We start from the raw sequence: 54,739 nt of genomic DNA, 5'->3' as shown, positions 1-54,739 counted from the left end.
TGAGGGAAACGCCCGGTCACATTCCGAACCCGGAAGCTAAGCCTCACAGCGCCGATGGTACTGCAGGGGGGACCCTGTGGGAGAGTAGGACACCGCCGGACTCCTTTTCACGGAAAGGCCACCCCACACAGGGGTGGCCTTTCCGCGTTTCTGGACTCTTCAGCAGCGATCGTCGGGCCGCGATGTGGGCCCTGATCACGTCGTGATGATCTCCACGATCGCGTCGCGGCCCGCGGGAGCGACGACGCGCGACACGCAGCAGCACATCTTCTCGTGCGCATTGCGCTGGCGCTCGCTGTAGAACACATCCCTGTGGTCGATCTCGCCGTCGAGCCCGGCGATGCGCACCTCGCACAGCCCGCACTCGCCTTTGCGGCAGTCCGAGAGCATGTCGGCGCCGGCGCTCTCCAGCGCTTCGAGCATCGTCTGGTTCGGCTTGACGCGGGCCTCCAGCCCGGTGGCGGGGATACGGACGATGAACTCCTGGGCATCGAACCACCCGCTGTTGCCGAACGTCTCCATGCGCAGGTCGGCGATCGGCAGTCCGCGCTCCTGCCACGCGCGACGCACCGCGTCCATCAACCGGATCGGTCCGCACACGTAGACCTCGGTGCCCGGAGCGATCCCGGACACGATACCGGCGACATCCATCGTCGTGCCCTCGTCGCGCACGTGCACGCTGAGGCGTTCCCCGTGCCGCTCGGTCATGTCGTCGAGGTAGGCCATCAGGGGGCGGCTGCGCCCCGCGTACCGCAGCCGGTAGTCGGCTCCGCGGCGACGCAGGCTCTCGGCCATGCCGAGCATCGCCGTGATGCCGACCCCGCCGGCGATGAGCTCGTACCGCGGTGCGCCGGGGCGCAGGGGGAAGTCGTTGAGCGGCTGGGTGATCTCGATGGCATCCCCCGGGCGCAGCGCGTTCATGACGTGCGCGCCGCCGCGACTGACCGGCGAGGTGTAGATGCTCAGCGCGATCCGGGCGCCGTCGGGTGTGGCATCCACGATGGAGTACGACCGCCGCTCGGGCTCGCCCCCGATGGACAGACGCACGTCGACGTGGGCGCCGGGTTCGACCCGGGCGGGCTGCTCGACCTCGATCTCGATGCGTCGGATCTCGGGCGTGAGCGGACGGTTCGTGGCGATGGTGCCGCGCTGCCAGACCTCCGTGTGTGCGACGGCCACGATCAGCCCGCGAGGGGGGTGAGAGGCGCGAGCGGCGCGGGGCCCGTGGAGCGAACCGGGCCGAGGGTGCTGCGCTCGCGTCCTTCACTCTCGAGCATGCGCTCGAGGAGCTTTCGCACCCACATGCCGCCGGTGTCGATGTTCAGGCTGTAGAACTCGTAGTCCGGGTTCGCGTCGATCGCCTGCTGCTGCGCCGTGAGCATCGCCTCATCCTCCCCGAAGACGCCGTGGACGCCGTCGCGCAGCTGAGTGGTGATGAGCTGGCTCTCCAGGCGGTAGTTGCGCTGGAACGACCAGAAGTAGTGGCTCGTGCGGTCCGTCTCGGGGCTGATGGTGTTCATGACGTAGCCGTTCACGCCCTGCGAGCGGTCGCCTTCCGGGGCCCCCGTGCCCGCCTTCGCCACCCCGACGTCGATGCAGATCGTCGACGGCGCCTCGTAGTGGATGATCTGCCACCGGTCGACGCGGCCCTCGAAGTCGGGGAACTTGTCGCGCATGTTCTTGCGCCAGAACGGCGGCGCCTCGATGTCGAGCATCCACCGCTCGACCGTGACGGTCGTGTCGGTGTGGCTCGTGATGAAGTCGGACTCGCTGAGTTCCTTCTGCCCGATGCTGGAGGAGTGCACGAACTCCTCGTGCGTGAGGTCCATCAGGTTGTCGAGGATCAGCTGGTAGTTGCACGGCGCCTCGATCGTGAGGCCGTCGCCCGTCCACGCGGGGTCGGTCATCTGGTGCATGTCGGGGATCAGGTCGGGGTCGGCGAGCGCCGCGTCGCCCACCCACACCCAGAGGTACCGGTAGCGGTCGACGACGGGGAACGACGGCACCAGCGCGCTCGGGTTGATCGTCTCCTGCGCGGGCATCGAGGTGCAGCGGCCACGGGAGTCGTAGGTGATGCCGTGGTAGGGGCAGCGGATGCCGTCGGCGCCCACGAGGACGCCCTGGGAGAGCGGAGCGAGACGATGCCAGCACGCGTCGGCCAACGCCACGGGCCGCCCGTCCTCCGTTCGATACAGCGCGAGGGGGCGCCCCGCGACGGTGCGCGAGAGGATCTGCTTGCGGCCGACCTCGTGATCCCACGCCGCCACGTACCAGGCATTGCGCGGGTAGTCGAGCAACTTCGCGGTGACTGTCTCCGCCATCGGGACCTCCTCGTCCGAATAACTATCAAGATAGATATATGCAGGAAGATAACGTAGGACTCGGCGATGCGCAATCGCCGAGGAAGGCGGGTCCATGACTCTTCGCTATGCGCTGCTCGCGCTTCTCACGGCTCAGCCGATGACGGGATACGACCTGGCCAAGTCCTTCCATGTCTCCGTCGGGCACGTGTGGCATGCGCCGGACTCCCAGATCTACCCCGAGTTGAAGCGCATGCTCGCGGACGGGTTCATCGAGGGGGAGTCCGTGCCGTGGGGCGCAGCCTCGACGAAAACGCGGTACTCGATCACGGATGCCGGGGTGGACGCCTTCGCGCGGTGGATGGACGAGAAGGTCGAGTACGTGCACGAGCGCGATCCCATGCGGCTGCGCGCCGCGTATTTCGAGTGGTCCGACCCGGCGGCGGCGCGGGCGCGTCTGCGCGAGCACATCGCGCACTACGAGCTGCTCCGCGCGCAGTGGCAGGCGCAGCTCGACGCGATCCGCGACCACAGCCATCCGATCATCGCTCGGCGCCTCGCATCCGACACGCGGCACGAGCCCGAGGCGATCGTCGCCTTCAAGGTCTTCACGTACGAAGGCTTCGTCGATCGGGCCGACGGCGAGATCGCGTGGGCGCGCCGCGGGCTCGCGCTCCTCGACGATCTCGACGACATTTCGACGAAATCATGACGAGCGTCAGAAATGTGTTGACAGTTCTGATTCCATGCCGGAGCATGTGAGCATCGGCACATCGACGTGACGCGGGCGGAGACGCCCAGGACACCCGGGGCCGACCTGCACCTGACCACCACGTGAAAGAGGCCCTCAATGAAGAAGTTCCTCGCCGTCGGAGCGCTTGCTGCCGCGGCCATCCTTGCGCTCAGCGGCTGCACCGACTCCGCCGCTCCCAGCGGCTCCGCCTCACCCTCGGGGAGCGGTGACGCTGGCGGAGAGATCCGCGACATCCGCGTCGCCGCGCTTCCCATCGCCGAGACCGGTGCCCTGTGGGCCGCCATCGACGAGGGCATCTTCGAGAAGCACGGACTCAACGTCGAAGTCGTGCCTGCTCAGGGTGGCGCCAACGCCATCCCGGCCCTTCTCAGCGGCGACATCCAGTTCGCCATCGGGCAGCCGTTCGGACCGATCCGCGCCGATCTGCAGGATCTCGGCGTCGCGATCATCGGCAACTACGCCAACAGCCTGGCCGAGGGCACGGACGTCAACGCCGTCGTCGTTCCGGCAGGGTCGGCGATCACGCGGCCGGCGGACCTCTCCGGCAAGACGGTCTCGGTCAACACCATCGGCGCCGCCGGCGATCTGACGATCCGCAAGGCCGTCGACGACGACGGCGGCGACTCCTCGACGATCAAGTTCGTCGAGGTCGCCTTCCCCGACGTCCCCGCGCAGCTGGATGCCGGAACGATGGATGCCGCGTGGGCGCCGGACCCGTTCCGCGGGATCGTCGTGGGCAAGGGTGGCACCTCGATCGTCGCGCCGTACCAGGCGACCATCCCCGGGCTGACGGTCCTCACCAGCATCACGACGCAGGATCTCATCGACAACGACGCCGATCTCGTCGCGGACTATGCGGCCGCGATGGAAGAAGCGCTCACCTTCGCGTCGTCGAACGAGGACGCGGTGCGCGCGGCGATCGCGACCAACCTCAAGATCCCGGCCGAGGCGGCAGCGGGCATCACCCTTCCGACGTTCACCTGGGATCTCTCGGATGCGGGTATCGAGAAGCTGGGTGCGCTGGCGGTCAGCTACAAGTACATCGATGCGGAGCCCGACTACTCGCGGCTCATCCAGCAGAAGTGACGTCGACGCGATGACGACCACGTCCGCCAGGCTCGAGACACCTGTTCGGAACTCCGCGCGCGACCTGACCGGGAGCCTCCGGGCCCTCCGCAAGGTCGGGCTCGGCGTCGCCGGGATCGTCGGGTTCCTGCTCACCTGGCAGCTGCTGCCGGGCACGGGACTCGTGAATCCGGAGTACTTCCCGACAGCCACCCAGACGCTCACTGCTTTGGGCGCTCAGGTCGGTGATCTCGAGTTCTGGCGGAACGTGGGTCGCACGATGACCGCATGGGCCATCGGCCTCGCCCTCGCCGCCATCCTCGCGGCGGTGCTCGGAACGGTCATCGGACTCGTTCCCTTCCTGCGCAGGGCCACGCATACCGTCGTCGAGTTCCTGCGGCCGATTCCCTCGGTCGCCCTCATCCCGCTCGCCGTGCTGCTGTACGGCTACCAACTGCAGGCCGCGCTGATCATCATCGTGTTCGCGTCCTTCTGGCAGGTGTTCATCCAGGTCCTCTACGGCGTCGCCGACGTCGATGCCGTCGCACGCGACACGGCCAAGAGCTACGGCCTGTCGAACCGGTCGCAGATCGTCAATCTGGTGTTCCCCACGGCGCTGCCCTACCTGATGACGGGCCTGCGACTGGCGGCCGCCGTCGCGTTGATCCTCGCCATCACGGCGGAGATGTTCATCGGCAATCCCGGCATCGGGCGCGCGATCGTCTTCGCCCAATCCGCGGGTGACTGGCCGCTCGTCTATGCGCTCGTGGTCGTCACGGGCGTCCTCGGTCTCATCATCAATCTCGTCTTCCGGGTGATCGAACGCCGATCACTGTCGTGGCACCAGTCGGTGCGAGGGGAGGAGGTCCTGTGACGCTCTACACGAGCACGGTCGTCGTGCCGCGCCGCCCGTCCCGCGTGTGGGCCAAGATCGGCGAGAACACCGCCTACGCGCTCGGACTTCCGGTCGTGCTGATCGTGATCTGGGGGATCTGGGCGACGATCTCACCCGCGAAGTTCTTCCCCTCGCCCAGCAAGCTGGCGCAGGCCTTTGTCGAGACCTGGATCGGCCCGGCGTTCGTCACGGACGTGCTGCCGAGCCTCGGTCGCCTGGCCGCCGGCATCCTGATCGCGATCCTCGTCGGCATCGTCGCCGGCGCCGTGATCGGACTCACGCGCTGGCTGCGCGAGCTCCTCGAACCGACCCTGGAGTTCTTCCGCGCGGTGCCGCCGCCCGTCCTGCTGCCGATCGTGGTCGTGCTGATGGGGCCGACCGACGTCATGAAGATCACGATGATCGTCGTGGGTTCGGTGTGGCCCGTCCTCCTCAACACGATCGAGGGTGTGCGGGCGACCGATCAGATCATGAAGGAGACGGCGCGCTCCTTCGCCCTGACCACTCCCGAGCGGCTGCGCTTCCTCGTGCTGCCGGCGGCCTCGCCGCGCATCATGGCGGGGGTGCGGCAGTCCCTGTCGATCGCCCTGATCCTCATGGTGATCTCGGAGCTCGGCTACTCGTCATCCGGTCTGGGCTTCCAGATCGTCTACTTCCAGCGCAACTACCTCATCGCCGAGATGTGGAGCGGGATCCTGCTGCTGGGTCTGATCGGGGTGCTGCTCGCAGCGATCTTCTCGGTCGTCGAGCGGCGCGTCCTGCGCTGGTACCACGGAATCAAGGAGGTGGAGCGTGTCTGACGCGCTTCTGGAGGTCGAGCACCTCCGCAAGGTCTACGAATCTTCGACGGGGAGCGTCGAGGCGATCGGCGACATCAGCTTCACGATGCGTTCGGGTGAGCTCGTCTGCATCGTCGGGCCCTCGGGCTGCGGCAAGACGACCCTGCTCAAATGCATCGCGGGGCTCCTCAAGCCCACGTCCGGCAGCGTCGCGCTCGACGGCAAGAAGGTGCAGGGGCCGCCGCCGAACATGGCGCTCGTGTTCCAGGAGTACGGTCGCAGCCTGTATCCGTGGCTCACGGTCCGCGGGAACGTCGAGCTCCCGCTCAAGCACAAGAAGCTGACGAAGGTCGAGCGGGAGCGCCTCGTCTCCGACGCCCTGCTCGCGGTCGGTCTCGACCACGCTGCGAGCAGCTACCCCTGGCAGCTGTCGGGAGGCATGCAGCAGCGCGTCGCCATCGCCCGCGCCGTCGCGTACCAGCCGGAGGTCCTCATCATGGATGAGCCCTTCGCCGCCGTCGACGCGCAGACTCGGGCCGACCTGGAGGATCTCGTCCGCACGCTCCATCGCGAACGCGGCATGTCGATCCTCTTCGTGACCCACGACATCGACGAGTCCGTGTATCTCGGCGAACGCGTCGTCGTCCTCTCGAAGTCGCCCACCTGGGTGCAGGAGGATCTGGCGATCGATCTGGATGCCGAGCGCGATCAGATCACGACGCGGGCGCTCCCTCGATTCACCGAGCTGCGCACGCACGTATACGAGCAGATCCAGCGCGCCAAACGCGGCGAGGCCGTGCGTCCGGCAAGCTGAATGCCGTGCGAAATCGCAAACCGGTCCAGCTCCTGCTCGCCTTCTTCGGCGAGATGGTCGTCGGGCGCACCGACGATCCGGTGCCCGCGTCCGTCCTGATCGACGTGCTGGACGGCGCGGGCATCGCGGGGCCGACCACCCGTGCATCACTCGACCGCATGCGCGAACGCGGACTGCTGGGCCGGGTCCGTCGCGGACGCGAGATCGGGTTCCACCTGACCGATCGCGCCAAGGACGTGCTCAACGAGGCCGCGGAGCGTGTCGAGCGCACCGATCCGTTCGCGCCGCGAGGCGCGGGGTGGACCCTCGTCACGTTCAGCGTCGCCGAGCGGCACCGCAGCCTGCGGCATCAGCTGCGCGCGAGCCTGACCTGGGCGGGATTCGCTCCGCTGCGAGACGGTCTCTGGGTGGCGCCCGGTGCCATCGACCTGGCATCCGCTCTCGGCCCGCTTCAGGACGACCTGCCGCCCGGGACGGTCCAGGCGTTCCGGGCCTCCGAGATCGAGGGATACGAGATGGGCGACGCGGTCGCCTCGGCGTGGCAGATCGATGAGATCCGGGCCGAGCACGAGTTGTTTCTTCGGGAATGGGAGGGCGCGGCAGACTACGGCGGACGCATGCCGGCGCTGACGGCGCGTACCGCGCTGGTCGCCGACTGGCTCGCGCTCCTCCGCGCCGATCCGGGGCTGCCCGCCGGTCACCTCGGCCCGCACTGGCCGGCGGACAGGTCCACGCGCGTGTTCCGCGAGCGCCATGCGGCTCTACACGCCGCCTCCGACGCCGAGTTCCTCGCACGCATGGGCGCCATACCCGCCTGAGACGTCGGCGCGTCCGCGGGGCGCCGGACGAGCTCGTGCGTCAGTCGAGCGGCCACCCCGTGTAGGCCTCGGCGAGGTAGGTGCTGCCGGCTTCGGACTCGACGACGCTGCGCAGCTCCCCGAGCTGGCGCTTGCGGTCGAAGTCGGAGGCATCCGGCGCGACGTGCAGCATCGAGGTCATCCACCAGGAGAAGTGCTGCGCCTTCCAGATGCGGCGGAGGGCCGTCTCGGCGAAGGCATCCAGCGGGCGCTCATCGTTCTCGAGCAGCAGAGCACGGAGGGCCCGCTCGAGCACGAGCACGTCGGCCGCCGCGAGGTTCATGCCCTTCGCGCCGGTCGGCGGCACCGTGTGCGCGGCATCGCCGATGATCGCGACGCGCCCCTTGCGCAGCTCGTACGCGACGAAGCTCCGGAACCGCAGGACGTCGCGCTGGAAGATCGGGCCCTCGTTCAGGGTCGTCCCCGGGACGCGTTTCTGCAGCTCATCCCACAGCTGCGCCTCGCTGAACGCCTGCGGATCGGCATCCGGGTCGCACTGGAAGTACATGCGCTGCACCTCGGGGCTGCGCTGGCTGATGAGCGCGAACCCGTCGGGTGAGTTCGAGTAGATCAGCTCGGGTGCGCTCGGCGGCGCCTCGGTGAGGATGCCGAACCAGGCGAACGGGTACTCGCGGAAGTAGCCGCCGTGCGAGCCGGTCACGACCGGGCGTGCCACCGAACGCGACCCGTCCGCGCCCACGACGAACTCGGCGCGGATGACGACCTCGTCGCCCGCCGCGGTGCGCGCGACGACGGCGGGGCGATCGGATGCCTCGTCGACGACGGCCTCCGCGGTGACCTCGAAGCGCAGATCCTGCCCGGCATCCAGCGCTTCGGCGACGAGGTCGCGCAGCACCTCGTGCTGCGGATAGAGCCAGACGGCGCGGCCGACGAGAGCGTCGAAGTCGATGCGGTGCCCCTCGCCCGCGAAGCGCAGCTCGATGCCCTCGTGGCGGCTGCCCACCGTGCGGGCGCGGGAGCCCGCGATCTCGTCGAGGAGCTCGACGGTGCCCTGTTCGAGGATGCCTGCGCGGATCGTGTGCTCGATCTGCTCGCGCGTGCGGCTGTCGATGACGATCGAGTCGATGCCGGCGATGCGGAGGCGGTTCGCGAGGAGGAGGCCGGCGGGGCCCGCTCCGATGATCGCGACGCGCGTGGTCAGCGTGGTGGTCATGGTCGTCTCCTTCGACGAGAGGCATGGGTGCAGCGGGGTGGCTTCGACCATGATGGATGCCGCACCGCGGCATGCCGGTAATGTTCCCATTGAATGAGAATTCAATTCAGGCGCGAGTGAGCGCGTGCTCGATCTCGCGCGCCGCGCGGTGCAATTCCTCGAGGACCGGCGTCGTGGGCGCGTCGCGAGGAAGGATCGCGGAGAGCGCCGCGACGACCCGACCCGCATCCGCGCGCACGGGCACGGCGACGCCCGTCGAGACGTCTTCGACGAAGCCGGGGGCGACGGCGTGCCCCAGCGTGCGGATCTCGTCGAGCTTGCGGCGGACCGCCTCGGGTGTCGTCGGCGTGGCCCCGGCGAGGCGGCGCAGCGGCTGGGCGAGCACGCGCTCGCGCACGTCGGCGTCGGCGTAGGCGAGGAGCACGAGGCCGGAGGACGAGGCGTGCAGGGGCAGGCGACCCGCGACGCGCGTGATGTTGGCGCCGGCATCCTGCCCGCTCAGCCGCTCCAGGAAGAGCGCCTCGTCCTGCTCGAGGATCGCGAGCTGCGTGTGCTCGCGGATGCGCGCCTGCGCACGCTCCATCGCGGGCAGTGCGGCCTGGCGGAGGCGCAGCGCGTGCGACGAGCGGGTCGCGAGCTCCCAGAGCCGCATGCCGACGCGCACGCGACCGTCGCCGTCGCGTTCGAGCAGGCCGGCGTCGACGAGTTCGCCGACGAAGCGGTGCGCCGTGGAGGGCGGCAGGCCGGCGCGGCGGCCGACCTCCGCGGCCGTCTGCGCCGTGCGGGTCGGTGTGAAGGTGTCGAGCACGCGCACGAGCCGGTCCGTCACCGAGTCGCCGCTGGGAGAGTTCGCCACGTGGGCAGGATGCCACACTCTGCGAGCGCATCCGCCGAAGCGGGCGCGGTACCCTCGACGCATGCCCGAGCCCGCCGCCGCCGACCCGTGGAGCGCCCTCACTCCGGAAGGGGTCGCCGCGGCACTGGGCGCTGCTGCACTGGGCGCTGCTGCACTGGGCGCTGCTGTGACCGACGGGGCCCCGCGCTGGTGGCTGTCCGGCGGCGCGGCGCTCGACCGGTTCGTCGGCGCCCCCATCCGCGACCGCGAGAACATCGACGTCTCGACGATCCCCGCGCATCTCGCGTCCGTGATCGCCGGGTTGCCTGCGGGCCTCAGCGCGTGGGTCGGGCAGGACGACGACGAGCCGCTCATCGCGTGGGCGGGGGCCGACCCGGCATCCGACATCCAGCGTGTGCTCGTCCGCGACGATGCGCGCGGCGTGTGGGTGCTGCGCATCAACGTCGAGGACGGTGCCGCGCGCGCCTGGATGTACCGCCGCGATCCGCGCCTGCAGGTGCCGTGGGATGCCGCGGTCATCGACCGTGACGGCATCCCCACGGGGGCGCCGGAGATCCAGCTCGTCTGGAAGGCCCTGCGCCCGCGCCCCGAAGACGACGTCGACAAGGATGCCGTGCTGCCGCGCCTCTCACCCGAGGCGGTCACGTTCTTCGAGACGGCGCTCCTGCGCATCCATCCGCACTCGACGTGGTCGATCCACGTGCGGAGCCCCGTGTTCCCCGCCCGGCCCAGCTGGAACCGCCGCCCGGGCGCGGGCGCGTAGCACCCCGCGTCACCCCGGCGGGACCTCCACGAGGTCGCCGGCCCCGGTGAACTCGCCCGATGACACGGCATCCAGCGTCAGCTGCCGGAACCAGCGCTGCGCGGTGCTGAGGCTCGCCTTGCGTCGCGTGTACAGCGCGACCGGTGAGCTCTGCGCGGGCCAGGGGAGTTCGGTGATCCGCAGCCGGGGGAACCAGCCGCAGAAGACCTCCGCGACGTGCCGAGGCAGGAGGGCCACGAGATCGGTCGCCGACAGCACCGCGGGCACGGTCGCGTACTCGACGACGTTGAGGGCCACCTGCGGCAAGAGTCCCTGCTCGTCGAGCACCTGAAGCGGGAAGACATGCCCGCCACGCGACGAGACCTGCACGAAGCGTCGACCCGCGAACATGTCGGGCGCGACCGCCGGCAGCGGAAAGGCGTCGGAAGTGAGGGCGACGTATTCCACGGTCCGCACTCGCGAGCGCCACAGCCGCGGCGAGATGAGGTGCGACACCGTGATCGCGACGTCGACGGTACCGCGGACGAGCTCCTCCTCGACCTGGTCGGCGTCGACCCGCTCGACCTGCAGCCGCGGCTGCGCGCCGGTGCGCGAGAGCGCCGCGAGGATCGGCGGCAGGAACGTCTGCTCGCCGATCGACGTGAGGCCGAGCCCCAGGTCGCCGGTGAAGGATGCCGGGGTGAAGTCGTCGTCGTCGCTCACGGCCGCGTCGATCTGCGCGAGTGCTTCATGCAGCGGCGCGAACAGCGCCGTCGCGCGCGGCGTCGGCACCATGACGTTGCCCTCGCGGCGGAACAGCACGTCGCCGAACCGTTCCCGCAGCCGCGCGAGGGTGTAGCTGACGGTCGGCTGCGTCACGTGCAGCGCCTGCGCGGTCGCGGTGAGGCTCCGCCGCTCGTACAGCACGGTGAAGGTCCGCAGCTGGTTCAGGTCGGGGAGAGGCATCCATCGATCCCATCTATTGGCAAACGCTCCAGAATCTATTGGACCACACTCGATCGGGCTCGTACCGTTGGTCTCACCGGAACCCCCACGACGAGGACCAGCGTTGATCATCGACATCCACGGTCACTACACGACCGCCCCCGCACAGCTCGGCGCCTGGCGCGACCTGCAGATCGCGTTCGCGAACGGCCAGGGCGAGGCGCCGGACCCCGCCGCACTGACGATCAGCGACGACGACATCCGCGAGACGATCGAGCAGAACCAGCTGCGCCTGATGGACGATCGCGGCAGCGACGTCACGGTCTTCAGCCCGCGCGCCTCGTTCATGGCGCACCACATCGGCGACCTCGCGGTCAGCGAGACCTGGGCGCGCATCTGCAACGACCTGTGCGCGCGGGTCGCCCAGCTCTTCCCGGACCGCTTCCTCCCGGGCGCGATGCTGCCTCAGTCGCCCGGTGCGCTGCCGGCGACTACGATCCCCGAGCTCACTCGCGCGGTCGAGGAGCTCGGCGTCGTCACCGTGAACCTCAACCCCGACCCCTCGGGCGGCCTCTGGACCGCGCCGCCGCTCACCGACCGCTCGTGGTACCCGGTCTACGAGAAGCTCGTCGAGTACGAGCTGCCCGCGATGATCCACGTGTCGACCTCGTGCAAGCCGCAGTTCCACACGACGGGCGATCACTACCTCGGCGCCGACACGACGGCGTTCATGCAGCTGCTCAAGGGCGATCTGTTCCGCGACTTCCCCGACCTGAAGGTCGTCATCCCGCACGGCGGCGGCGCGGTGCCCTATCACTGGGGGCGCTTCCGCGGGCTCGCGATGGCGCTCGGCAAGCCCGAGCTCGAAGAGCATCTGCTCGGCAACGTGTTCTTCGACACGTGCGTCTACCACCAGCCCGGTATCGATCTGCTGACCCAGGTGATCCCCACCGAGAACATCCTGTTCGCGAGCGAGATGATCGGCGCCGTCCGTGACATCGACCCGCGCACGGGCCACTACTTCGACGACACGAAGCGCTATGTGGATGCCACGGCGCACCTCGACGACGCCCAGCGCGCCCAGGTGTTCGAGGGCAACGCCCGCCGCGTCTACCCCCGACTCGACCGTGCGCTCGCCGCGCAGGGGCGCTGAGAACAGGACAGCTGGGAGGAACATCATGAAGCTCAACAACCTCGGTGAGGTCCACACGAACATCGCACGCCCGGACGCCGCCGACGTCGCGCGGCTGGCGCAGTTCGGCGTCGCCACGATCCACGAAGCGATGGGCCGTGTCGGCCTCCTCCGCCCCTACATCCGCCCCGCCTACACCGGCGCGAAGCTGTGCGGCCCCGCGGTGACCGTGCTGCTGCAGCCGGGCGACAACTGGATGTTCCACGTCGCCGCCGAGCAGGTGCAGCCCGGCGACGTGATCGTCGCGGGGTGCACGACCGAGAGCGAGGACGGCTTCTTCGGCGAGCTGCTCGCCACCTCGCTCACGGCGCGCGGCTGTCAGGGCCTCGTCATCGACGGCGGCGTCCGCGACGTCGCCGACCTCGAGAAGATGGACTTCCCCGTGTTCTCGCGGGCCATCAACTCCAAGGGCACCGTCAAGGCGACGCTCGGTTCGGTGAACATCCCCGTCGTCGTCGCGAACGCGCTCGTGAACCCGGGCGATGTCGTCGTCGCTGACGTCGACGGTGTCGTCGTCGTGCCCCGCGCGCTCGTCGGCGCCGTCGCCGACGCGAGCCAGGAGCGCGAAGACCGCGAAGAGGCCAAGCGCGCGCAGTTCCGTGCGGGTGTCCTGGGTCTCGACATCTACGGGATGCGTGAGCCCCTGGCATCCGCCGGCCTGGAATACGTGGAGGACTGACGGATGCCGGAGACCCAGACCGTGCACGGCGAGACGACCGGCCCGTTCGAGAAGACGCCCGGGTGGCTCGACTGGTACGACGGCCCCTCGACCCCGCGCTTCCGCCTGCCCGCGGGCGCCGTCGACGCGCACTGCCACGTCTTCGGGCCGGGCGCCGAGTTCCCCTACGCGCCACAGCGCAAGTACACGCCGTGCGATGCCTCCGCCGATCAGCTGTTCGCCCTCCGCGACCAGCTCGGGTTCGACGCGAACGTCATCGTGCAGGCCACCTGCCACGGTGCCGACAACCGTGCGCTCGTCGACGCGCTGCGCCGGAGCGACGGCCGCGCCCGCGGCGTCGCCACCGTTCGCCGCGACGTCACCGCGGACGAGCTCGCCGACCTGCACGAGGCGGGCGTCCGCGGCGTGCGCTTCAACTTCGTCAAGCGGCTCGTCGACCGTGTGCCGACGGACGCGCTCGACGAGATCGTCGCGAAGATCGCCCCGCTCGGCTGGCACGTCGTGATCTACTTCGAGGCCGAAGATCTGCCCGAGCTGTACGACTTCTTCAGCGGCATCCCCACCGATGTCGTCGTCGATCACATGGGTCGCCCCGACGTCACGAAGGACCCCGACGGCCCCGAGTTCGGACTGTTCCTGCGCTTCCTGCGCGAGAACCCGAACGTCTGGACCAAGGTGACCTGCCCCGAGCGGTTGAGCGTCACGGGGCCCAGAGCGCTTCCGGAAGAAACGCAGGACGGTGAGCAGCACACGTATACCGACGTCGTGCCGTTCGCCCGTCGCGTGGTCGAGGAGTTCCCCGACCGCGTGCTGTGGGGCACCGACTGGCCCCACCCCAACCTGAAGGACCACATGCCCGACGACGGGCTGCTGGTCGACTTCATCCCGCAGATCGCCGTGACCGAGGAGCTGCAGCGGCGCCTCCTCGTCGACAACCCGCGGCGCCTCTACTGGGCGGATGCCTCGCCCGACACTCGCGAAGGAGCATGACATGTCACTCGACAAGCCGTACAAGAAGGTCCCCGGTACGACGATCTTCGACGCCGATCAGGCGCGCAAGGGGTACCACCTCAACCAGTTCTCCATGTCGCTCATGAAGCCGGAGAACCGCGAGCGCTTCCTCGCGGATCAGGCCGCCTATCTCGACGAGTGGCCGCTGACCCCGCGGCAACGCCAGGCCGTCCTCGACATGGACCTCAACACGATGATCGCCGAGGGCGGCAACATCTACTTCCTCTCCAAGATCGGTGCGACGCACGGCCTCAGCTTCCAGCAGATGGCCGGCTCGATGACGGGGATGAGCGAGGCCGCGTACCGCGACATGATGATCGGCGGCGGGCGCCGGCCGGAGGGCAACCGCCTCAAGGACCTCGACGGCTGGACGCCTCCGTCGACCGAGAAGGCCGAGACGTACCGCGAGGATGCCCCGGCGCAGTTCACCTCGGCGCTGTTCACGTCGCACGTGCCTGCGATCGGCGCCGCGATGGATCTCGGCAAGACCGAGGAGCCGTACTGGAAGAAGGTCTTCGACGGCTACGAGTGGACGCGCGCGTGGGTGAAGGAGAACACGCCCGACGTCATCATCCTCGTGTACAACGACCACGCCACGGCGTTCGACTCCAACATCATCCCGACGTTCGTGCTCGGCACGGGAGCGCACTACCCGGTGGCCGACGAAGGCTACGGCCCGCGCCCGGTGCCCGACGTGAAGGGCTACCCCGAGCTCGCGGCGCACATCGCGCAGTCGGTCATCCAGGACGACTTCGACCTCACCCTGGTCAACGAGATGGTCGTCGATCACGGGCTGACGGTTCCGCTCTCGCTCGTGTTCGGCGACGTCGAGGAGTGGCCGTGCCGCGTCATCCCGCTGCCGGTCAACGTCGTGCAGTACCCCGTGCCGTCGGGGCGCCGCTGCTACGAGCTGGGCAAGGCGATCCGCCGCGCGCTCGACAAGTGGGAGGGCGAGCCGCTCAACGTGCAGATCTGGGGCACGGGTGGCATGAGCCACCAGCTGCAGGGTCCGCGCGCCGGGCTCATCAACGAGGAGTGGGACAACGCGTTCCTCGACCACCTCATCGCCGACCCGCTGGGCCTCACCGAGTGGTCGCACATGGAGTACGTCGATGAGGCAGGCTCCGAAGGCATCGAGCTCGTCGACTGGCTCATCGCCCGCGGCGCCATGGACGACCAGTTCCACGGCGGTGCGCCCGAGGTGAACCACCGGTTCTACCACGTGCCGGCATCCAACACCGCCGTCGGCCACCTCGTCATCTCCAACCCTGCCCGCGTCGGCTCCACCGCGGCCGCCGACGCCGTCGAGGAGGCCGTCGAGGAGGCGGACGACCACGCGCCGCTCACGGCCGAGGACGCGCTCCGGTCGGAGGTCCCCGCGTGAGCGGACCTGCGGGGAAGGTCCGCGTCGCCGTCGTCGGCGCCGCGGGTGCGTTCGGCATGAAGCACCTCGACGGCCTGGCGAACATCGAGGATGCCGAGGTCACGGTCGTCAGCGGCACGAAGCCCGAGGCGACGCAGGCCGTCGCCGAGCAGTACGGCGTGCCGCACGCCGTCGTGGGACTCGATGCCGTGCTCGAGCGCGACGACGTCGACGCCGTCATCCTCGCGACCCCGACGGGGCTGCACGCGTCGCAGACCCAGGCCGTCCTGGCCGCGGGCAAGCACGTGCAGGTGGAGATCCCGCTGGCCGATTCACTGGTGGATGCCGAGGCGACGCTCGCGGTGGCCGAGGCATCCGACCGCGTCGCGATGGTGGGGCACACGCGCCGGTTCAACCCGTCGCACCAGTACGTGCACAACCGCGTGCTCGCGGGTGAGTTCGCGGTGCAGCAGATGGACGTGCAGACGTACTTCTTCCGCCGCAGCAACACGAACGCCAAGGGCGAGGCGCGCTCCTGGACCGACCACCTGCTGTGGCATCACGCCGCCCACACGGTCGATCTGTTCGCGTACCAGACGGGGCGGATCGTGCAGGCGAACGCGATCCAGGGGCCGATCCACCCCGAGCTCGGCATCGCGATGGACATGTCGATCCAGCTGAAGGCCGAGACCGGCGCGATCTGCACGCTGTCGCTGTCGTTCAACAACGAGGGCCCGTTCGGCACGTTCTTCCGCTACATCGGCGACACCGCGACCTACATCGCGCGCTACGACGACCTCTACACGGGCGCCGACGAGCAGATCGACGTCTCGCGGGTCGCCGTGTCGATGAACGGCATCGAGCTGCAGGATCGTGAGTTCGTCTCGGCGATCCGGGAGGGGCGCGAGCCGAACTCGTCGCTGCGCCAGGTGATCGACTGCTACCGCGTTCTCGGCGCGTTGGAGGAACAGCTCGCGTGAGCCTGCCCCGGATGGGTCTCGGGTGCATGAACCTGAGCCACGCGTACGGCGTCGCCCCGTCGCCCGCGGAAGGGCTCGCGCTGCTGCGCGCGGCGCGAGACCTGGGTGTCGGCATGCTCGACACGGCGACGCTCTACGGCGGGGGCCGCAACGAGGAGCTCGTCGGGTCGGCTCTGCGCGCGATGCCGGGCTGGCGCGAGGAGATCGTCCTCGCGAGCAAAGGCGGCATGGCCCTCGAGAGTGGCGTGAAGGTGATCGACGGGCGCCCCGAGACGCTGCGCCGGCAGGTCGACGCGTCGCTGTCGCGCCTCGGCGTCGAGCACATCGACCTCTACTACCTGCACCGCTGGGACAAGCGTGTGCCCATCGCCGAGAGCGTGGGAGCCCTCGCCGACCTCGTCGCGGCCGGGAAGATCGGTGCGATCGGCCTGTCCGAGGTGTCCGTCGCGCGCCTGCGCGAAGCCCTCGAGGTCGCCCCCGTCGCCGCCCCCATTGTCGCGGTGCAGAACGAGTACTCGCTGTGGAGCCGCAACCCCGAGCTCGGCATGCTCGACGCCACGGCGGACCTCGGGATCGCCCTCGTCGCGTTCTCGCCCGTCGCGCGCGGCTTCCTCGCCGATGGGGTGACCGACCCGGCATCCCTCGTCGAAGGCGATATCCGCCGCGGGATGCCGCGTTTCCAGCCGGCGCACTGGCCCGCCAACGCGGCGCTCCTCCCGGCGTGGAACGCGCTCGCGGCCGAGGCGGGGTGCACGCCCGCCCAGCTCGCGCTCGCCTGGTTGCTGTCCCGCGGAGATCACGTCGTGCCGATCCCGGGGACGACGAGCGTCGCGCACCTGCAGGAGGACGTCGCCGCGCTGGATGTCGCCGTCCCGGCGGAGCTGCTCGCGCGTGCCGGCGCCCTGATCGACACCGCGACGGTCTCGGGGCCGCGCTATGCGCCCGGCCCGGCCGCCGAAGTCGACGCCGAGTCGTTCGATGGCGTCGTGCCCGAGGGGGACGCATGAGGGCGATCTCGTCGATGGCGACGCGCGCGCTCCTCGCCGACCTCGCGGCCGCGGCACACGCCGCCGGCGCGCCGTCGCTCGAGATCGAATCGGTGGGCGGGGTGGATGCCGAGGCGCGCGTCGCAGCGGGTGAGCCGGTCGACCTCGTCTTCCTCGCGTCCGGTGCGCTCGCGCGCCTCGCCCGAGACGGGCACGTGGACGCGTCGACGGTCACGCCGATCGCGCTCTCGCAGGTCGCCGTCGCGGTGCCGTCGGAGGGCGTCGACGCCGCGTCGTCGCCCACCGGTACGGCGTTCGACGACGCTTCGGGCCTCCGCGCCGCGCTCCGCGCCGCGGGGCGAGTGGGCTACTCGACGGGCCCCAGCGGCACCGCCCTCGTCGGGATGATCGAGGAGTGGGGGCTCACCGGCGAGCTCGGCGACCGGCTCGTGCAGGCGCGTCCCGGTATCCCGGTTGCCGCCTCCCTCGCCGCGGGAGACGTCGACCTCGGTTTCCAGCAGCTCAGTGAGCTCGTCGGCCAGCCCGGCATCCGCGTTCTCGGCGTGCTGCCGGCCGACTGCGCGATCGACACGACCTTCTCGGGCGCCGTCGCCACGGCATCCACCGACTCCGTCGCGGCGGAAAAAGTCCTCGCCCTCTTCGCGTCGGAGAAGATGACGCCCATCATCGAGCGGCACAGCTTCACCCTTGTCTGATCGGAACGTGATCGGAGAAGCCATGTGGTCTACGAGCGCCCTGCGTGTCCTCGCGATGGTCGGAGCGGTCATCTGCCTCATCGGCGTCGTCCTCGCCGTTCTGCTCGGCACCGGCCTCGCCGCGCGCGAGCCGGCCGCTGAGTGGCTCATCGTCGCCACGGCCGTCACGCTCGGCGTCGTCGTGACCGTCTTCGCTTCGGTGTCGCTCGCACGCAGACCGAAGACGACCTGAGCACGAGCTGTGCGAGGGACGTGCGGCGATCGCGTCGCGGGTCCCTCCTCAGTGCCCCTGCCCGTGCTCGTGCTGGTGGTGCAGATGCAGCCGATCGAGGCGATCGCCGAGACGGTCGTGCAGCCGGTCGAGGACGACGCTCGTCGTCCCGCCGATCCACATGACATACGGCGCTTCGTGGGCGTCCTGGGTCTCCGGCATCCACTCGGCGACCCAGGCGACGGCGGCACGCGCGGCCAGTTCGCCGCGGGGCTCGGCGCGCGTCGCCGAGTTGTTCACGAGCCAGGTGACGGTCATCCCCACGGGGGCCGGCAGCTCGGTGATCTGGAATGCCGTCGCGACCTCGATGAAGACCTGTCCGTACGCGTCCGAGGGAAGTCGGCTGAGGAGTCGGTCGAGGAAGGGCAGGTCGCCCGCATCGCCGGCGATCAGGAAGTGCGCGGGAACGCCACGGGAGGGGGAGGAGTCCATGACTCCGAGCTTACTTAGGCTTGCCTAACCTAACAAGCGTCATGCCCCTCGAGCGGAGTCACGTCAACTCGACGGCGTGCCCCGAGACGGTGATTCCGCCTGTGGTCGGAATGTCGACCGTGAGGATGCCGGGGCGCCCCACGTGCGCGCCCTGCCGGATCTCGACCCGCTCGGGAGCATCGACCGCACCCAGCTCGCGCAGGTAGGCGCCGACAGCCGCCGCGGCGGAGCCGGTCGCCGGGTCCTCGGTGATGCGACCGACGGGGAAGAGGTTCCGGGCGGCGAACGTGCGCGGCCCGACGCGATGCAGAACGGTGATCGTGGCGGGCCAGCCGCGGGCATCCATCAGTGCGCGCACGGCATCCGGCTCGAAGCGGAACGCGTCGAAGTCCTCGCCGTCGGCGACCGTGAGAACGGGGTGCGGGTTGCCCGCGTCGGCGATCCGCGGCGGCAAGGTCGCGTCGAGGTCGACGGGAGACAGCCCCAGCAGCTCGAGGATCGCGGCGAGGTCGGTCGGCTCGAGCGCGGTCACCGACGGCGCGACGCTCGTGAACGCCGCCCGCGCCCCGTCGGTATCGCGCGTGACGCGGATCTCCACCGGGCCGACGGGCGTCGCGAACACGACGGTGGATCCCGGTTCGGCGAGCCCGTGATCGGCGAGTGCGACTGCCGTCGCGACGGTCGCGTGGCCGCAGAAGGGCACCTCGGCGATGGGGGAGAAGTACCGGATCGCGAGGGCGCCGCCCGGAATCGCCCCCGTGACGAACGCGGTCTCGGCGTAATCCACCTCGGTCGCGATCGCCTGCATCTCGCGGTCGGAGAGGGCCGCGGCATCCAGGACGACGCCGGCGGGATTCCCGCCCTCCGTCGAGGTGCTGAAGGCGGTGTAGCGCAGGATGCGGGGGTCGCTCATGCACGCCCACCCTGCGCGCGGAGCTCGAGGCCGGCGAGGAGGAGGTCCAGTCCCGCGCGGAACTGGTCGCGGTCGTCGTGCCCGGCGAACTCGTCGACGATGTGATGGATGAACGGGTAGTCCGTCGCATCGAGCGCACGCCACTGCGCGGTCGCCCGCGCCATGTACTCGTCGCGGCTGACCTCGCCCGAGACCACCTCGGCGGGGGGCTCCTGGCCCATGTCGGCGGCGGTGCCGATGACGAAGCCGACGACGGCGGAGGTCGCGTGGAACCGCTCGCGCGCGGTGAGCGGCAGCCGCATCGTCTCCTCGCCGATCCGCTCGTACAGGCGCAGCGAGTTCGGCTGGGCGGCGGTGTTGCGCATCGCGTAGGCGCCGAGCCACGGTCGATCGACGATCGCGTCGAACATCGCCACGGCGATCGTCCGCAGGTCCGCGATCGGATCGTCGGTGCGGACATCGGCGACGGAGATCAGGACTCCTCCCAGCACGGAGTCCGCGGCGAGGTCGAGCAGCTCATCGCGCCCGGACACGTACCAGTACAGGCTCGCCGCGCCGCCGCCCAGGCGCGCGGCGAGGGCGCGCAGCGTGAGCCCCTGTGCGCCGTGCTCATCGAGGAGGGCGACCGCCTCGGCGAGCACGGCCGCGAGGGAGTGGGTCGCGCGAGAGCGCGATCCGCCCCGCGAGCGGGCGAGCGGGTGAGCGGGCTGGTTCACGGTTTCATCCCATCACAGCTGGCGTCGTGTTGCGCTTTCTCGAACACTGTTCTATCGTATAGAACGATGTTCGATGATCGAACGCCGTTCGAGACTTGAAAGGAGACACACATGAGCACTCAGACCGCGGCATCCCGCACAGTGACCCGCACGTACACTTCGATGAAGGCCGCATGGATGCCGCTCGCCGCGCTGTGCCTCGCCTTCTTCGTCGAGATGGTCGACAACACGCTGCTCTCGATCGCTCTGCCGACGATCGGCCGTGATCTGGGCGGCGACACGATGTCGCTGCAGTGGGTCACCGGCGCGTACTCGCTCACGTTCGGCGGCCTGCTGCTGACCGCCGGGTCCATCGCCGACCGATTCGGCCGACGTCGCGTCCTCCAGGTGGGGCTCGCCCTCTTCGGCATCCTGAGCCTAGGCGTCATCCTCGTCGGCTCGACCGTCGAGCTCATCGCGTTGCGCGCCGCCCTCGGCATCGCCGCGGCGGCGATGGCCCCCATCACCAACTCGCTCGTCTTCCGGCTGTTCGAGGACGACACGCTGCGCATGCGCGCCATCACCCTCATGATGGTGGTCGGCATGTCCGGCTTCGTGCTCGGTCCGCTCCTGGGCGGAACGGTGCTCGCGCACCTCCCCTGGCAGTGGCTGCTCATCGTCAATGCCCCGATCGCGCTCATCGCCTGCCTCGGCGTCCACTTCGGTGTGCCGGCGGATGCCGCGGACGGACTCACGAAGGATCGTCTCGACCTGCCCGGAGCCGCCCTGAGCATCCTCGCGATCGGGCTCGCCTGCTACGCGCTCACCGCGGGGGTGCAGTTCGGATGGGGCGCGCCGCTGACGATCGCGGTCATCGTCGGCGCCGTGGCATCCGTCATCGGCTTCATCGTGCGTGAGCGCCGCGCCGCGGCGCCCATGCTCGATCTCGCGCTGTTCCGCAGCGGAACCGTGCGCGGAGCGACGATCGCGCAGATCGGCACCTCGATCGCGATGGCCGGAGTCATGTTCGCGCTCGTGCTGCACTTCCAGTACGCGTGGGGATGGAGTCCGATGCTCGCGGGCCTCGCGAACCTGCCGCTGATCGCGACGATGCTCCTCGCGACGCCGCTCACGGAAGCGCTCGTGCGCCGCTGCGGCCAGCGCATCGCGTGCCTCGTGGGCGCGGCCCTCCTCGCGGCGGGGCTCGGCCTCATGGCGTGGGCGGTCGAGGTGAACTACCTCGCGATCGCCGTCGCCATGGTCGTCATGACGATCGGCCTGCGCACGGTCATGACGATCTGCGCCGTCGCCCTCGTCGGGGCGCTGCCCGAGAACCGCACCTCGATGGGGGCCGCGCTGAACGACACCGCGCAGGAGGTCGGCACGAGCCTCGGCACCGCCGTCGTCGGAACCCCCATCGCGGTCATGGTCACCACGGTGCTCCCGAACGGAGTGTGGTCGCCCGGCCTCGTCGCGTCGTACTTCCACGGCGAGCAGGTGCTGTTCACCGTTCTCGCGGTCGCGGTCGGAATCATCGCCGGTCTCGGCGCCGTCACGCTGACGAGCTCACGCGACGTCGACGAGCACTGAGGCGACGACGAGGGCGCCGCGTGCTTCATAGGAAGCACAGACGAGGCGCCGAGAGTCCGCCTCGACCGGAGACCTACCGTCGTGGACATGACCGACGACACGACCCGGCACACGCCCTCTTCACGCCCGCGGACGCGCACGACCGTCGCCTTCGGCGCCGCCCTGCTGCTCACCGCGGGTCTGAGCCTCGCCGGCTGCGCCACTACATCGGCATCCGTCTCGACCGTCACCCCATCCGCGACGGTCACGTCATCGACCACCGTCGCCGCGTCGACCGGCTCCACGACGGCATCCACCATCGCCGACACGACCGCGGCGGCGGAGGCGTTCCTCGCGACCCTCACCGACGAGCAGCGCCAGGCCGTGCTGTACGCGTACGACGACGAGACGAAGACGACGTCGTGGTCGAACTTCCCCGTGACGTTCGTGCAGCGCGCGGGCCTGAACCTGAGCGATCTCACCGACGAGCAGCAGACGGCGGCGCTCGCCGTGCTCGAGTCGCTGCTGAGCGACGAGGCGTATGCGACGGTCGTCGGCATCATGGGCGGTGACGAGTACCTGCACGAGAACAGCTCGAGCACCGAGTCCTCGCTCGGGCAGTACTACATCGCGTTCTTCGGCGACCCGTCCGATACGGATGCCTGGTCGGTGCAGTTCGGGGGGCACCACCTCGGTATCAACGCCGATCTGAACGGCACCGCGAACGCCATCACGTTCGCCCCGACGCACCTCGGCGTGCAGCCCGCCGTCTACACGAACGCCGACGGTCAGCAGGTGCAGCCGTTCGACGGCATCTACACCGATGCGTTCGCGTTCTTCGACAGCCTCACCGCCGAACAGCAGGCGACCCTGACCTCCGGTGAGGTCACGATGTGCGCCCCCGGGGACACGTGCGACTACCCGAGCGGCTCGGGTCTCACCGGCGCCGATCTCACGGCGGAGCAGCAGCAGCTGCTGCTCGCTCTCATCGCGAACTGGGCCGGCATGGCCGACGACGAGACCAATGCCGCGGCGCTCGCGAAGATCGAGGCGACCCTCGACGAGACCGTCATCGCCTGGTCCGGCGCGACCGTCTACGACATTTCCACCGGCGACGGGATCTCGTTCTCGATCTCGGGTCCGAACGTCTACATCGCCCTCCAGGCTCAGCAGGGCTCGGCGGGTGCCGATGTCGCGGGGGTCTCGACATCGGGCTGGGGCCACGTGCACACCATCTACCGCGACCCCACAGACGACTACGCGAACAGCGTCACCCAGCAGGCGGCGTCGGGGATGGGCGGCATGGGCGGCCCGGGCAACTGAGGCTGCGCCTGCGAAAGCCGGCCCGACCCGCCCGAACCGCGCCCGATCAGTCCGCCGGGTCGATCTCGAGCAGCCGGAGGAAGTCCTCGAACAGCCCGACCATGTCGACCTGCTCGGGGTCGAGCAGCCACTGCAGCTGCAGGCCGTCCATCATCGCGGTGACCAGCTGGCCGACGCGCTGCGGGTCGAGATCGGCCCGCAGGCGGCCCGCTTCCTGCAGCCGGGTGAAGGACTCGTCGTCCTGGTGGCGGATCTGCCGATAGCGCTCCTGGAAGGACTCGTGCGCCGGATGCTGCGGATCGGTCGCCTCGGCGGAGAGGACGACGTGGAGGGCCACGAGGCCGGGGGACTGCGCATTGCGCTCGACTTGCGTGCGCATGGTGTCCACGAACGTGGCGCCCGCCGCCTCGGCCTCCTCGCGGCGCACGCGGTCGAGTTCGTCTCGTTCGGCGATCGTCGCCGCGAGGAGGCCGACCTTCGATCCGAAGTGGTGCAGCAGACCCGCGTCCGAGATGCCGACGCGTCGCGCGACCTCGCGCAGTGAGGTGCCGCGGAACCCCTGTTCGCCGAAGACCTCGACGGCTGTCTCGAGGATCGCCTCGCGTCGTCGATCACCGCGCACGCGGCGCAGATCGACCTTGTCGGCCGGGGGAGTGTGGTTGCGATCCATGGTGCCCACAGTCTATGGTGAACAAACTAAGCGAGCAATCGCAAGGTTTGTTTGGCACTGGGGCGCAGCCCCGAACTCGACGAGGAGGAGACCCATGGGAATGGGGCGTAAAGCACTGGCGGTCGGCGCGATCGGCGTCATCGGACTGCTGACGTTGGCCGGCTGCGGCCGCGCTGACGATGCGGCGACGAGCGGCAGTGGTGCCGCCACGACGATCGATGACGGTCCGGCGACCGGTGAGATCACGATCTGGGCGATGGGCGAAGAAGGCGAGCACCTGAGCGACTTCTCGGCCGCCTTCACGAAGGACAACCCCGACGCGAAGGTCAGTGTGACGACGATCCCCTGGGCCGACGTCATGACGAAGTACCAGACGGCAGTCGCGGCGGGCACCGTGCCGGACGCCATCATGATCGGGTCCTCGTTCCTGCCCTCCATGGTCGCCGCGGGCGGCCTGGCCGCCGTCCCCGACGGCGTCGTCGACGAGAGCACGATGAACCCGACCGCCGCCGAGTCGGTCGTCGTCGACGGGGTCTCGTACGCCGTTCCGTGGTACGTCGAGACGCGCGTGCTCTACTACCGCAGCGACCTCGCCAAGGCCGCCGGCCTTGCGGCGCCGACGACGTGGGATGACCTGACCGCGTTCGCCAAGGGCTTCCAGTCCGCGGGGGCGACCTACGGCATCCAGTTGCCGATGGGGGATGCCGAGGACTCCACTCAGGTCATCATGCCGTTCTACGCGCAGGCGGGCGGCGCGGTGCTCAACGCCGCCGGCGATGCGTACGCGTGGGATCACGACGCCCTCGTGGACGCGCTGGAGTACTACGGCTCGTTCTTCACGGGTGGCCTCGCGCCGACGTCCGGCTACGGCGATTCGCAGACCGCGGCCTTCGTCGACGGATCGAACCCCGCATTCATCTCGGGACCGTGGATGGTCTCCGTGCTGGCGGACATGAAGGATGCCGACTGGGTCGCGCAGAACGTCGCCACCGTCCCGGTCCCGGCGGGCTCCGCGAACAACGACTCCTACCTCGGCGGCGGCCACCTCGGCGTCTTCAGCGACGCCAAGAACGCCGATGGCGCGTGGAAGTTCGTGCGCTGGCTGTCCGAGGCGAAGACCCAGCAGGCCTGGTTCGACGAGACGAGCGACCTCCCCGCCGTCAGCTCCGTGCTCAGCGGCAGCGCCTTCGCCGACGACCCGCGTCTCTCGGTGCTCAGCGACCAGCTCCAGAACACGTGGGCGCCGCCGTCCGTTCCCAGCTGGGACCAGCTCTCGGCGTTCATCGAGACCGAGGCGGAGAAGGTCGCGAACGGCGCGAGCGCCGAGGATGCGGCCTCCGCGATCGAGGCGAAGGCGGCCTCCCTCGGGACGGGCTGGTAACCCCGATGACCGTCGCCGCCGCTGGGCGGGCGAGAGCCGCCGCCTCGGGCTTCCGTGCCCAGCGGCGGCGCACCGCCCTCATCGCCTGGCTGTTCGCCGTGCCGTTCGTCGCGATCTTCGCGGTGTTCATGCTCGGCCCACTGCTCGGCTCGTTCGCGATGTCGTTCACCGACCTCGGCGTGAAGGACCTGCGTTCGCCCTTCGCCGTCAACTTCATCGCGTTCGACAACTTCGTCGCGCTCTTCCAGGACGAGCTCTTCCTCCGCTCGATCGTCAACACGTTCTACTTCGTCATCGTCGGCATCCCGCTGACGATGGCCGCCGGCCTCGTGCTCGCCGTCGCGCTCAACTCGGGCATCGACCGGTTCCGCGCGGTCTTCCGGGTCGGGTACTACACGCCGGTCGTGACCTCGATCGTCGCGGTCGCCGTCGTGTGGCGCTTCATCCTGCAGGACTCGGGCCTCATGAACACCGTGCTGGCCTGGGTCGGCATCGACGGGCCGGACTGGCTCAACGACCCGGTATGGGCGATGCCGTCGATCATCGCGATGGCGGTGTGGCGCAACATGGGGACGCTCATGATCATCTTCCTCGCGGGCCTGCAGGCGATCCCGCGGGAGCTGTACGAAGCCGCCGAGGTCGACGGAGCCGGCACCTGGCGCCGCTTCAGCGGCATCACACTGCCGCTCATGCGTCCGACGCTCCTGCTCGGCGCGGTGCTCCTCTCGGTCGGCTTCCTGCAGGTGTTCGAGGAGCCCTTCGTGATGACGCAGGGCGGCCCGCTGAACTCGACCCTCACGATCAGCTACTACGTCTACAGCCAGTTCGGCTACGGCGACTACTCGCTGGCATCCGCAGCCGCGTACGTGCTCTTCGCGTTCATCGCGGCGCTGTCGGCGGTGCAGTTCCGGCTGCTGCGTTCGAAGGACAACTGACATGACGACCATCACCCGTCCGCGCCGACGCATCGAATGGTCGCGCGGCGCGACCTACCTCGCCCTCACGATCGGGCTCATCCTGACCCTGATGCCCTTCATCTGGATGCTGCTGGGCAGCTTCAAGACGCAGGGCGAGCTCCTGCAGCGGCCGATCACGTGGTGGCCCGAGCAGGCCACGCTCGACAACTACTCGCGCTGGCTCACGCAGCTGGACTACGGACAGTTCTTCGTCAACTCCGTCGTGGTCGCCGTCGCGGTGGTCATCGGGAACATCGTGTTCTGCTCGATGGTCGCCTATGCGCTCGCCAAGCTCGACTTCCCGGGGAAGAAGGCGCTGTTCGGGCTCGTGCTGCTGACGCTGATGGTGCCGGGCGTCGTGACGCTCGTTCCGATGTTCGTCCTCGTGGCGAACATGGGGCTCGTGAACACCTACCCCGCGCTCATCCTGCCCTTCCTCGCGGGTCCGCTCGGCGTCTTCCTCATGCGGCAGTTCATCATGGGCGTCCCCGACGCGCTGCTGGAGGCGGCGCGCATCGACGGGGCGGGGGAGTTCCGCATCTTCACCCGCATCGTGCTGCCGCAGTGCGGACCGGCGATCGCGACCCTCGCGATCCTCACCTTCCTCGGCTCGTGGAACAACTTCCTCTGGCCGCTGGTGGTCGCGCAGACCGAGAAGATGTACACCCTCCCGGTCGCGCTCTCGCTCTATTCGGTCGGTTCCAACGGCACCTACTACGGCCTGCTCATGGCAGGTTCCGTGCTCGTCGTCACCCCGATCCTCATCCTGTTCCTGTTCCTCCAGCGCTACTTCGTGCAGGGGATCGCCATGACCGGGCTCAAGTGAGCTCAGACAAGGACCCGTTCTCATGACCCAGCTGACCTTCCCCGACGGATTCCTCTGGGGCGCGGCGACCGCCGGGCACCAGATCGAGGGGGGAAACGTCAACAGCGACTGGTGGCCGCGCGAAGTCGCGCCCGGCAGCGACATCCCCGAGCCTTCCGGGGATGCCGCGGACAGCTACCACCGCTATCGCGAGGACATCGCGCTGCTCGCCGCGTCCGGCTTGAACACCTACCGGTTCTCGCTCGAATGGTCACGCATCGAGCCGGCGGAGGGGATGGTCTCGCGCGCGGCGCTCGACCACTACCGCCGCGTCATCGACTGCTGCCACGAGTTCGGCGTGCAGCCCGCGATCACGATCTACCACTTCACGACGCCGCGGTGGTTCGCCGACGACGGAGGCTGGCGGAACCCGGCATCCGTCGAGCGATTCGCACGCTTCACCGAGATCGTGCTGCCGCTGCTCGACACGGCGTCGCACGTCTTCACGATCAACGAGCCGAACATCCTCGCGATGATCTTCGCGGGCAAGGAGGGCAACCAGCAGATCCAGGCGGGGGCCCTGCCCGACCCCGACCCCGTCGTCACGGGTCACATCATCGCGGCGCACCGCCGCGCCGTCGACCTCGTCCGCACGACGGGACGCCCCGTGGGGTGGCCGGTCGCGCCGCAGCAGTTCTACACCGATCCCGGCGACACCCGGGCCGCAGAGGTCATGCGCGCATACGCCTACCCGCGCGAGACGGTGTTCCTCGAGGCATCGCGCGGCGACGACTTCGTCGGCGTGCAGGCCTACACGCGCACCAGGATCACGGCGGACGGGCCGCTGCCCGCGCCCGACGACGTCGAGCAGACCCTCACCGGCTGGGAGTACTACCCGCCCGCGATCGCCGAGGCGGCGCGCCTGGCGCACGATGTCACGGGCCTCCCCGTCTTCGTCTCGGAGAACGGCATCGCGACGGCGGACGATCAGCGCCGCATCGACTACACACGCGGCGCGCTCGCCGCTCTGCACGCGGAGGTCGCACGCGGTCTGCCGCTCATCGGCTATCTGCACTGGTCGCTGCTGGACAACTACGAGTGGGGGTCGTACCGCCCGACGTTCGGCCTCATCGGCTGGGATCGTGAGACGTTCGAACGCCATCCCAAGCCCAGTCTGGCGTGGCTCGGCGAGGTCGCCAAGGCCAACGCCGTCGACACCGAGTGAGCGCGCGGACGCGCGCCCCGCGGCGTCAGTGGCCGTGGTGCGGGTCGATGACCGGCACCGTTCCGTCGCTGCGGAGCGTCGCGGCATCCTGAACCGCGCCGAGCGCGGGGGTCCCGAGGGCGGCGACGAGCGTCGCCGCGAGGAGGAGCGGGACGATGCGCACCGGAGAAGGGGCGGCGCGGCGGCGACTCTCGACGCCGCTCAGTGCGGCGCAGGCCAGCAGCAGCGCTCCCGCGGATGCCGCAGCGACGACGCTCGCGCGCCCTCCGGTCGTCGCGAGAAGAGCGCCGAGGTCGACGAGGGCGGCGATCATGCCGGCGATCGCGATGCGCGGCGCGACGATGCGTCCGCGGGCGAGGCACGCTCCGCCCCAGATCAGCGCCGCGACGCCGAGGCTCACCCCGGCGAACCCCGCGATCCGCGCGTCGAGAGCGCCGGTGACGATGCTCGCGGCGCCCATTCCCGCGAGGATGAGCCCTGCGCCCCACGCCGCGGGGGCGAGCCAGGAGCGGCGCCAGGACGCAGACCGCTCCGCCGCGACCGCCCCCGCGGCCGCACTCACGCGACGGCCCGCCGCGGCTGCTCGGCGCGCTCTGCGCCGAGACCGATCGCGAGCAGCACGATGGCCGAACCGAGGTGCAGGAAGTGGTCGGGCACGTTCAGGGCCAGGATGTTCGCCGGCGTGCCGACGAGGAAGAACCCGGCGATGCCGAGCAGCAGGTATGCCGCCCCCACCGTCGTGTTGACGGCCTTCGCCGGTCGGACACCGGCGATCCCGGCGATGAGCAGAGCCGCGCCGATCAGGAGGTGGGCGATGTTGTGCAGTGGGTTGACCGCGAAGATCCCGAGAAGCAGGCCTCCTTCGGTCGCGACGAATCCGACTCCCGACGTGACGGCGAAGCCGAGCAGGCCGACGAGGACGTAGACCGCGCCGAAGATCGTTCCGGCGAGGCGGTTCGGTGATGTGCGCATGGGGACCTCCCGTTCATGACGCGACGGTCTGCCGCGTCTGGAGGTGGTTCGTCTCGACGCCTGATTCGGATTGGCCCGACCGGTGACGCGTCTCAGAGGAGGTCGGCGCGGTGCACGAGCGCGGCGGCGCCGATGAGCGGTGCATCGCCGCCGAGGGCGGCGCGCTCGACGCGGAGCCGGGCCGCGTAGGCGTTGACGGATGCCGCGCGCACTCCCGCCGCGATGAGGTCCGTGTAGTCGTCGGCGACGAAGGAGAACCCGCCGCCGACGACCGCGAGTTCGAGATCGAGGAGTGTCGCCGCGTTCGACAGGCCGACGCCGATCGCGTGTGCGGAGCGGGCGACCGCGGCGACCGCGATCTCATCGCCCGCCCGATAGGCGGCGGCGAGCTCCTCGCCGGTCGTGCCGCTCCAGCCCTGCGCCCGGGCCCAGGCGACGATGTGCGGGCCCGAGGCCCGCTCTTCGACGGTGGATGCCGCGGCGTCGCCGTCGAGGTCGGCGACGACCAGCTGGCCGAGGTGGCCGGCGTTGCCCGAGCCGCCGGCGACGAGCCGGCCGTCCGAGACGATGCCGCCGCCGACCCCCGTCGAGACGACGAAGATGATCGCGTTGCGGACACCGCGCGCTGCACCCAGCCACGCCTCGGCGAGCGCGATGCAGGTGCCGTCGAGGCGCAGGTGCGCGGCATCCAGCCCGCTGGCCGCCCGCACCGCCGAGACGATGTCGAAGCCGTGCGCGGCGGGCAGGTTGATCGGTGCGATCGTGCCGGCCGAGATGTCGACGGGTCCCGCCGATCCGATTCCGGCAGCCGCGACCTCACCCCAGCGCGGATGCGTGCGGCAGGCGGCGATCACGGCCTCGAGTGCGTCGGCCAGGACGGTGACGTCGGATGCCGCGGCCGCACCGGTCGGCGCGCGGTGGCGGGACCCCTCGATCAGGGAACCGTCCTCGTCGACGAGGGCGGCTTCCACCTTGGTGCCGCCGAGATCGATCGCAAGCGCGAGAGTCATGTGAAGGTTCTCCGAGTCTGCCGGGACATGCCCATCGGGGCATGCGTCTCAGCGTAGTGTCGGCCTCAGCGATCGGCATCCGCCTGTGGCTTCCCCGATCGGGTCGCTCCGACCCGTCACCCGCCAGGAGCCGCCGCATGAGCGCAACCGTCTCACCGCCGTCGACACTCGGACCCGTGCGTCGCACGTACGCGACCAGCGAGACCTTCCCGCCGGTCGCCCGTGCGTACACCCAGGTCTCGCAGGTCGTGAAGGAGCTCGGGCTCCTGCAGCGCGCTCCGGTCTTCTACGCCGTCGTCGGCGCGGCACTGGCACTCGCTTTCGGGGGATGCGTGGCGGGCTTCATCCTGCTCGGAGACAGCTGGTTCCAGCTCCTGATCGCGGCGGCCCTCGGCATCGTGTTCACGCAGGTCGCGTTCCTCGCGCACGAGGCCGCGCACCGTCAGATCCTCGGGTCGGGCCCCGCGAACGACCGACTCGCCCGCGTGCTGGCGGCGGGTGCCGTGGGCATCAGCTACTCGTGGTGGGACTCGAAGCACTCCCGCCACCATGCCAACCCGAACCGCGTCGGCAAGGATCCCGACATCGAGGTCGACACGATCTCGTTCCTCGAGGAGGATGCAGCACAGGCGCGGGGCATCCGCCGGATGATCACGCGGCGTCAGGGGTGGCTGTTCTTCCCGCTGTTGACGCTGGAAGGACTGAACCTCCACGTCCTCGGCATCCGTCACCTGCTCTCCCGGGAGCCGGTGCGCGGCCGCGGGATCGAGCTCGGTCTGATCGCCGCCCGCATCGCCCTCGTGCTCGTGCCGGTCTTCCTGCTGCTGCCGCTCGGCATGGCGTTCGCGTTCATGGGCGTCCAGCTCGCCGTCTTCGGCGTGTACATGGGCGCGTCGTTCGCGCCGAACCACAAGGGCATGCCCGTCATCGCCGAGGGAGCACGCCTCGACTTCTTCACCAAGCAGGTACGCACCTCTCGCAACATCCGTGGCGGCTGGTGGGCGACGTGGCTGATGGGCGGGCTCAACTACCAGGTGGAGCACCACCTGTTCCCGAGCATGGCGCGCCCGCACCTGTCGCGCGCCCGGACGGTCGTGCGCGAATTCTGCGAGACGCACGGCGTGCCCTATACCGAGACGAGCCTCCTGCGCTCCTACGCGATCGTGATCGACTACCTCAATCGCGTCGGGCTGGCCGCGCGCGACCCGTTCGACTGCCCGATGGTCGGCCAGTACCGCCGCGCCTGACCCCGGCCTCGGCGAGCTCGCCGACGTCAGGCGCCGACGTCAGGCGTTGCGCTTCACGACCCTCAGAAGCCACGCGATGATCGCGATGATGAGGATCACCAGCCCGATCCACAGGAGGAACTTCGCCGCCTCGACGAAGACGCCGAGGAGGATCAGGACGATGGCGACGACGAGGAGGATGATCGCAAGTGTCATGCGTCTATCGTCCTCCCGATCGGGTGTCCATGGCAGGGCTTGACAGGCGCGATCACGTCTGTCAAGCCCCTGCGCCGCCGCCGCGGCATCCGCTTGTCTGGATGCCACGGACCGACATCGACATCGCGAGGCGTAGCCATGAAAGACATCCTGATCGAGGGTCATCGCATCCTGACCACCGACGACATCGCTGACGCCGTGCTCTCGTACGCGCGCGTGCTGCGCGATCGGGGCGGCAGTGACATCGTGGAGTTCCCGAGCATCCACGACGGCAACCCCACGCTCTGCTCCTTGCTGCTCGGCGGCGGGGGCGTGATGGCCGTCGTCGACGCGCCGATCGCGCTGTCGGCGCCGGTCGGCGGGGCCGAGCTCGCCTACGACGAGATCACTCGTCGCGCCGAGGCGTTACGGTAGGAGGCGTGGGCAGGTTCAATTACGACGGTAGCGTCAAGGTCGATTTCGACGACCGGCTGCTGGCGCACCTCCAGGTCGTCATCACCCAGAAGCTGCGCCGCGGCGAACCCTTCCCGTTCACGTGGCGCAACGACGCGAGCCTCGGCGACGGGCGCACCACGGTGTGGTTGCACCCGAACGCCTCCCTCGTCTACAAGTACAGCGGGAGCCGCCAGCCGTCGCTCAACCGCGCGTGGCTCGAAGCCCTGACGCACGCCGCCAACTCGACGGCGGGGCTGTACGTGGTGCCCGAGCCCGAAGGTGCGCACACCGGCGAGGTCCTGACCGGCTGAGCGCCTTTACGGGGCGACCTCGACGGTCTGCGGGGCGTCGTCGGGCTCGCCCTCGTCCTCGATGTGTTCGGCCACCAGGGTGATCCCTCCCGAGGAGTTCGCGGACTGCGCGAGCTCCTCGATCCACTCGCGGCTGAGCTCGGACGGTTCCGGATCGTCGAACACGAAGCGCAGCGGGATCGACGGATGCAGCCAGATCGTGCTGCGCCCGCGGGGCTCGTCATCCAGATGACGCCACGACACGGTGAAGCTCTCGCTGCGGCGCAGCTTCGTCGCGATCACGACCTTGAGATGCGCAAGCGCACGGTCCTCGATGTGGATCGGGGTCGCCGACCCGCCGTAATAGATGGTTCCCACGGAAGAGATTGTAAGTCGGGATGCCGGGGGCGCGAACACCGCATTCGTCGCGCGCCGCTGCGACCATCGGTCAGGGCGTCGTGACCGTCACGTCGGCCTCTGCGAGAGCCGCGGCGAGATCCGGCGGCGGAGGCGCATCCGTGATCAGATAGTCGGCTTCATCCAGCGGCGCGACCTGCGCGAACAGGCGCCGGCCGAGCTTGCTCGAGTCCGCAAGGATCGCGGTGCGCTCCGCACGCTGGATCATCTCGGCCATCATCGTCGCGTCGCCGAGGTTGCTCGTCGAATAGCCCGATGCGTCCACGGCTCCCACGGCGACGAGGGCGAGGTCGCAGCGGATGTCGACTTCGCGGCCCCCGGCGGTCATCGTGAAGGTGACGGGGCCGGTGGTCGCCTGCGTGATGGTTCGCACCGCGCCGCCGAAGACGTACAGATCGCGGAAGGCCGAGGGGGAGACCTCCGCGGGGATGCGCAGATTGTTGGTGGCGATCGTGAGGTCGCGATGACCGCGCAGAGCGCGAGCGACCGCGAGTGTGGTGGTGCCCGCGTTCAGCATGATCACGGCGCCGTCGTCGACCATCTCGGCCGCGAGCCGAGCGATCTTCTCCTTCTCGTCGACCTGCACCTGCAGGCGGACGTCGATGCCCTTGTCACGCATCCCGCCTTCGACCGTGCTGACGGCGCCGCCGTGGGTGCGTATGAGCGCGCCCTCGCGGTGCAGCTGGTCGAGATCGCGTCGTACGGTGTCGATCGACACTCCGAAATGCTCGGCGAGATCGGTCACGGTCACCTGACCGCGTTCAGCGACGTGCGCCGCCAGATCGGCCTTTCGCCCCGCCGGCAGTCGCCGGTTTCGCATCGACTCTGAAGAGCTCATGCCACATATCTAGCACACATCTGTGCCGTTTCGGAGCCTAAAACAGCAGATAACGGCATCCAAGAGCACGAAAGTGTAACGAAGCCTTGACTACACGGCAGATACATGCAAAATTGTGCTCAAAGCCGCACGAATCTGCACATCTGCGAGCGGCCCTGAACTCAAAGAGGAGAAATGATGACCAGAGCAGGTCGAGGGGTCCGCAGGGCCCGTGCACTCGTCGGCGCAGCGACCGCCGCCGCAGCGCTGCTGGTGGTGACCGGGTGCTCCGGCGGATCGACGGGCGGGTCGTCCGGCGATGCCGGCGGAGACGTGACGATCGAGTTCGCGCAATGGTGGGAGCCCGAGCTGCCCGATGGTCAGTTCCGTGCCCTCATCGACACGTTCGAAGAGGAGAACCCCGGGATCACCGTCAACCTGGTGAGCGGCCCGTACGCGTCCACCAAGGAGCAGCTGTTCGCCGGAGCGGCCTCGGGCACCATGCCGGACGTCGTCGGGCTCGATGGCGCGTGGGTCAACGACTTCGCCTCTCAGGGCGTGATCGCGAACCTCACCGACCTGATGAAGGATGCCGGCTATGACGACAGCCAGCTGGCGAGCCAGATCCAGGTCGACGGCAGCACCTACATGATCCCCGTCGTCAACTTCGTGTACCCGATGTTCACCAATGACGACCTCCTCGCGAAGGCGGGAGTCAGCGCGCCGCCGTCGACGCGGACGGAGTTCGCCGACGCGGCCAAGAAGGTCAAGGCCCTCGGCGGCGACGTGTCCGGCTGGGTCCTGCCGCTTTCGCTCGAAGCCCCCAACGGCGTGCAGAACGACGTCATGTCCTGGGTCTGGGCGTCCGGCGGCTCGATGCTGAAGGACGGCAATCCCGACCTCACCAACAAGGACGTGGCCTCCGCCACGGACTACATCCAGGGCCTCTGGAACGACGGCGTGATCGCTCCGGGATCGTTCACCATGAAGGAGCAGGACAAGGTCGAGGAGTTCACGAACGGCCGCGTCGGCATGATGATCGACTCGCTCGCGCACATCAACCTCATCCGCGAGTCCAACCCCGACCTGAAGTTCTCGATCTCGGCCATTCCCGCCGAGGACGGGTACACCGGTGAGCGGGGCATCCCCTATGCCTCCTGGGGCATCGGGGTCGCGGAGAACTCGGCGCACAAGGATGCCGCCTTCAAACTCGTGCAGTTCCTGATGAGCGAGAAGGTCAACTCGGAGCTCTCCACCATGGCGAAGGCCTTCCCGGGGAACACCGCCTCGACCCCGGACTTCTCCGACAGCGACGAGCTCTTCGAGAAGGCGTTCGAGATCTACAAGGCCGGCTACCCGGCCAACGAGTTCACCGGACTTCCCGTCGCCGAGGACCTGATGCGTCAGCTCGGCGAGCAGCTCCAGTCGGCGCTCGACGGCCAGCAATCGATGGACGATGCGCTGACCAAGGCGCAGGCCTCGTGGGAAGTCGAATTCTGATCCGACCCACCGACTCCCGGGTGCCGCGCCGAGCGGTGCGGCACCCGGGCACCACCGGGAAGCCAAGGAGCCCCGCAGTCCCATGACACTCAAATCGCCCGTCACGCTCGACACGGAGGTGCTCGTCACCGGTGTCGCGCCGTCGAAGCGCCGCCGCCAGTTGCGCCGCACGGCCGAGTCCTACGCGTTCCTCTCACCGACCCTCATCCTCCTTTTCGTCCTGATGATCGTGCCGATCGTGATGGTGATCGGCTACTCGTTCCAGGACAACGCCATCCTCAAGAAGTCGTCGACATTCGTCGGCGTCGACAACTACATCGCGATCCTGACCAATCCAGGGTTCTGGAACGCCACGTCCAACACGGTGGTCTTCACCGTCGTGAGTGTCGTCGCCCACCTGATCCTCGGCCTCGGGTTCGCCCTCATGCTGAACAGCCCGCTCATCGGCGCCGTCCCGCGGGCGATCTTCCGCGGCCTGTATGTGCTGCCCTGGCTGTTCACCGTCGCGGTGATCGCCGTGCTGTGGCGCATGCTGCTCGCCCCCAACGGCGTGATCAACTTCCTGCTCAACTCGAACATCGAGTGGTTGGCGTCCCCGCAGCTCGCCCTCGGGACCGTCACGTTCATCAACATCTGGGCGGGCTACCCGTTCTTCATGGTCAGCCTGCTGGCCGGACTCCAAGGCATCCCCAGCGATCTCTACGAGGCGGCGACGGTCGACGGGGCCGGCAGCGTGCAGCGGTTCTGGAACGTGACGGTGCCCCAGCTGCGCCCCATCATCGTCAGCCTCGTCCTCCTCGATCTCATCTGGACGTCGCAGCAGTTCGCGCTCATCTGGATGACGACGGGCGGCGGGCCGATCAACGTCACCGAGGTGCTGAGCACCTTCACCTACAAGCTCGCCTTCGCGAAGTACGACTTCTCGCTCGCGGCGACGTCCGCGGTGCTCGTGCTGCTCATGTCGATGGTCCTGGCCGTGTTCTACGTGCGTCATCAGAAGGCGAGGGACTGAGATGGCTCTTTCCGTGCAGAACCGTCGGCGCTCCGCGCGTGTCGGCGTCGTCATCGGGCTCGTCCTGGGAGCGGTCTTCGCGGCCGGCCCCGTGGTGTGGATGCTCTCCAACTCGTTCAAGTCGAACACCGAGATCTTCGAGTTGCCGCCGCGGCTGATCACCGACAGCTTCTCGTTCGACGCGTACGTCGCGATCTTCACGAACCCGGAGACGGTGCGCTTCTTCATCAACAGCTACATCGTGGCGGGTGCCGTCACGATCCTGACGCTGCTGGTGGCGATCCAGGCGGCCTACGCGTTCAGCCGCTTCGACTTCCGGGGCAAGCGCGTCCTGAACGTGATCATCGTGAGCGTGCAGGCCGTGCCGCCGATCACGCTGCTGATCCCGTACTTCGGCCTCGTGGTCGCGCTCGGCCTGTACAACACCTACCCGGGCCTGATCCTCACCTACATGGTGTTCACGCTGCCCTACGCGATCATCATGATGACCGGCTACTTCAACACGCTCCCGAAGGAGCTCGACGAGGCGGTCCGCGTCGACGGCGCCGGCTCCATGACGGCCCTCTGGCGGGTGCTCGTGCCGATCTCGGTGCCCGGCATCGTGTCGGTCGGCATCTACACGTTCATGATCGCGTGGAACGAGTACCTCTTCGCGCTGACCCTCACCCGCACGATCGACATGCGCACGGTGCCCATCGGCATCCAGCTGCTCATGGGTCAGCACTCGTACGAGTGGAACCAGATCATGGCGATGAGCGTCCTCGGGTCCATCCCCGTGCTGATCCTCTTCCTCTTCTTCCAGCGGTTCTTCATCAGCGGTCTGACGGCCGGCTCGGTGAAGAGCTGACCCCTCCCATCCAGACCCACCCACCGAAAACAGGAGAATCCACCGTGGTGCTGTACACCGGCAAGTCCATCCTCGACGTCGCCAATCAGAACAACTTCGCCATTCCGGCCTTCAACATCAGCGACTGGGCCATGTTCCTCGGCGTCATGGACATCAGCGAGGAGAAGAACGCTCCGGTCATCATCGCGATCCACCCCGACGAGGTCTCGCACATCACGACCGACCTCATCGCCGCGATGCACGCGCGCGCCCACCGCTCGCCGGTGCCCGTCGCGATCCACTGGGACCACGGCGGCACGTACGAGCAGATCATCACCGCGATCCAGTCGGGCTTCACGTCGGTGATGATCGACGCATCGCTGCTGCCCTTCGACGAGAACGTCGCACTGACGAAGAAGGTCGTGGATGCCGCTCACGCGGTCGGCATCCAGGTCGAGGGCGAGCTCGGCACGATCGGCGCGAACGACAGCTACGGCGAATCGGGTGCGGCGGAGATCATCTACACGAACGTGGATGACGCGGTGCGCTTCGTCGAGGAGACCGGCGTCGACAGCCTCGCGATCGCGATCGGCACGTCGCACGGCCTGTACCCGGCCGACAAGAACCCCGAGCTGCGTCACGACCTGCTCGAGCAGATCAAGGCGGCCGTCGGCATCCCCCTCGTCCTGCACGGCGGCTCGAGCAACCCCGACGCGGAGCTCGCGCGCGCCGTGTCGCTCGGCATCAACAAGATCAACATCTCCAGCGACATCAAGGTCAGCTATCACAACCGGATGCGCGAGATCCTCGGCACCGACGAGCGTCTGCGTGAGCCCAACGCCATCCAGCCCGAGCCGATCGCGGCGCTCAAGATCACGGCCGCTGAGAAGATCGACCTGTTCGGCGCGGCCGGCAAGGCGGCGCTGTACTGACCCGGTTCTGACGGAAGGCGGTCGGCGATGAGCGCTCAGCTCGTGCTGGGACTCGGCGGCACGGTCGATTACGAGATCCGATGGGATGCCGAGGTGATCGGCGCGCTCGCGCGCGACCTCGGCATCCGTCGGCACGAGCTCACGACGCAGGTCGAGATCACCGACGAGCGGGCGCTCGTGGTGACCGTCCTCGCGTTCCTCGCCTCGGGGGCCGGCGGTGAGAGGTTCGTCGCCTCATCCGACATCGTCGAACGGTTCGCGAACCGTTTCGAGAAGACCATCACCCTCGGCGGGACCGGCGTGCGCGCCGGTCTCGCCCTGGCGAACGTCGGGATCCCGAGCGCGCAGCACCTCGTGAGCATCGACGACAACGTGCGGCGGCTGATGCCGCCCGAGATCTCCTGGATCTGCTCGGCGACGGAGGACACCCTCGACCCGCACCTCATCGTCCAGTACCCGGTCGGGACGATCGTTCGGCTCGTCGACGGCGATGTCATCTCGCCCGCGGCGAACCGGCTGATCTTCGCCAACGATCCCCCCAACCGCGAGATGGCGCTCGCGGCGGAGCTCGGCGACCTGCTCGCAGATGCGCGCGCGTTCCTGATCTCGGGGTTCAATACGATGCAGGATGCCGCGTTGCTCGAGCGCCGCCTGCGCGACCTCGGGTCGGCGATGGCATCCCTGCCCGCCGACGCCGTCGTGTACTACGAGGACGCCGGCTTCTACCACCGCGAGTTCGCGGCGATCGCCCGCGACCGGCTGCTGCCGCGCATCGACGTGTACGGCATGAACGAGGACGAGCTGCAGGAGTACGTCGGCCGGTCGGTGAACCTGCTCGATCCCGCCGACGTCACGGGGGCGCTGACGGAGGCTCACCGCATCATCCCCGCGCCGGCGCTCGTCGTGCATACCCGGTTCTGGTCCATCGCCGTCGGGTCCCACGCGACGCGTCATCGCGGATCGCTGGAGAGCGCCGTCCGCGTCTCCGCGACACGTTACCGACTGGGCGACGTGTTCGGTCCGGATGACCTGGATGAGACGGCGGCCCTCCATCGCCATGAGAGCGGCGCGCGCATCGTCTCCGCCATCGAGGCAGCGCGCCCCGACGCGGTGGGCGCTGCCGCCTTCGTCGTCGAAACGGACAGCCCCACCACCATCGGCCTCGGCGACAGCTTCGTCGGTGGTTTCCTCGCCCCACTCGCCCACTCGCCCACTCGTAGCGGAGAGACATGCCCATCCTCCTGAGCTCGAACCGTCCTGCGGACCGTTTCTACCGAGGCGGTGCACGCCTCGCCGCGTTCCGCGGCGAGGCCTCGACCCCCGAACGCGAACCCGAGGACTGGGTCGGATCCACCACCACGGTCGCCGGGGAGACCGAGACGGGCCTCACGCGTCTCCCCGGCGGTGCGCTGCTGCGCGCCGCCGTCGCCGCCGACCCGGTCGCCTGGCTCGGCGCGGACCACGTGCGGCGGTGGGGCGCGGACGTGCGCCTTCTCGTCAAACTGCTCGATGCCGGGCAGCGGCTGCCGGTGCATGCGCATCCGCACGATGATTTCGCTGCGGCGCATCTGGGGCTCGCGCACGGAAAGGCGGAAGCCTGGTACATCCTCGCCGGCGGGACGGTCCACGTGGGGCTGACGGCCGACGTGGATGCCGGGGAGCTGCGCGAACTCGTCGAGCGCCAGGACACGGCGGGGCTGCTCGATCTGCTGCACGAGATCGAGGTTGCACCGGGGGACGTCGTCTGGGTGCCGCCCGGCGAGCTGCACGCCATCGGCGCCGGGGTGCTGCTGCTCGAGCTGCAGCAGCCGGAGGACCTCTCGATCCTGCTGGAGTGGGAGGGGTTCGCCCTCGACGGTGCGGCCGACGGTCACCTCGGTCTCGGGTTCGATCTCGCGCTCGAGGCGGTCAACCGCCGCGCCCGCTCGACCGATGGGATCGCGGAGCTGGTGCGCACCGCACCCGCGCGGGGCTCGGTGTTCCCCGCGGAGGCCGACCGGTACTTCCGGCTCGAACGGGTGCCCGTTCACGGACCCGATCTCCTCGGGGAGGGGTTCGCGATCGTCGTCGTGACGGAGGGATCGGTGACCCTGTCGGGGTCGCATACCCCGATCGGCTCGACTCTCCTCGTTTCCGCGGCCGACGGCGCCATCCAGGTCGACGGGAAGGGCGAGGTGCTCGTCGCACGGCCTCCTGCGCCGTGAGCAGAGGTGCGCTCACCGCGCCGCCCGTCATACTGTGACGGCGCCGTCTACAGCCGCGTCCAGGCCTCCGTCAGCACGCTTCGCAGGATCTGCTCGATCTCGTCGAACTCGTTCGGGCCGATCGTGAGCGGCGGCGCGAGCTGGATGACGGGGTCGCCCCGATCGTCGGCGCGGCAGTAGAGGCCGGCCTCGAAGAGCGCGCCGGAGAGGAACCCGCGCAGCAGCCGCTCCGATTCGGCGTCGTCGAAGGTCGTCTTCGTGGCCTTGTCCTTCACGAGCTCGATGCCGAAGAAGTAGCCGTCGCCGCGCACGTCGCCCACGATGGGCAGGTCCGTGAGCTTCTCGAGCGTCCGGCGGAAGACGGGGGAGTTCTCCCGCACGTTCTGGAGCAGCTGCTCCTCCTCGAAGATGTCGAGGTTCTCCATCGCGACGGCGGCCGACACGGGGTGACCGCCGAACGTGTAGCCGTGCGGGAACGACGCGTCGCCGCGGCTGAACGGCTCGTACACGCGGTCGCTGACGATCGTTCCGCCGAGCGGCGAGTAGCCGCTCGTCACGGCCTTCGCGAAGGTGATCATGTCGGGCTGGTAGCCGTAGGCATCCGCCCCGAAGTAGGTGCCGAGGCGGCCGAAGGCGCAGATGACCTCGTCCGAGACGAGCAGCACGTCGTGACGGTCGCAGATCTCGCGCACGCGCTGGAAGTACCCGGGCGGCGGCGGGAAGCAGCCCCCCGAGTTCTGCACCGGCTCGAGGAAGACGGCGGCGACGGTGTCGGGGCCTTCGAAGAGGATCATCTCCTCGATGCGGTCCGCGGCCCAGACGCCGAACTCCTCCTCCGTGGACCCCGCGAAGCCCATCTCGGCGGAGCGGTAGTAGTTCGTGTTCGGCACCCGGAAACCGCCCGGCGTGATCGGCTCGAACATCGCCTTCATCCCCGGCAGGCCCGTGATCGCAAGGGCGCCCTGCGGGGTGCCGTGGTACGCGATGGCCCGAGAGATCACCTTGTGCTTGGTCGGCTTGCCGGTGAGCTTGAAGTAGTGCTTCGCGAGCTTGAACGCGGTCTCGACCGCTTCGCCGCCGCCGGTGGAGAAGAAGACGTGATCGAGGTCGCCGGGTGCGAGATTCGCGATGCGGTCAGCGAGCTCGATCGCGGCGGGGTGCGCGTACGACCAGATCGGGAAGAATGCTAGCTCCTCGGCCTGCTTCGCGGCGGCCTGCGCGAGACGCGCGCGACCGTGGCCGGCGTTCACGACGAACAGGCCGGCGAGCCCGTCGATGTACTTGCGCCCGCGGCTGTCCCAGATGTGGTGACCCTGCCCCTTCACGATGATCGGGACCCCGGGGCCCTCGGTCATCACTGACTGGCGGGCGAAGTGCATCCACAGGTGGTCACGCGCCATCTGCTGCAGGTCGGCATCGCTACGGGTCATCCGGTCCTCCGATCGACGTGCTCTCACGCTACTGCGCAGCGCGGGCGCCGGTCACCTTCACGAACGCAACGCCGGACGCCGTGTCCGGCGGGGAGCGCCCCGGCGGTCGATCTGCCGCGCTTGTGCATCCGAGGCGACGTGGGATCAGTGCGGGGATGCCGTGCGCAGTGCCTGCTCGAGATCGGCGATGAGGTCCGACGCCGTCTCGATGCCGATCGAGAGGCGGATGAGCCCGTCCGAGATGCCGAGCCGCGCGCGCTCGTCGGCGGAGAACGACACGTGCGTCGTCGTCGCGGGGTGGAGCGCCATCGAACGCACGTCTCCGATGTTCGTCATCCGGCTGAAGACGCGCAGGGCGTCGAAGAAGCGCTGCGCGCCTTCGCGTCCACCGCGCACCGTGAACGCGAACACCGACCCCGCGTGGCCGCCGAAGCGTGCCGTCGCGATGCGGTGGTACGGGCTGGTCTCGAGCCCCGCGTAGTCGACGCTCTCGACGGCGGGGTGGCCGGCGAGCCAGCGGGCGATCTCGTCGGCGTTCTGCAGGTGTCGAGCCATCCGCAGCGACAGGGTCTCCATGCCCTGCTGCAGCAGGAACGAGTGCACGGGGGAGAGCGCCGCGCCGAGGTCGTTCACGATGCCGAAGCGCAGATAGGCCTCGAGGGCGCGCCGCCCGTACTTCTCGGCGAACGACGGTGCGCCGGGTGCGGGCGGAGCAGTGATCCCGGGGTAGCTGCGCGACGAAGCCGACCAGTCGAACGAGCCGCCGTCGACGATCGCGCCCGACAGTGCAGCGCCGTGACCGGTGAGGAACTTCGTCGACGAGTGCACGACGACGTCCGCGCCGAGCTCCAGCGGGCGGATGAGGTAGGGAGTCGCGACGGTGTTGTCGACGATGAGCGGGATGCCGTGAGCGCGCGCGACCTCCGCCACGGCGACGACGTCGACCAGGTCGTTCTTCGGGTTCGGGATCGTCTCGACCAAGATCGCCTTCGTCTCGGGCGTGATGGCCCGATCCCATTCGTCCCGGTTCTCGGGATCGCGGACGTAGTCGACGCCGACGCCGAGGCGGGCGAACGTGCGATCGAAGAGGATGCGCGTGCCGCTGTAGATGCTCGCCGTCGAGACGAGGCGTTCGCCGCTGCCCGCGAGGCCGAGCAGCAGCCCCGTGATCGCGGCCTGCCCGGAGCCGACGACGATCGCTCCTGAGCCGCGCTCGAGGGAGGCGAGACGGCGCTCGGCGACGTGATGCGTCGGGTTTGCGTTGCGCGAGTAGAGCTGGCCTTCGTCGGCGCCGGTGAACCGCGCCTCCGCCTCGGCGAAGTCGTCGAACAGGTACGCGGCGCTCAGGTAGATCGGGGTGATTCGTGCGCCGTGCGTGCTCTCGGGGGCCTCGCCCGCGTGCACCTGCCGGGTGTCGAAGCCGAACCCGCCCCAGTCGTCGTTCGTACTCACCCGCTCAGCGTACGGGCGGGTGTGCGATTGTGACGCCGCCGCCGTAACACTTCGTGGCATCCCCCCCTGTCGGGTTAGCGTGGGGGTGTGTCCTTGACCTGTCGCTGTTGTCGCTGAGCCGTTCCCGGCTCCTTTCGACGACCCCGACAGCCCGCCGCAGTTCTGCGGCGCCCGCCTCTTCGCGCCGGCGCCCGCGGCTCCACCCTCAGGACCTCTCATGCGCTATGCATCGCACATCGCCGACCTCGTCGGAAACACCCCGCTCGTCCGCCTCGACCGCGTCACCGCCGGCATCGACGCCACCGTCCTCGCGAAGGTCGAGTACCTGAACCCGGGCGGCTCGGCGAAGGACCGCATCGCCGCGCGGATCATCGACGCCGCCGAGCGCGACGGAAAGCTGCGCCCCGGCGGCACGATCGTCGAACCGACGAGCGGCAACACCGGCGTCGGGCTCGCCCTCGTCGCGCTCCAGCGCGGCTACCGGATGATCTTCGTCGTTCCCGACAAGTTCACCGGTGAGAAGACGGCCGTGCTGCGTGCCTACGGCGCCGAGGTCGTCGAGGTGCCCACGCACGTGCCGCCCGAGCATCCCGACTCGTACTACTCCGTGTCGGACCGGCTCGCGCGTGAGATCCCCGGCGCGTTCAAGCCGAACCAGTTCGCCAACCCGAACGGTCCGCGCGCCCACGAGGAGACCACCGGCCCCGAGATCTGGCGCGACACCGACGGGCGTGTGACGCACTTCGTCGCCGGGATCGGCACCGGTGGCACGATCAGCGGCACCGGACGCTTCCTCAAACGCGCGACGGCCGGCGAGGTCACGGTGGTCGGCGCGGACCCCGAAGGCTCGATCTACTCGGGGGGACCGGTCCATGGCTACGCCGTCGAGGGCGTGGGCGAGGACTTCTTCCCCGACACGTTCGACGCCTCCGTCGTCGACCGGTACGAACGGGTGTCGGATGCCGAGAGCTTCGCGATGACGCGCCGCCTCGCCCGCGAGGAGGGACTCCTCGTCGGCGGCTCGAGCGGTATGGCGGTCGTCGCGGCGCTGCGCACCGCGCGGGGCCTTCCGGCGGACGCCGTCGTCGTGGTGGTCCTGCCCGACCACGGTCGGGGCTACCTCACGAAGCTGTACGACGACGCGTGGCTCGACGCCCGCGGCATCCACCTCGACACCCTCACCGCCCCCATCGAAGGAGCACACGCATGACCACTCCCGCCGCCCGCGGCTTCGCGAGCCTCGCCGTCCACGCCGGTCAGGAGCCCGACGCCCTGACGGGTGCGGTCATCCCGCCGGTCCATTTCTCCACGACATATGCCCAGGACGGCATCGGCGGTCTGCGTCAGGGGTACGAGTACGGGCGCAGCGGCAACCCGACGCGCACCGCCCTGCAGCAGCAGCTCGCGGCGCTCGAGGGCGGCGCGCACGCGTACTCGTTCGCCTCGGGGCTCGCCGCGGAGGACGCGCTGCTGCGCGCCGCACTGGTGCCCGGCGATGACGTCCTGCTCGGCAGCGACGTCTACGGGGGCACGTATCGCCTGCTCGCGCGGGTGCTCGGCCCCTGGGGCGTCAACCTGCGCGTCGTGGACATGAGCGACGCGGATGCCGTGCGCGCGGCCATCGCGGCGCGGCCGCCCCGGATCCTCTGGGTCGAGACCCCCTCGAACCCGCTCCTGCGCATCACCGATGTCGCGGGCCTGACTCGGCTCGGGCGGGAGGCGGGAGCGCTCGTCGTCGTGGACAACACCTTTGCGACGCCGGCGCTGCAGCGACCGCTTGCGCTCGGGGCCGATGTCGTCGTGCACTCCACGACGAAGTACCTCGGCGGGCACTCTGACGTCGTCGGGGGCGCGCTGGTCCTGAACGATGACGCACTCGCCGAGAAGATCGGCTTCCTCCAGTACGCCGTGGGTGCCGTCTCGGGGCCGCTCGACGCGTGGCTCACGACCCGCGGCATCAAGACGCTTGCCGTCCGGATGCAGCGGCACAGCGAGAACGCGGCATCCGTCGCCGCATTCCTCGAAGGGCATGAACGCGTCGCGCGCGTCTATTACCCGGGGCTCGCGGGGCACCCCGGGCACGAGCTCGCCGCCCGGCAGATGTCGGCGTTCGGGGGGATCGTTTCGGTCGCGCTCGAGTCGGGCGAGGCCGCGCGGCGCTTCGCCGAGTCGACGCGACTGTTCACGCTCGCCGAGTCGCTCGGCGGCGTCGAGTCGCTCGTCAACTACCCCGACGCCATGACGCACGCCTCCGTCCGTGGGACCGAGGCGGCCGTACCCGTCGAGGTGGTACGGCTTTCGGTCGGAATCGAGGACGTGGACGACCTGCTCGCGGACCTCGATCGGGCGCTCGCGGTCTGAGCCGGGTGACGCCGGGGTTGCCGCATCCTAATGGTACCGGTAACATCGCGAACGTTCCATCCGAACGGATGTCGGGGGCAGTGTCGCTCACCCGAGCGCCACCGTCTTCGCACAGACCGGACGACTCCCCGGACGGGGTCGCGAGAGCGCGCATGCAGGCGCACTCTCGCACAGCACGTGATGTACACCCACCGTCCGAGGAGCCGTCGGAGTGTTCCTGACTGTGCAGGGGCGGCGAAGCCGCCTCGGTCCGGAACGGCGAAAGTGTACACCCCGCGACGCGTGGACACACTGAACGTCGAGGCTCCTGCCGATGGGCGCACCGAGGTACCCAATCGAAGGAGTCATCGACGTGAGTCAACGCAAAGAACCATCCACCCCCTCGCGAAGGCAGGCACTGAGCCGAGTCGGCGCGCTGGCAGGCATGGGCGCGCTCGTGCTGTCCGCCCTGTCGGCTGTCCCGGCGACAGCCGCGACCACCCAGCTGCTGACCAACGGCACGTTCGAGAACGGCATCGCGGGGTGGAGCGCACCGTTCGGCGGCACGCTCGCCGCGAGTTCGGATGCGCACACGGGCACGGGCGCGCTCCAGATCTCGGCTCGAACCGGTTTCCAATCGGGTCCCGCGGCGACGGTCACGGGTCAGCTGACCACCGACCGCTCGTACGATCTGTCGATCGCGGTGAAGTACACCGGCCAGCCGGCGACGCAGAACGTCAACGTCACGCTGTGCACGACCTCTCGCAGCACGTGCGATGTCGTCGTCGGCGGGCAGGCGGTGTCGGGAGAGTGGCTCACGCTCACCAAGACCTTCACCCCCGCCGTGGACACATACGACTACCTCTTCATCGAGACGCCGTGGAACACGGCGGTGGCGTCGTTCGTCGTCGATGATGCGTCACTGACCGTCCAGAGCACGACTCCGACGACGCCCACGGTTCCCGAGGTGCCGCTCGTCGCCGGCAATCTGCTGCCTGACGGGCGTTTCGTCGACGGGTTCACCGGTTGGCAGTCCCCGCGCGGCGGAACGCTGTCGCTGACGGCGGATGCCGCGAGCGGCGCGAATGCACTCAAGGTCACGGGGCGCGCGAACTCGCAGTCCGGTCCCTTCGCCAGCGTGACCGGCAAGCTCGAGGCCGGGGCGGGCTACCGCCTGACCGCGAAGCTCAAATACACGGAGGGCGCCGACACGCAGCGGTTCAACTTCACCTTCTGCCCCGCGAACTTCAACGGCTGCGACGATCGTGGTCAGGACTTCACGAAGGGGCAGTGGGGCTCGTTCTCTGCGGAGTTCGTCGCCGACCAGCGGCATCCCGGCATGGACTGGCTGTTCGTCGAGACGCCCTGGGGATCGAACGCGCTGCAGGACTTCCAGGTCGACGAGCTCTCGCTCGTGAAGATCTCCGACGCTCCGGCGGGCCCGGGTTTCACGTCACTGGAAAAGGTGCAGACGAAGCCGATCGGTGACCACAACCCGCTGGTCGGGCACAAGTTCGGCGCCGACCCGCACCATCTCGTGTACAACGGCCGCCTGTACATCTACTCGACCAACGACACGCAGCAGTACGAGGCGAACTCCAAGGATGCCAACGGGCTTCCGACGCAGTCGAACGGCTACGGCGCGATCACCACGCTGAACGTGATGTCCACGACCGACATGGTCAACTGGGTCGACCACGGCTCCGTGCCGGTCGCCGGTGCCGGCGCGGCTGCTCCGTGGTCGCGCAACTCCTGGGCCCCCGCCGCGATCGAGAAGGACGGCAAGGTCTACCTGTACTTCTGCGACAACGGCACCGGCACCGCCGTGGTCGTGGGCGGCTCGCCGCTCGGGCCCTGGACCGACCCGCTGGGCAAGAAGATCATTCCCGACACGGTGTCGCGCGACTACATCAACGGCGGCGGTTTCCCGGCCGGAATGTGGCTGTTCGACCCCGAGGTGTTCATCGACGACGACGGTCAGGGATACCTGTACTTCGGGGGCAACTCGCAGATCGGCTCGGGCAGCAACGTCCAGGGGCCGCAGAACCCCAAGTCGACCCGCGTCGTGAAGCTGAAGGACGACATGGTCACCCTTGACGGCGACCCCGTCGAGATCGACGGCCCCGGCATGTTCGAGGCGTCGTCGATCTTCAAGCGGGACGGCAAGTACTACTACTCGTACTCGTCGAACTTCCAGGTCCGTCCGCAGGATGGCCTCTACCCGCCGACGGGAGCGATCGCGTACATGATGACCGATGACCCGATGAACCTGCCGGCCTCGACATATGCCGGTGTGGCCTTCCAGAACCAGAGCACGTTCTTCGGAGCGGGCAACGGCGGCAACAACCACTCCGACATGTTCACCTACAAGGGCGAGACCTACTTCACCTACCACGCGCAGACGCGCGGGGCGGCGTGGGCGCAGGCGCTCGGCACACCGGGACAGACGCAGGGCTACCGGTCGGTGCACATCGACAAGCTCGAGTTCAACGCGGACGGCACGATCAAGCCCGTGGTCGGCACGCGCAAGGGCGTCAGCCAGATCGAGGACTTCGATCCGTATCGCACCTTCGAGGCCGAGACTCTCGCGTGGCAGCTCGGCGTCAAGACGACGCCGACGACCCAGCCGTCGGTCGAGTTCCCGGAGCACAACGGCAACGGGAACATGGCGCTCTCGAGCCTCGATGACGGCGACTTCGCGGCGCTGTCGAGCGTGGCGTTCGGTGACGGTGCGACGTCGGTGTCGGCGCGCGTGAAGCCGCTCGTCGAGGGGGCTTCGGTCCAGGTGCGTCTGGACGATGTCGATGGTCCCGTCGTCGCCACGCTGCCGGTCAGCGGGACGCCCGGCGAGTGGACCACCGTCACCGCCGCTGTCGACGGCGCGACGGGCACACACGATGTGTTCTTCGTGTTCGCGCAGCCGGAGTCGACGGATGCCGCGGTGACCGGTCCGCTCTTCGAGGTGGACAACTGGACGTTCACGGCCGCGCAGAGCCCGGTCGAGAACGATCCCTCGATCGCGCTCAGCGCGACCGAGGTGCGTGCCGGCGGCACGCTCACCGTGACCGGCACCGACTTCACCGCTCCGCGCGTCGAGGTCGGCGTCGCCAGCACCTACCGCGCGCTCGCCGACGCGGACGTCGTCGATGGTGCGTTCTCCACCGTGGTCACCATCCCGTCCGACCTCGAGCCGGGCGCGCACACCATCCGGGTGCAGGTCGATGGCGAGGTGGTGGCATCCGCCCCCATCACCGTGCTCGCAGCCGACGGAGCGGGCGCCGGCTCCGGTACGGCCACACCGACGCCGGTTCCGGCGGCGGGAGGCTCGAACCTCGCCGCGACGGGCGGATCCCCGGGCGGCGTGGTCTCCGGGGTGCTCGCCGGTCTGCTCCTCCTGCTGGCAGGCGCAGCCGTGGTCTGGCGCCGCCGTCGGCTCAGCTGAGGAGGGGAGCACCGCAGGGACCGTGCGGGCGGATGCCGAGGCTTCGGTGTCCGCCCGCACGGGCGTCACCGCCCCCGCCCGAGGAGCGCTAGCGTGGCGGGATGAGTGACACGCCGACGGCGGGCTGGGCGGTTCTGGGCGCGGGCGAGATCAGCGGGGACTTCCTGCGGGCCCTTCCGCACGCGACGCTCGGCACGCTGCGCGCCGTCGGCGCACGCGACGCGGCACGCGCGCGGAGCTTCGCCGACGGGTTCGCGGAGGCGTTCCCGGACGTCGCCGTCGGTTCCTACGATGACGTCCTCGCGCGCGAGGACGTGGATGCCGTCTACATCGGCACCGTGCACACGACGCACGCGGAGCTCGCCCTCGCAGCGCTTGCGGCGGGCAAGGCCGTGCTGTGCGAGAAGCCGCTCGGCATCGACGTCGTCGAGACCGAACGCGTGCTGGCGGCGGCCGACGCCGCGGCGCTCCCGCTGGTCGAGGCGTTCAAGTACCGCTTCGGGCCGTTCCCCGATCTCCTGCGCGACCTCGTCGCGAGCGGCACACTCGGCGAGATCACCGAGGTCGAGACATCCATCGGGTTCGCGGCGGACCGCGGCATCCGGCGCCTGTTCGATCCGGCGCTCGCCGGCGGCGCGATCCTGGATGCGGGGTGCTATCCCGTCTCCCTCGCCGTGGGCGTCGCGGCGTGGGCGGGGCGTCTGGACGTCGGGCAGCCGGCGATGGTCGCCTCCGCCGCGGGGATGATCGGCGAGACCGGAGTGGACGAGGACGCGCGAGCGGAGCTCGACCTCGGCGGCATCCGGGCTCTCGTCTCGACGTCGATCACGCGTGCGCTCCCGCGCGCAGCGACGATCCGCGGCACGCGTGGCGAGCTCGAGATCCCGAACGTGTGGGGGAGTCGTGTCTCGTCGACGGGCGAGGCGGTGCTCCGCCGGGACGGCGGCGAGGAGCGCATCTCCGCCCCGATCACGAGCCCCATGGCTGCCGAGGCGGACGCGACGGTCGCGGCGCTGCGCGCCGGCCGCACGGAAGCGCCCGAGATGCCGTGGACGCAGACGCGGGCGACCGCGCGGCTGCTCGCGGACTGGCGCGCCGCGCTCGGCTGAGCCTCGCGCGACGGCCCGTCACGCGAGCGAGTCGACGCTCTCCGGCCGGTGGATGCCGCGCGGTCGATAATCGAGCGCGTCGGCGAGCCCCGCGAGATCGGCGAGGTACCAGACGATCGCGAGCCACATCTCGGTGCCCTGCAGACCCGGCTCGTCGTCGGGGCCGAAGGAGATCCCCGCGAGCGGCACCCACCGCGTCAGCGCGTCGGCGAGGAGGTCGCGGCCGAGCGCGACGACCTCGGTCGTGCGGTGGCCCGTCGAACGGGTGAGCCACAGCGGGTGCGCGACGTCGAGAACGTTGCAGGCATTCCGGCGGTCGGGGGCGAAGAAACGCTCGTCACCCGCGTGCGCGAGCACGGTGTCGATGACGCGCTCGGGGTGCGGCACCGGGACGCCGAACTGTGCGAACGTCCCGCGCGTCGCGCGGTAGAAACCGTTCACCGGCAGCAGCATCCCGGTGTCGGGTGCGGGCTCACCCCAGACCCCGGAGACGGGGTCGGTGTGGGTGACGAGCCAGCCGAACAGCGTTTCGGCGTATCCGGCCGGTGCCGCCGCACCGGCTCGGCGGCACCACAGCAGCGCCGTGCCATAGGCGTCGACCTCGTGCCCGGCAGCCCAGGCATCCGTCGCCCACGGCAGTGCGTCGAGCGCGGTCACGAGGTCGGCGGAGGCGAGGAGCGCGGGCCGCTCGGAGAACGATGCTCCGAGCAGGTCCAGCGCGTACCCGGCGCACAGCACGCGGTAGGACGGGTCGGTGCCATCGTCGAGGGGCCACGTGTCGATGAGCTCGCGCCACGACGCGGCATCCCGCTGCGGCGGCGTCTCGGCGAGAAGGAGGTCCGCGATCTCGACGGCGTCGCACTGCGCGCGCAGGGTCGGCGCCGCGCCGGGGCGGTCGGCGAATCGTCCGGCGTCGGGCTGCCAGGACCGCTCCAGCACGACGGACGCCTCGCGTCGGGCGGTGTCCGCGAATGTCGCGACGGCGTCCCGGAGCGGGTCGACGGGCGGGACGCGCCATTTGAGCACCCGCGCCGGATTCCCCCCGATGACGGCGCCCGCCGGCACGTCCTTCGTGACGATCGCGCCCGCTGCCAGGACCGCACGGGAGCCGACGGTGACGCCGTCCAGCACGACGACGTGCGATCCGATCCAGACATCGTCGCCGATCCGGATGCCGCGGGAGGTGAGGGGCTGAAGCCGCACCTCGACATCGGGCTCCATCGTGTGGTTGAACCCGAGGATCGAGGTGTGCGCCCCGATGCGGGTGGCGTCGCCGATCACGACGTCACCGCGGATCACGGTGTACGGATTGACGCTCACATCGCGACCGATGCGCAGCGTGCCCGTGAGGTACGCGCCCGCGGCGACGTAGGAACGGTCACCGAGGTCGAGGACGTCGGCGTCGATCGCCGCCAGGTCCGAGACGAAACAGTGCGCGCCGATCCGCCACTCGGGGTGGGCAGCGCGCAGGGATGCCTGGGCCTCGAGCTGCGCGACCTGGGCGGCGGCATCCGCTTCCGTCCAGAACGACCAGGGCGAGTGCTGGAATCGGTCGACGCTCATGCGCGCACCTGCGCCGTGGACTGGCGGACGACGAGCGTCGGGCTGAGGATCGCGCGGTGCACGGGGCGTGACGGGTCCTCCAATCGCCGGGCGAGGAGGTCGACGGCGGCCGCGCCGACGGCGGCCCGCGGGGGGCTCACGGCGGTGAGCGCGGGGGTGAAGAGCTCCGCGACCTCGTCGTCGTAGGCCACGACCGAGAGGTCGCGCGGGACCGACAGGCCCCGGTTGAGGGCGATGTCGATGAACGCCATCGCCTCCGGGTCGGAATGGATGAGCAGTCCCGTCACTCCGCTTGCGAGGGCCGTGTCGATCGCCGCGTTCACCGACGCCGTGAAGTTCGGGCCGTTGCGGTCGGGGAAGTACTCCTCGAAGTGCTCGGACGGGGAGAGCTCGAGCTCCGTGCACGCCGCCTCCCACCCGCGCACGATCTTGCGGCCGGTGGGGGAGTCGCGCGAGAGGATCAGCCCCACCTTGCGGTGGCCGAGAGCGGCGAGGTGCCGCGCCGCGAGGACGGCGCCGAACGCGTGATCGCTCGTGACGCTCTCGACCGGAGCGCGGTCGGGTCCGCCGAGGGCGTCGCGTTCGACGAAGACGCTCGGCAGCCCCGAATCGGCGAGCCACTGCACGACGTCCTGCGCGTGCGGGGTGTCGGTGTTGGGCGCGAGGACGAAGCCGCGCACGTCGTGCTCGTCGACGAGGCGTTCCAGAACGGGTCGTTCGTCCTGGAGCTCGTACGATGCCCCGCGCAGCACGAGGGTGAGGCCTCGGCGGCGTGCTTCCGTCTCCATGCCGCGGATGACCCCGGGCCAGTAGTAGTTCAAGGACGGCACGAGGACGGCGAGCGATCCCGTCGTGTGCGCGGGGGCGTTCTCCGCGGCGGCAGGCACGCCGCCCGCAGGCGGCACGGCACCGCCGTGCACCCGGACGAGGAGGCCCTCCTTCTCCATCTGCGCGAAGTCGCGCCGCAGGGTCACGGGCGCGACATCGAGTTCGTCGGCGAGCTGCGCCATGCGCACGACGCCGTCGCGGGCGAGGGCCGCGAGCACGTGCGCGCGGCGCTCGGCGCCCAGAAGAGCAGGCGTGGTCTGGTCGGTCATGCGGGGTCCTCCGCGATCATGTCGTCTCTTTCTACCGTCAGGTGGAAGCTGTCGCGCGCACCGACGTCGAGTCGGATGCGGGTGAGTCGGTCGCCCCAGACCGCTGTCAGCATCGGATCGTCGACTGTGCGCACCTCGAGCGCGGCCGTGATCCCGGCCGGCCAGCGCAGCCGTACGGGGGACCCGCCCTCCAGCGGCCGGATCCGCGCGCCGCCGCCGAGGTGAGCGGGCACGATCTCCACGTCGCCCGCGACGATGAGATGCTCGACGATCTCGACGGGTGCCGACGCCGACCAGGTGTCGCTGATCTCGACGTGACCCGTCGCACGGTCCAGCCGCGCCGTGCGCACGAGCGCGTCGAGGGCCCCGGTCGCGTAGGCGGGGGCGAGGTCGAGGGTCACTCCGGCATCCGTCGCCTCGATCAGCCGGGCATGGAACCGTGCGCCCGCGGGCTGTCCGGCGCCGTCCACCATCGGCACGCTGTGCCACGCGCTCTGCATCGTCCAGATGTCGTAGCGGCCCGGCCCGAACGTCTGCTTCGTGTACGTCGGTCGTCCGGCATCCACCAGCACGGGAACGCCGTCGCTCGCGACCACGAACGAGCCCACGTCGTTGTGGTTGTGGTGCTCGCCGTTGTGGCCGCCCTTGACGGCGAGGGCCAGCCCCGCGGCGTCGCCGTCCCGTCCGCGGGCGAGCAGCACCTCGACGGACGGCAGCCACACCGACGCCGGAAGGGGGGAAGTGGCGGATGCCGCGCTTCGCCACTGGGCATCCGCGAGGGCGAGCAGCGTCCGCCCCGCACCCGACGACGCGTCCGCGAGCGGTGTGCCGGCACCACGTTGCGCGAGCGCATGACGACGGGCGTCGTCGTCGCCGGCGCGGATCGCCGCGCGGAAGAGAGCGTGCCAGGGCTTGTGCTCGACGGGTCGAGCCTGCCCGTCGGCGAGATTGAGGTACCAGCCCGCGCCGAGGTGCATGCGGTGGGGGAAGGCGACCGTGGCCCGCAGGGCCGGGACGGCCGCCCCCAGCGACACGCGCCCCGCTGTCGCGTGTGCCAGCACGTCGAGCGCCTCGAGGGCACGACATGCACCGTTCCACCAGTACTCGTACCCCTCGTCGATCGCGCCGTCGTCGGGCAGCGCCGCGACGTAGCGGTCGAGGCCCCCGACGGCGAGCTCGATCACCTCGGCGCGCACGGCGGCATCCCCGGGCTCGTCCAGCAGTCGCAGCGCCGCGACGAGGACGTTGCCGTGGATCCACGGGTTCCAATTGTGGACGTCGCCGTCGAGGCCGATCCAATGCCAGTCGCGCCGCGCGCGGAACGGGGCGAATACGCGGGTGCGTGCCTCGTGGCGCATGCGGGAGCGCACGCCGGGGTAGCGGGCGTCGAGCTCTGCGCCGAGGAGCTGATCGATCCAGGCGAGCTGCGCCACGACCTCGCCCGCGCCGAGGTCCAGGAAGGGATCGGTCACGGTGGCGAGGACGGAACCGTGCCGCTCCCACGTGTCGTCGTGCGCCGGCCAGCACCATGAGGACTGCTCGCAGAGCAGCACGATGCCGTCGACGACCTCGTCGATCCAGGCATCCCCCCGCGCGGCACCTTCCCGTGTCGTGGCGACCATGACGGCGGCGCGGGTGAGTCGGTGCGTGCGAGCGAACGCGGGCTGCTCCCAGGCGACGCGGTCGCCGTCGCGGTGGACGCGAGCGGCCGCGCTCGCGAGCGGCTGCGGCCAGGGGGTGCCGCGCTCGGCATCCGCGACGGCGGCGATCGCGGCGAGGGTCGTCTCGTCGACCGCGTCCCATACGCTGGAATCGGACGCCGGCGGCAGCGGCAACGCGTCTTCCGGCTGCGCGATCAGCGTGATCCACTCCGCGGGCAGGGCTACGGCGAGCGGTCCGCGAAAGCCGTCCATGGCATCCCTCTCCTCAGCGAGTTCCTCTGAAGCGATCATAAACGATCATTAAAATTCAAACAAGGACTTGTTATGAACGAAAGAGATTGCTAATCTCCGAAAGTGTTCGGGAATGACCCGAGTGCACTTCAAGGGAGAAGACGTGGGCGAGACAACCTCCGCACCGGTCGCGAGCGCTCACGCCATCC

Annotated in this window: 55 protein-coding genes and 1 rRNA gene (1 of these 56 running past the window's edge); 36 read left to right on the top strand and 20 right to left on the bottom strand. The window is 69.6% G+C overall.

Features of this window, described 5'->3' with window-relative positions; translation table 11 throughout:
• Positions 1-101, top strand: a 5S ribosomal RNA gene (gene rrf, locus J0I43_RS12875); the annotation flags it as partial.
• Positions 102-195: 94 nt separating this feature from the next.
• On the opposite strand, the gene J0I43_RS12870 is transcribed toward rrf, so the two are convergent.
• Both J0I43_RS12870 and J0I43_RS12865 read right to left on the bottom strand, forming a co-directional pair.
• Positions 196-1,179: a PDR/VanB family oxidoreductase gene (locus tag J0I43_RS12870; protein WP_292864426.1), complete on the bottom strand. Its 984-nt coding sequence runs from the start codon at positions 1,177-1,179 to the stop codon at positions 196-198.
• Positions 1,180-1,181: 2 nt separating this feature from the next.
• Positions 1,182-2,321 (bottom strand): aromatic ring-hydroxylating dioxygenase subunit alpha, encoded by a 1,140-nt coding sequence (locus J0I43_RS12865; RefSeq protein WP_292864423.1) that lies wholly within the window; start codon positions 2,319-2,321, stop codon positions 1,182-1,184.
• A 94-nt stretch (positions 2,322-2,415) separates the two neighbouring features.
• On the opposite strand from J0I43_RS12865, the gene J0I43_RS12860 reads away from it, so the two are divergent.
• From J0I43_RS12860 to J0I43_RS12835, 6 genes are all read left to right on the top strand, one after another.
• Positions 2,416-3,012 carry a PadR family transcriptional regulator gene (locus tag J0I43_RS12860; protein WP_292864420.1) on the top strand — a complete coding sequence of 199 codons (597 nt, stop codon included), beginning with the start codon at positions 2,416-2,418 and terminating at the stop codon, positions 3,010-3,012.
• A gap of 138 nt (positions 3,013-3,150) precedes the next feature.
• Positions 3,151-4,140 carry an ABC transporter substrate-binding protein gene (locus J0I43_RS12855; RefSeq protein WP_292864417.1) on the top strand — a complete coding sequence of 330 codons (990 nt, stop codon included), beginning with the start codon at positions 3,151-3,153 and terminating at the stop codon, positions 4,138-4,140.
• Between the two features lie 10 nt (positions 4,141-4,150).
• Positions 4,151-4,993, top strand: coding sequence for an ABC transporter permease (locus tag J0I43_RS12850; protein WP_292864414.1), 843 nt, complete (start codon positions 4,151-4,153; stop codon positions 4,991-4,993).
• Positions 4,990-5,814, top strand: coding sequence for an ABC transporter permease (locus J0I43_RS12845; RefSeq protein WP_292864411.1), 825 nt, complete (start codon positions 4,990-4,992; stop codon positions 5,812-5,814). Before J0I43_RS12850 ends, J0I43_RS12845 begins: the two co-directional genes overlap by 4 nt.
• A complete protein-coding gene (locus J0I43_RS12840) occupies positions 5,807-6,607 on the top strand; it encodes an ABC transporter ATP-binding protein (RefSeq protein ID WP_292864408.1) in 801 nt (266 codons plus the stop codon). Before J0I43_RS12845 ends, J0I43_RS12840 begins: the two co-directional genes overlap by 8 nt.
• 5 nt (positions 6,608-6,612) lie before the next feature.
• A complete protein-coding gene (locus J0I43_RS12835; RefSeq protein WP_292864406.1) occupies positions 6,613-7,425 on the top strand; it encodes a PaaX family transcriptional regulator C-terminal domain-containing protein in 813 nt (270 codons plus the stop codon).
• A gap of 40 nt (positions 7,426-7,465) precedes the next feature.
• Here the strand turns inward: J0I43_RS12835 and J0I43_RS12830 are convergent, their stop codons facing one another.
• Positions 7,466-8,638 carry a 4-hydroxybenzoate 3-monooxygenase gene (locus J0I43_RS12830; protein ID WP_292864403.1) on the bottom strand — a complete coding sequence of 391 codons (1,173 nt, stop codon included), beginning with the start codon at positions 8,636-8,638 and terminating at the stop codon, positions 7,466-7,468.
• A gap of 106 nt (positions 8,639-8,744) precedes the next feature.
• A complete protein-coding gene (locus tag J0I43_RS12825; RefSeq protein WP_292864400.1) occupies positions 8,745-9,494 on the bottom strand; it encodes an IclR family transcriptional regulator in 750 nt (249 codons plus the stop codon).
• 61 nt (positions 9,495-9,555) lie between these two features.
• Between J0I43_RS12825 and J0I43_RS12820 the strand changes: the two genes are divergently transcribed.
• Positions 9,556-10,257: a hypothetical protein gene (locus tag J0I43_RS12820; protein WP_292864397.1), complete on the top strand. Its 702-nt coding sequence runs from the start codon at positions 9,556-9,558 to the stop codon at positions 10,255-10,257.
• A gap of 9 nt (positions 10,258-10,266) precedes the next feature.
• Here the strand turns inward: J0I43_RS12820 and J0I43_RS12815 are convergent, their stop codons facing one another.
• Positions 10,267-11,202: a LysR family transcriptional regulator gene (locus J0I43_RS12815; protein WP_292864394.1), complete on the bottom strand. Its 936-nt coding sequence runs from the start codon at positions 11,200-11,202 to the stop codon at positions 10,267-10,269.
• Positions 11,203-11,305: 103 nt separating this feature from the next.
• Between J0I43_RS12815 and J0I43_RS12810 the strand changes: the two genes are divergently transcribed.
• The 8 genes from J0I43_RS12810 to J0I43_RS12775 are packed head-to-tail and all read left to right on the top strand — an operon-like array spanning position 11,306 to position 18,340.
• On the top strand, positions 11,306-12,334 hold the full coding sequence (locus J0I43_RS12810) for an amidohydrolase family protein (protein ID WP_292864391.1): 1,029 nt from the start codon (positions 11,306-11,308) through the stop codon (positions 12,332-12,334).
• Between the two features lie 25 nt (positions 12,335-12,359).
• Positions 12,360-13,052: a 4-carboxy-4-hydroxy-2-oxoadipate aldolase/oxaloacetate decarboxylase gene (gene ligK, locus J0I43_RS12805; RefSeq protein WP_292864388.1), complete on the top strand. Its 693-nt coding sequence runs from the start codon at positions 12,360-12,362 to the stop codon at positions 13,050-13,052.
• A 3-nt stretch (positions 13,053-13,055) separates the two neighbouring features.
• On the top strand, positions 13,056-14,042 hold the full coding sequence (locus J0I43_RS12800; RefSeq protein ID WP_292864385.1) for an amidohydrolase family protein: 987 nt from the start codon (positions 13,056-13,058) through the stop codon (positions 14,040-14,042).
• Between the two features lies 1 nt (position 14,043).
• On the top strand, positions 14,044-15,447 hold the full coding sequence (locus J0I43_RS12795) for a protocatechuate 4,5-dioxygenase subunit alpha/beta (RefSeq protein ID WP_292864382.1): 1,404 nt from the start codon (positions 14,044-14,046) through the stop codon (positions 15,445-15,447).
• Positions 15,444-16,406, top strand: coding sequence for a Gfo/Idh/MocA family oxidoreductase (locus tag J0I43_RS12790; protein ID WP_292864380.1), 963 nt, complete (start codon positions 15,444-15,446; stop codon positions 16,404-16,406). The genes J0I43_RS12795 and J0I43_RS12790 overlap by 4 nt, the downstream gene beginning before the upstream one ends.
• Positions 16,403-17,413, top strand: a complete 1,011-nt coding sequence (locus J0I43_RS12785) for an aldo/keto reductase (RefSeq protein WP_292864378.1) — start codon at positions 16,403-16,405, stop codon at positions 17,411-17,413. Before J0I43_RS12790 ends, J0I43_RS12785 begins: the two co-directional genes overlap by 4 nt.
• Complete coding sequence (locus J0I43_RS12780; RefSeq protein WP_292864375.1) at positions 17,410-18,108, top strand: substrate-binding domain-containing protein; 699 nt, start codon at positions 17,410-17,412, stop codon at positions 18,106-18,108. Before J0I43_RS12785 ends, J0I43_RS12780 begins: the two co-directional genes overlap by 4 nt.
• 7 nt (positions 18,109-18,115) lie before the next feature.
• Positions 18,116-18,340, top strand: coding sequence for a hypothetical protein (locus J0I43_RS12775; RefSeq protein ID WP_292864372.1), 225 nt, complete (start codon positions 18,116-18,118; stop codon positions 18,338-18,340).
• Positions 18,341-18,388: 48 nt separating this feature from the next.
• Here the strand turns inward: J0I43_RS12775 and J0I43_RS12770 are convergent, their stop codons facing one another.
• The 3 genes from J0I43_RS12770 to J0I43_RS12760 are packed head-to-tail and all read right to left on the bottom strand — an operon-like array spanning position 18,389 to position 20,440.
• On the bottom strand, positions 18,389-18,811 hold the full coding sequence (locus J0I43_RS12770; protein ID WP_292864369.1) for an SIP domain-containing protein: 423 nt from the start codon (positions 18,809-18,811) through the stop codon (positions 18,389-18,391).
• A gap of 58 nt (positions 18,812-18,869) precedes the next feature.
• Positions 18,870-19,724: a PhzF family phenazine biosynthesis protein gene (locus J0I43_RS12765; protein ID WP_292864366.1), complete on the bottom strand. Its 855-nt coding sequence runs from the start codon at positions 19,722-19,724 to the stop codon at positions 18,870-18,872.
• Positions 19,721-20,440 carry a TetR/AcrR family transcriptional regulator C-terminal domain-containing protein gene (locus J0I43_RS12760; protein ID WP_292864364.1) on the bottom strand — a complete coding sequence of 240 codons (720 nt, stop codon included), beginning with the start codon at positions 20,438-20,440 and terminating at the stop codon, positions 19,721-19,723. The genes J0I43_RS12765 and J0I43_RS12760 overlap by 4 nt, the downstream gene beginning before the upstream one ends.
• A gap of 111 nt (positions 20,441-20,551) precedes the next feature.
• Here J0I43_RS12760 and J0I43_RS12755 point away from each other — a divergent pair, with 111 nt between their 5' ends.
• A complete protein-coding gene (locus J0I43_RS12755; protein ID WP_292864361.1) occupies positions 20,552-22,009 on the top strand; it encodes an MFS transporter in 1,458 nt (485 codons plus the stop codon).
• Positions 22,010-22,096: 87 nt separating this feature from the next.
• Entirely contained in the window at positions 22,097-23,311 is a 1,215-nt protein-coding gene (locus J0I43_RS12750) for a DUF3500 domain-containing protein (RefSeq protein ID WP_292864358.1), read from the top strand.
• Between the two features lie 46 nt (positions 23,312-23,357).
• Here the strand turns inward: J0I43_RS12750 and J0I43_RS12745 are convergent, their stop codons facing one another.
• Positions 23,358-23,981, bottom strand: a complete 624-nt coding sequence (locus J0I43_RS12745) for a TetR/AcrR family transcriptional regulator (protein ID WP_292864355.1) — start codon at positions 23,979-23,981, stop codon at positions 23,358-23,360.
• A gap of 94 nt (positions 23,982-24,075) precedes the next feature.
• Between J0I43_RS12745 and J0I43_RS12740 the strand changes: the two genes are divergently transcribed.
• The 4 genes from J0I43_RS12740 to J0I43_RS12725 are packed head-to-tail and all read left to right on the top strand — an operon-like array spanning position 24,076 to position 28,348.
• Positions 24,076-25,362 carry an extracellular solute-binding protein gene (locus J0I43_RS12740; RefSeq protein ID WP_292864352.1) on the top strand — a complete coding sequence of 429 codons (1,287 nt, stop codon included), beginning with the start codon at positions 24,076-24,078 and terminating at the stop codon, positions 25,360-25,362.
• A gap of 5 nt (positions 25,363-25,367) precedes the next feature.
• Positions 25,368-26,297 (top strand): carbohydrate ABC transporter permease, encoded by a 930-nt coding sequence (locus J0I43_RS12735; protein ID WP_292864349.1) that lies wholly within the window; start codon positions 25,368-25,370, stop codon positions 26,295-26,297.
• Position 26,298: 1 nt separating this feature from the next.
• Positions 26,299-27,144 (top strand): carbohydrate ABC transporter permease, encoded by an 846-nt coding sequence (locus tag J0I43_RS12730; protein ID WP_292864346.1) that lies wholly within the window; start codon positions 26,299-26,301, stop codon positions 27,142-27,144.
• A gap of 22 nt (positions 27,145-27,166) precedes the next feature.
• Positions 27,167-28,348 carry a glycoside hydrolase family 1 protein gene (locus J0I43_RS12725; protein ID WP_292864343.1) on the top strand — a complete coding sequence of 394 codons (1,182 nt, stop codon included), beginning with the start codon at positions 27,167-27,169 and terminating at the stop codon, positions 28,346-28,348.
• A gap of 25 nt (positions 28,349-28,373) precedes the next feature.
• On the opposite strand, the gene J0I43_RS12720 is transcribed toward J0I43_RS12725, so the two are convergent.
• From J0I43_RS12720 to J0I43_RS12710, 3 genes are all read right to left on the bottom strand, one after another.
• On the bottom strand, positions 28,374-28,910 hold the full coding sequence (locus J0I43_RS12720; protein ID WP_292864340.1) for a hypothetical protein: 537 nt from the start codon (positions 28,908-28,910) through the stop codon (positions 28,374-28,376).
• The gene (locus J0I43_RS12715; protein ID WP_292864337.1) at positions 28,907-29,320 is read right to left on the bottom strand and encodes a DUF4383 domain-containing protein; all 414 of its coding nucleotides are present in this window, start codon (positions 29,318-29,320) and stop codon (positions 28,907-28,909) included. The genes J0I43_RS12720 and J0I43_RS12715 overlap by 4 nt, the downstream gene beginning before the upstream one ends.
• Before the next feature lie 92 nt (positions 29,321-29,412).
• Entirely contained in the window at positions 29,413-30,330 is a 918-nt protein-coding gene (locus tag J0I43_RS12710; protein WP_292864334.1) for an ROK family protein, read from the bottom strand.
• 137 nt (positions 30,331-30,467) lie between these two features.
• On the opposite strand from J0I43_RS12710, the gene J0I43_RS12705 reads away from it, so the two are divergent.
• Positions 30,468-31,577, top strand: coding sequence for an acyl-CoA desaturase (locus J0I43_RS12705; RefSeq protein WP_292864331.1), 1,110 nt, complete (start codon positions 30,468-30,470; stop codon positions 31,575-31,577).
• Positions 31,578-31,616: 39 nt separating this feature from the next.
• Here the strand turns inward: J0I43_RS12705 and J0I43_RS12700 are convergent, their stop codons facing one another.
• The gene (locus J0I43_RS12700; protein WP_292864328.1) at positions 31,617-31,772 is read right to left on the bottom strand and encodes a hypothetical protein; all 156 of its coding nucleotides are present in this window, start codon (positions 31,770-31,772) and stop codon (positions 31,617-31,619) included.
• A gap of 138 nt (positions 31,773-31,910) precedes the next feature.
• Between J0I43_RS12700 and J0I43_RS12695 the strand changes: the two genes are divergently transcribed.
• Positions 31,911-32,186 (top strand): hypothetical protein, encoded by a 276-nt coding sequence (locus tag J0I43_RS12695; RefSeq protein WP_292864325.1) that lies wholly within the window; start codon positions 31,911-31,913, stop codon positions 32,184-32,186.
• A gap of 5 nt (positions 32,187-32,191) precedes the next feature.
• Positions 32,192-32,518 carry an ATP-dependent DNA ligase gene (locus J0I43_RS12690; RefSeq protein ID WP_292864322.1) on the top strand — a complete coding sequence of 109 codons (327 nt, stop codon included), beginning with the start codon at positions 32,192-32,194 and terminating at the stop codon, positions 32,516-32,518.
• 6 nt (positions 32,519-32,524) lie between these two features.
• On the opposite strand, the gene J0I43_RS12685 is transcribed toward J0I43_RS12690, so the two are convergent.
• The gene (locus J0I43_RS12685) at positions 32,525-32,875 is read right to left on the bottom strand and encodes a hypothetical protein (protein ID WP_292864319.1); all 351 of its coding nucleotides are present in this window, start codon (positions 32,873-32,875) and stop codon (positions 32,525-32,527) included.
• A 70-nt stretch (positions 32,876-32,945) separates the two neighbouring features.
• Positions 32,946-33,752 (bottom strand): DeoR/GlpR family DNA-binding transcription regulator, encoded by an 807-nt coding sequence (locus J0I43_RS12680; protein ID WP_292864316.1) that lies wholly within the window; start codon positions 33,750-33,752, stop codon positions 32,946-32,948.
• A 177-nt stretch (positions 33,753-33,929) separates the two neighbouring features.
• Here J0I43_RS12680 and J0I43_RS12675 point away from each other — a divergent pair, with 177 nt between their 5' ends.
• The 6 genes from J0I43_RS12675 (at position 33,930) to J0I43_RS12650 (ending at position 40,205) form a co-directional block, all read left to right on the top strand.
• A complete protein-coding gene (locus tag J0I43_RS12675; RefSeq protein ID WP_292864313.1) occupies positions 33,930-35,231 on the top strand; it encodes a sugar ABC transporter substrate-binding protein in 1,302 nt (433 codons plus the stop codon).
• 82 nt (positions 35,232-35,313) lie between these two features.
• Entirely contained in the window at positions 35,314-36,243 is a 930-nt protein-coding gene (locus tag J0I43_RS12670; RefSeq protein WP_292864310.1) for a carbohydrate ABC transporter permease, read from the top strand.
• Position 36,244: 1 nt separating this feature from the next.
• On the top strand, positions 36,245-37,090 hold the full coding sequence (locus J0I43_RS12665; protein WP_292864307.1) for a carbohydrate ABC transporter permease: 846 nt from the start codon (positions 36,245-36,247) through the stop codon (positions 37,088-37,090).
• A gap of 44 nt (positions 37,091-37,134) precedes the next feature.
• A complete protein-coding gene (locus J0I43_RS12660; protein ID WP_292864304.1) occupies positions 37,135-38,001 on the top strand; it encodes a ketose-bisphosphate aldolase in 867 nt (288 codons plus the stop codon).
• Positions 38,002-38,028: 27 nt separating this feature from the next.
• Positions 38,029-39,246: an ADP-dependent glucokinase/phosphofructokinase gene (locus J0I43_RS12655; protein WP_292864301.1), complete on the top strand. Its 1,218-nt coding sequence runs from the start codon at positions 38,029-38,031 to the stop codon at positions 39,244-39,246.
• Positions 39,231-40,205, top strand: a complete 975-nt coding sequence (locus J0I43_RS12650) for a carbohydrate kinase (RefSeq protein WP_292864298.1) — start codon at positions 39,231-39,233, stop codon at positions 40,203-40,205. The genes J0I43_RS12655 and J0I43_RS12650 overlap by 16 nt, the downstream gene beginning before the upstream one ends.
• A gap of 47 nt (positions 40,206-40,252) precedes the next feature.
• Here J0I43_RS12650 and J0I43_RS12645 read toward each other — a convergent pair whose 3' ends face one another.
• Together J0I43_RS12645 and J0I43_RS12640 are read right to left on the bottom strand one after the other, a co-directional pair.
• Positions 40,253-41,635, bottom strand: a complete 1,383-nt coding sequence (locus tag J0I43_RS12645) for an aspartate aminotransferase family protein (RefSeq protein ID WP_292864295.1) — start codon at positions 41,633-41,635, stop codon at positions 40,253-40,255.
• 144 nt (positions 41,636-41,779) lie between these two features.
• The gene (locus J0I43_RS12640; RefSeq protein WP_292864292.1) at positions 41,780-43,087 is read right to left on the bottom strand and encodes an O-acetylhomoserine aminocarboxypropyltransferase/cysteine synthase family protein; all 1,308 of its coding nucleotides are present in this window, start codon (positions 43,085-43,087) and stop codon (positions 41,780-41,782) included.
• A gap of 217 nt (positions 43,088-43,304) precedes the next feature.
• On the opposite strand from J0I43_RS12640, the gene J0I43_RS12635 reads away from it, so the two are divergent.
• From J0I43_RS12635 to J0I43_RS12620, 4 genes are all read left to right on the top strand, one after another.
• Positions 43,305-44,297, top strand: a complete 993-nt coding sequence (locus J0I43_RS12635) for a PLP-dependent cysteine synthase family protein (RefSeq protein ID WP_292864289.1) — start codon at positions 43,305-43,307, stop codon at positions 44,295-44,297.
• Positions 44,294-45,448, top strand: a complete 1,155-nt coding sequence (locus J0I43_RS12630; RefSeq protein WP_292864286.1) for a cystathionine gamma-synthase — start codon at positions 44,294-44,296, stop codon at positions 45,446-45,448. Before J0I43_RS12635 ends, J0I43_RS12630 begins: the two co-directional genes overlap by 4 nt.
• A 352-nt stretch (positions 45,449-45,800) precedes the next feature.
• Positions 45,801-48,869 (top strand): family 43 glycosylhydrolase, encoded by a 3,069-nt coding sequence (locus J0I43_RS12625; RefSeq protein WP_292864285.1) that lies wholly within the window; start codon positions 45,801-45,803, stop codon positions 48,867-48,869.
• Between the two features lie 101 nt (positions 48,870-48,970).
• Positions 48,971-49,978: a Gfo/Idh/MocA family oxidoreductase gene (locus tag J0I43_RS12620; RefSeq protein ID WP_292864284.1), complete on the top strand. Its 1,008-nt coding sequence runs from the start codon at positions 48,971-48,973 to the stop codon at positions 49,976-49,978.
• An 18-nt stretch (positions 49,979-49,996) separates the two neighbouring features.
• On the opposite strand, the gene J0I43_RS12615 is transcribed toward J0I43_RS12620, so the two are convergent.
• The 3 genes from J0I43_RS12615 to J0I43_RS12605 are packed head-to-tail and all read right to left on the bottom strand — an operon-like array spanning position 49,997 to position 54,590.
• Entirely contained in the window at positions 49,997-51,541 is a 1,545-nt protein-coding gene (locus J0I43_RS12615; protein ID WP_292864283.1) for a DapH/DapD/GlmU-related protein, read from the bottom strand.
• Entirely contained in the window at positions 51,538-52,638 is a 1,101-nt protein-coding gene (locus J0I43_RS12610; protein ID WP_292864280.1) for a substrate-binding domain-containing protein, read from the bottom strand. Before J0I43_RS12610 ends, J0I43_RS12615 begins: the two co-directional genes overlap by 4 nt.
• On the bottom strand, positions 52,635-54,590 hold the full coding sequence (locus J0I43_RS12605) for a heparinase II/III family protein (protein ID WP_292864278.1): 1,956 nt from the start codon (positions 54,588-54,590) through the stop codon (positions 52,635-52,637). Before J0I43_RS12605 ends, J0I43_RS12610 begins: the two co-directional genes overlap by 4 nt.
• A gap of 73 nt (positions 54,591-54,663) precedes the next feature.
• Here J0I43_RS12605 and J0I43_RS12600 point away from each other — a divergent pair, with 73 nt between their 5' ends.
• Positions 54,664-54,739: the 5' portion of a DUF2264 domain-containing protein gene (locus tag J0I43_RS12600; protein ID WP_292864276.1), read on the top strand. It continues 1,925 nt past the right edge of the window; 76 of the gene's 2,001 nt are visible here — the first part of the coding sequence; its start codon is at positions 54,664-54,666; its stop codon lies beyond the right edge, outside the window.

The sequence above is a fragment of the Microbacterium sp. genome (assembly GCF_017305435.1).
In the GTDB taxonomy this organism is placed as follows: Bacteria; Actinomycetota; Actinomycetes; order Actinomycetales; family Microbacteriaceae; genus Microbacterium.
The sequence above is the reverse complement of the archived record's forward strand: the minus strand, read 5'-3'. Positions and strand labels throughout refer to the sequence as shown.

What these genes read in the sequence shown, in the direction of transcription:
- J0I43_RS12645 (WP_292864295.1), bottom strand. Translation starts at nt 41,635, where the DNA reads ATGACCCGTAGCGATGCCGACCTGCAGCAGATGGCGCGTGACCACCTG.
- J0I43_RS12705 (WP_292864331.1), top strand. Translation starts at nt 30,468, where the DNA reads ATGAGCGCAACCGTCTCACCGCCGTCGACACTCGGACCCGTGCGTCGC.
- J0I43_RS12850 (WP_292864414.1), top strand. Translation starts at nt 4,151, where the DNA reads ATGACGACCACGTCCGCCAGGCTCGAGACACCTGTTCGGAACTCCGCG.
- J0I43_RS12820 (WP_292864397.1), top strand. Translation starts at nt 9,556, where the DNA reads ATGCCCGAGCCCGCCGCCGCCGACCCGTGGAGCGCCCTCACTCCGGAA.
- J0I43_RS12740 (WP_292864352.1), top strand. Translation starts at nt 24,076, where the DNA reads ATGGGAATGGGGCGTAAAGCACTGGCGGTCGGCGCGATCGGCGTCATC.
- J0I43_RS12735 (WP_292864349.1), top strand. Translation starts at nt 25,368, where the DNA reads ATGACCGTCGCCGCCGCTGGGCGGGCGAGAGCCGCCGCCTCGGGCTTC.
- J0I43_RS12670 (WP_292864310.1), top strand. Translation starts at nt 35,314, where the DNA reads ATGACACTCAAATCGCCCGTCACGCTCGACACGGAGGTGCTCGTCACC.
- J0I43_RS12715 (WP_292864337.1), bottom strand. Translation starts at nt 29,320, where the DNA reads ATGCGCACATCACCGAACCGCCTCGCCGGAACGATCTTCGGCGCGGTC.
- J0I43_RS12700 (WP_292864328.1), bottom strand. Translation starts at nt 31,772, where the DNA reads ATGACACTTGCGATCATCCTCCTCGTCGTCGCCATCGTCCTGATCCTC.
- J0I43_RS12610 (WP_292864280.1), bottom strand. Translation starts at nt 52,638, where the DNA reads ATGACCGACCAGACCACGCCTGCTCTTCTGGGCGCCGAGCGCCGCGCG.
- J0I43_RS12755 (WP_292864361.1), top strand. Translation starts at nt 20,552, where the DNA reads ATGAGCACTCAGACCGCGGCATCCCGCACAGTGACCCGCACGTACACT.
- J0I43_RS12765 (WP_292864366.1), bottom strand. Translation starts at nt 19,724, where the DNA reads ATGAGCGACCCCCGCATCCTGCGCTACACCGCCTTCAGCACCTCGACG.
- J0I43_RS12615 (WP_292864283.1), bottom strand. Translation starts at nt 51,541, where the DNA reads ATGAGCGTCGACCGATTCCAGCACTCGCCCTGGTCGTTCTGGACGGAA.
- J0I43_RS12650 (WP_292864298.1), top strand. Translation starts at nt 39,231, where the DNA reads ATGCCCATCCTCCTGAGCTCGAACCGTCCTGCGGACCGTTTCTACCGA.
- J0I43_RS12865 (WP_292864423.1), bottom strand. Translation starts at nt 2,321, where the DNA reads ATGGCGGAGACAGTCACCGCGAAGTTGCTCGACTACCCGCGCAATGCC.
- J0I43_RS12800 (WP_292864385.1), top strand. Translation starts at nt 13,056, where the DNA reads ATGCCGGAGACCCAGACCGTGCACGGCGAGACGACCGGCCCGTTCGAG.
- J0I43_RS12695 (WP_292864325.1), top strand. Translation starts at nt 31,911, where the DNA reads ATGAAAGACATCCTGATCGAGGGTCATCGCATCCTGACCACCGACGAC.
- J0I43_RS12795 (WP_292864382.1), top strand. Translation starts at nt 14,044, where the DNA reads ATGTCACTCGACAAGCCGTACAAGAAGGTCCCCGGTACGACGATCTTC.
- J0I43_RS12605 (WP_292864278.1), bottom strand. Translation starts at nt 54,590, where the DNA reads ATGATCGCTTCAGAGGAACTCGCTGAGGAGAGGGATGCCATGGACGGC.
- J0I43_RS12770 (WP_292864369.1), bottom strand. Translation starts at nt 18,811, where the DNA reads ATGGACTCCTCCCCCTCCCGTGGCGTTCCCGCGCACTTCCTGATCGCC.
- J0I43_RS12730 (WP_292864346.1), top strand. Translation starts at nt 26,299, where the DNA reads ATGACGACCATCACCCGTCCGCGCCGACGCATCGAATGGTCGCGCGGC.
- J0I43_RS12780 (WP_292864375.1), top strand. Translation starts at nt 17,410, where the DNA reads ATGAGGGCGATCTCGTCGATGGCGACGCGCGCGCTCCTCGCCGACCTC.
- J0I43_RS12830 (WP_292864403.1), bottom strand. Translation starts at nt 8,638, where the DNA reads ATGACCACCACGCTGACCACGCGCGTCGCGATCATCGGAGCGGGCCCC.
- J0I43_RS12815 (WP_292864394.1), bottom strand. Translation starts at nt 11,202, where the DNA reads ATGCCTCTCCCCGACCTGAACCAGCTGCGGACCTTCACCGTGCTGTAC.
- J0I43_RS12855 (WP_292864417.1), top strand. Translation starts at nt 3,151, where the DNA reads ATGAAGAAGTTCCTCGCCGTCGGAGCGCTTGCTGCCGCGGCCATCCTT.
- J0I43_RS12860 (WP_292864420.1), top strand. Translation starts at nt 2,416, where the DNA reads ATGACTCTTCGCTATGCGCTGCTCGCGCTTCTCACGGCTCAGCCGATG.
- J0I43_RS12725 (WP_292864343.1), top strand. Translation starts at nt 27,167, where the DNA reads ATGACCCAGCTGACCTTCCCCGACGGATTCCTCTGGGGCGCGGCGACC.
- J0I43_RS12710 (WP_292864334.1), bottom strand. Translation starts at nt 30,330, where the DNA reads ATGACTCTCGCGCTTGCGATCGATCTCGGCGGCACCAAGGTGGAAGCC.
- J0I43_RS12745 (WP_292864355.1), bottom strand. Translation starts at nt 23,981, where the DNA reads ATGGATCGCAACCACACTCCCCCGGCCGACAAGGTCGATCTGCGCCGC.
- J0I43_RS12635 (WP_292864289.1), top strand. Translation starts at nt 43,305, where the DNA reads ATGCGCTATGCATCGCACATCGCCGACCTCGTCGGAAACACCCCGCTC.
- J0I43_RS12680 (WP_292864316.1), bottom strand. Translation starts at nt 33,752, where the DNA reads ATGAGCTCTTCAGAGTCGATGCGAAACCGGCGACTGCCGGCGGGGCGA.
- ligK (WP_292864388.1), top strand. Translation starts at nt 12,360, where the DNA reads ATGAAGCTCAACAACCTCGGTGAGGTCCACACGAACATCGCACGCCCG.
- J0I43_RS12665 (WP_292864307.1), top strand. Translation starts at nt 36,245, where the DNA reads ATGGCTCTTTCCGTGCAGAACCGTCGGCGCTCCGCGCGTGTCGGCGTC.
- J0I43_RS12655 (WP_292864301.1), top strand. Translation starts at nt 38,029, where the DNA reads ATGAGCGCTCAGCTCGTGCTGGGACTCGGCGGCACGGTCGATTACGAG.
- J0I43_RS12630 (WP_292864286.1), top strand. Translation starts at nt 44,294, where the DNA reads ATGACCACTCCCGCCGCCCGCGGCTTCGCGAGCCTCGCCGTCCACGCC.
- J0I43_RS12750 (WP_292864358.1), top strand. Translation starts at nt 22,097, where the DNA reads ATGACCGACGACACGACCCGGCACACGCCCTCTTCACGCCCGCGGACG.
- J0I43_RS12620 (WP_292864284.1), top strand. Translation starts at nt 48,971, where the DNA reads ATGAGTGACACGCCGACGGCGGGCTGGGCGGTTCTGGGCGCGGGCGAG.
- J0I43_RS12675 (WP_292864313.1), top strand. Translation starts at nt 33,930, where the DNA reads ATGACCAGAGCAGGTCGAGGGGTCCGCAGGGCCCGTGCACTCGTCGGC.